45 protein-coding genes, 1 other RNA gene and 1 pseudogene (1 of these 47 cut by a window edge) are annotated in these 45,367 nt (G+C 68.2%); 25 read left to right on the top strand and 22 right to left on the bottom strand.

Annotated elements, in window-relative coordinates; translation table 11 throughout:
• Positions 1–643: pseudogene (locus TSB10GB4_RS22680) on the top strand (ATP/GTP-binding protein); the annotation flags it as partial.
• A gap of 326 nt (positions 644–969) precedes the next feature.
• Here the strand turns inward: TSB10GB4_RS22680 and TSB10GB4_RS22675 are convergent.
• Positions 970–1,824, bottom strand: coding sequence for a tetratricopeptide repeat protein (locus TSB10GB4_RS22675; protein WP_244293105.1), 855 nt, complete (start codon positions 1,822–1,824; stop codon positions 970–972).
• A gap of 457 nt (positions 1,825–2,281) precedes the next feature.
• Positions 2,282–2,509: a 30S ribosomal protein S21 gene (gene rpsU, locus TSB10GB4_RS22670; protein WP_029059436.1), complete on the bottom strand. Its 228-nt coding sequence runs from the start codon at positions 2,507–2,509 to the stop codon at positions 2,282–2,284.
• 492 nt (positions 2,510–3,001) lie between these two features.
• Here rpsU and TSB10GB4_RS22665 point away from each other — a divergent pair, with 492 nt between their 5' ends.
• Positions 3,002–4,390: an MATE family efflux transporter gene (locus TSB10GB4_RS22665; RefSeq protein ID WP_186397578.1), complete on the top strand. Its 1,389-nt coding sequence runs from the start codon at positions 3,002–3,004 to the stop codon at positions 4,388–4,390.
• 26 nt (positions 4,391–4,416) lie between these two features.
• Here TSB10GB4_RS22665 and TSB10GB4_RS22660 read toward each other — a convergent pair whose 3' ends face one another.
• The 3 genes from TSB10GB4_RS22660 to TSB10GB4_RS22650 form a co-directional block, all read right to left on the bottom strand.
• Positions 4,417–5,520: a 5-(carboxyamino)imidazole ribonucleotide synthase gene (locus tag TSB10GB4_RS22660; protein ID WP_186397577.1), complete on the bottom strand. Its 1,104-nt coding sequence runs from the start codon at positions 5,518–5,520 to the stop codon at positions 4,417–4,419.
• Between the two features lie 19 nt (positions 5,521–5,539).
• Positions 5,540–6,037 carry a 5-(carboxyamino)imidazole ribonucleotide mutase gene (gene purE, locus TSB10GB4_RS22655; RefSeq protein ID WP_186397576.1) on the bottom strand — a complete coding sequence of 166 codons (498 nt, stop codon included), beginning with the start codon at positions 6,035–6,037 and terminating at the stop codon, positions 5,540–5,542.
• Between the two features lie 116 nt (positions 6,038–6,153).
• Positions 6,154–6,363 carry a YdcH family protein gene (locus TSB10GB4_RS22650; RefSeq protein ID WP_186388503.1) on the bottom strand — a complete coding sequence of 70 codons (210 nt, stop codon included), beginning with the start codon at positions 6,361–6,363 and terminating at the stop codon, positions 6,154–6,156.
• Between the two features lie 410 nt (positions 6,364–6,773).
• Between TSB10GB4_RS22650 and TSB10GB4_RS22645 the strand changes: the two genes are divergently transcribed.
• Positions 6,774–6,953 carry a YdcH family protein gene (locus TSB10GB4_RS22645; protein WP_186397575.1) on the top strand — a complete coding sequence of 60 codons (180 nt, stop codon included), beginning with the start codon at positions 6,774–6,776 and terminating at the stop codon, positions 6,951–6,953.
• 156 nt (positions 6,954–7,109) lie between these two features.
• Here TSB10GB4_RS22645 and TSB10GB4_RS22640 read toward each other — a convergent pair whose 3' ends face one another.
• From TSB10GB4_RS22640 to TSB10GB4_RS22630, 3 genes are all read right to left on the bottom strand, one after another.
• The gene (locus TSB10GB4_RS22640; protein WP_186397574.1) at positions 7,110–7,571 is read right to left on the bottom strand and encodes an EF-hand domain-containing protein; all 462 of its coding nucleotides are present in this window, start codon (positions 7,569–7,571) and stop codon (positions 7,110–7,112) included.
• Between the two features lie 135 nt (positions 7,572–7,706).
• Positions 7,707–9,344: an acyl-CoA synthetase gene (locus TSB10GB4_RS22635; RefSeq protein ID WP_186397573.1), complete on the bottom strand. Its 1,638-nt coding sequence runs from the start codon at positions 9,342–9,344 to the stop codon at positions 7,707–7,709.
• Between the two features lie 105 nt (positions 9,345–9,449).
• Positions 9,450–10,214, bottom strand: coding sequence for a sulfite exporter TauE/SafE family protein (locus TSB10GB4_RS22630; RefSeq protein ID WP_186388459.1), 765 nt, complete (start codon positions 10,212–10,214; stop codon positions 9,450–9,452).
• A gap of 231 nt (positions 10,215–10,445) precedes the next feature.
• Here TSB10GB4_RS22630 and TSB10GB4_RS22625 point away from each other — a divergent pair, with 231 nt between their 5' ends.
• On the top strand, positions 10,446–12,359 hold the full coding sequence (locus TSB10GB4_RS22625) for a propionyl-CoA synthetase (RefSeq protein WP_186397572.1): 1,914 nt from the start codon (positions 10,446–10,448) through the stop codon (positions 12,357–12,359).
• Positions 12,360–12,524: 165 nt separating this feature from the next.
• Entirely contained in the window at positions 12,525–13,316 is a 792-nt protein-coding gene (locus tag TSB10GB4_RS22620; protein WP_186397571.1) for an SDR family NAD(P)-dependent oxidoreductase, read from the top strand.
• Positions 13,317–13,323: 7 nt separating this feature from the next.
• Here the strand turns inward: TSB10GB4_RS22620 and TSB10GB4_RS22615 are convergent, their stop codons facing one another.
• Positions 13,324–15,156 (bottom strand): ABC transporter transmembrane domain-containing protein, encoded by a 1,833-nt coding sequence (locus TSB10GB4_RS22615; protein ID WP_186397570.1) that lies wholly within the window; start codon positions 15,154–15,156, stop codon positions 13,324–13,326.
• Between the two features lie 363 nt (positions 15,157–15,519).
• On the opposite strand from TSB10GB4_RS22615, the gene rpmE reads away from it, so the two are divergent.
• Positions 15,520–15,744 (top strand): 50S ribosomal protein L31, encoded by a 225-nt coding sequence (rpmE, locus tag TSB10GB4_RS22610; RefSeq protein ID WP_186388455.1) that lies wholly within the window; start codon positions 15,520–15,522, stop codon positions 15,742–15,744.
• Between the two features lie 111 nt (positions 15,745–15,855).
• Here the strand turns inward: rpmE and TSB10GB4_RS22605 are convergent, their stop codons facing one another.
• Positions 15,856–16,386 (bottom strand): DUF1465 family protein, encoded by a 531-nt coding sequence (locus TSB10GB4_RS22605; protein ID WP_186397569.1) that lies wholly within the window; start codon positions 16,384–16,386, stop codon positions 15,856–15,858.
• Between the two features lie 431 nt (positions 16,387–16,817).
• Complete coding sequence (locus tag TSB10GB4_RS22600) at positions 16,818–17,018, bottom strand: DUF1192 domain-containing protein (RefSeq protein ID WP_186397568.1); 201 nt, start codon at positions 17,016–17,018, stop codon at positions 16,818–16,820.
• 136 nt (positions 17,019–17,154) lie between these two features.
• Here TSB10GB4_RS22600 and TSB10GB4_RS22595 point away from each other — a divergent pair, with 136 nt between their 5' ends.
• Positions 17,155–18,165 (top strand): NAD(P)H-quinone oxidoreductase, encoded by a 1,011-nt coding sequence (locus TSB10GB4_RS22595; RefSeq protein ID WP_186397567.1) that lies wholly within the window; start codon positions 17,155–17,157, stop codon positions 18,163–18,165.
• Positions 18,166–18,299: 134 nt separating this feature from the next.
• Entirely contained in the window at positions 18,300–19,028 is a 729-nt protein-coding gene (locus TSB10GB4_RS22590; RefSeq protein WP_186397566.1) for a DUF1013 domain-containing protein, read from the top strand.
• A gap of 148 nt (positions 19,029–19,176) precedes the next feature.
• On the opposite strand, the gene TSB10GB4_RS22585 is transcribed toward TSB10GB4_RS22590, so the two are convergent.
• The 11 genes from TSB10GB4_RS22585 to tkt all read right to left on the bottom strand — a co-directional run bounded on the left by TSB10GB4_RS22585 (position 19,177) and on the right by tkt (position 32,421).
• On the bottom strand, positions 19,177–20,208 hold the full coding sequence (locus TSB10GB4_RS22585; protein WP_186397565.1) for a peptidoglycan -binding protein: 1,032 nt from the start codon (positions 20,206–20,208) through the stop codon (positions 19,177–19,179).
• Positions 20,209–20,322: 114 nt separating this feature from the next.
• On the bottom strand, positions 20,323–21,324 hold the full coding sequence (locus tag TSB10GB4_RS22580; protein WP_186397564.1) for a flagellar motor protein MotA: 1,002 nt from the start codon (positions 21,322–21,324) through the stop codon (positions 20,323–20,325).
• A 104-nt stretch (positions 21,325–21,428) separates the two neighbouring features.
• Positions 21,429–22,223, bottom strand: coding sequence for an inositol monophosphatase family protein (locus TSB10GB4_RS22575; protein ID WP_186388448.1), 795 nt, complete (start codon positions 22,221–22,223; stop codon positions 21,429–21,431).
• Positions 22,224–22,345: 122 nt separating this feature from the next.
• Entirely contained in the window at positions 22,346–22,909 is a 564-nt protein-coding gene (gene efp / locus TSB10GB4_RS22570) for an elongation factor P (RefSeq protein ID WP_186388447.1), read from the bottom strand.
• 218 nt (positions 22,910–23,127) lie between these two features.
• A complete protein-coding gene (locus TSB10GB4_RS22565; protein WP_186397563.1) occupies positions 23,128–24,339 on the bottom strand; it encodes a tetratricopeptide repeat protein in 1,212 nt (403 codons plus the stop codon).
• Positions 24,336–24,980, bottom strand: coding sequence for a thiamine phosphate synthase (locus TSB10GB4_RS22560; protein ID WP_186388445.1), 645 nt, complete (start codon positions 24,978–24,980; stop codon positions 24,336–24,338). The genes TSB10GB4_RS22565 and TSB10GB4_RS22560 overlap by 4 nt, the downstream gene beginning before the upstream one ends.
• A gap of 122 nt (positions 24,981–25,102) precedes the next feature.
• A complete protein-coding gene (locus tag TSB10GB4_RS22555; RefSeq protein WP_186397562.1) occupies positions 25,103–26,134 on the bottom strand; it encodes a class I fructose-bisphosphate aldolase in 1,032 nt (343 codons plus the stop codon).
• Positions 26,135–26,243: 109 nt separating this feature from the next.
• Complete coding sequence (gene pgk, locus TSB10GB4_RS22550) at positions 26,244–27,437, bottom strand: phosphoglycerate kinase (protein WP_186397561.1); 1,194 nt, start codon at positions 27,435–27,437, stop codon at positions 26,244–26,246.
• A gap of 65 nt (positions 27,438–27,502) precedes the next feature.
• Positions 27,503–28,510 carry a type I glyceraldehyde-3-phosphate dehydrogenase gene (gap, locus tag TSB10GB4_RS22545; RefSeq protein ID WP_186388442.1) on the bottom strand — a complete coding sequence of 336 codons (1,008 nt, stop codon included), beginning with the start codon at positions 28,508–28,510 and terminating at the stop codon, positions 27,503–27,505.
• Between the two features lie 194 nt (positions 28,511–28,704).
• Positions 28,705–30,252: an adenylate/guanylate cyclase domain-containing protein gene (locus TSB10GB4_RS22540; RefSeq protein WP_186397584.1), complete on the bottom strand. Its 1,548-nt coding sequence runs from the start codon at positions 30,250–30,252 to the stop codon at positions 28,705–28,707.
• 186 nt (positions 30,253–30,438) lie between these two features.
• Positions 30,439–32,421, bottom strand: a complete 1,983-nt coding sequence (gene tkt / locus TSB10GB4_RS22535) for a transketolase (protein ID WP_186397560.1) — start codon at positions 32,419–32,421, stop codon at positions 30,439–30,441.
• Positions 32,422–32,817: 396 nt separating this feature from the next.
• Here tkt and TSB10GB4_RS22530 point away from each other — a divergent pair, with 396 nt between their 5' ends.
• The 17 genes from TSB10GB4_RS22530 to tilS form a co-directional block, all read left to right on the top strand.
• Positions 32,818–33,168 (top strand): DUF4164 domain-containing protein, encoded by a 351-nt coding sequence (locus TSB10GB4_RS22530; RefSeq protein WP_186388440.1) that lies wholly within the window; start codon positions 32,818–32,820, stop codon positions 33,166–33,168.
• 12 nt (positions 33,169–33,180) lie between these two features.
• A complete protein-coding gene (locus TSB10GB4_RS22525) occupies positions 33,181–33,558 on the top strand; it encodes a cell division protein ZapA (protein WP_186388439.1) in 378 nt (125 codons plus the stop codon).
• A gap of 94 nt (positions 33,559–33,652) precedes the next feature.
• Positions 33,653–33,808, top strand: a non-coding RNA gene (gene ssrS, locus TSB10GB4_RS22520) — 6S RNA.
• Positions 33,809–33,882: 74 nt separating this feature from the next.
• The gene (locus TSB10GB4_RS22515; protein ID WP_244571009.1) at positions 33,883–34,506 is read left to right on the top strand and encodes a 5-formyltetrahydrofolate cyclo-ligase; all 624 of its coding nucleotides are present in this window, start codon (positions 33,883–33,885) and stop codon (positions 34,504–34,506) included.
• The gene (locus TSB10GB4_RS22510) at positions 34,503–35,330 is read left to right on the top strand and encodes a TIGR00282 family metallophosphoesterase (protein ID WP_186397559.1); all 828 of its coding nucleotides are present in this window, start codon (positions 34,503–34,505) and stop codon (positions 35,328–35,330) included. Before TSB10GB4_RS22515 ends, TSB10GB4_RS22510 begins: the two co-directional genes overlap by 4 nt.
• Before the next feature lie 224 nt (positions 35,331–35,554).
• Complete coding sequence (locus TSB10GB4_RS22505; protein WP_186397558.1) at positions 35,555–36,304, top strand: YebC/PmpR family DNA-binding transcriptional regulator; 750 nt, start codon at positions 35,555–35,557, stop codon at positions 36,302–36,304.
• Between the two features lie 150 nt (positions 36,305–36,454).
• Positions 36,455–36,973 (top strand): crossover junction endodeoxyribonuclease RuvC, encoded by a 519-nt coding sequence (gene ruvC, locus TSB10GB4_RS22500; protein ID WP_186397557.1) that lies wholly within the window; start codon positions 36,455–36,457, stop codon positions 36,971–36,973.
• A 28-nt stretch (positions 36,974–37,001) separates the two neighbouring features.
• Entirely contained in the window at positions 37,002–37,616 is a 615-nt protein-coding gene (gene ruvA / locus TSB10GB4_RS22495; protein WP_186388435.1) for a Holliday junction branch migration protein RuvA, read from the top strand.
• Entirely contained in the window at positions 37,613–38,659 is a 1,047-nt protein-coding gene (gene ruvB / locus TSB10GB4_RS22490) for a Holliday junction branch migration DNA helicase RuvB (protein WP_186388434.1), read from the top strand. Before ruvA ends, ruvB begins: the two co-directional genes overlap by 4 nt.
• Complete coding sequence (gene ybgC, locus TSB10GB4_RS22485; RefSeq protein ID WP_186397556.1) at positions 38,646–39,119, top strand: tol-pal system-associated acyl-CoA thioesterase; 474 nt, start codon at positions 38,646–38,648, stop codon at positions 39,117–39,119. The genes ruvB and ybgC overlap by 14 nt, the downstream gene beginning before the upstream one ends.
• A 186-nt stretch (positions 39,120–39,305) precedes the next feature.
• The gene (gene tolQ / locus TSB10GB4_RS22480; protein ID WP_186397555.1) at positions 39,306–40,019 is read left to right on the top strand and encodes a protein TolQ; all 714 of its coding nucleotides are present in this window, start codon (positions 39,306–39,308) and stop codon (positions 40,017–40,019) included.
• A 4-nt stretch (positions 40,020–40,023) separates the two neighbouring features.
• Entirely contained in the window at positions 40,024–40,476 is a 453-nt protein-coding gene (gene tolR / locus TSB10GB4_RS22475; protein ID WP_208984932.1) for a protein TolR, read from the top strand.
• A gap of 4 nt (positions 40,477–40,480) precedes the next feature.
• Positions 40,481–41,425: a cell envelope biogenesis protein TolA gene (locus tag TSB10GB4_RS22470; protein WP_186388431.1), complete on the top strand. Its 945-nt coding sequence runs from the start codon at positions 40,481–40,483 to the stop codon at positions 41,423–41,425.
• A gap of 150 nt (positions 41,426–41,575) precedes the next feature.
• Positions 41,576–42,931: a Tol-Pal system beta propeller repeat protein TolB gene (tolB, locus tag TSB10GB4_RS22465; protein ID WP_186388430.1), complete on the top strand. Its 1,356-nt coding sequence runs from the start codon at positions 41,576–41,578 to the stop codon at positions 42,929–42,931.
• 140 nt (positions 42,932–43,071) lie between these two features.
• Positions 43,072–43,557 carry a peptidoglycan-associated lipoprotein Pal gene (gene pal, locus TSB10GB4_RS22460; protein WP_186388429.1) on the top strand — a complete coding sequence of 162 codons (486 nt, stop codon included), beginning with the start codon at positions 43,072–43,074 and terminating at the stop codon, positions 43,555–43,557.
• 227 nt (positions 43,558–43,784) lie between these two features.
• On the top strand, positions 43,785–44,771 hold the full coding sequence (ybgF, locus tag TSB10GB4_RS22455; protein ID WP_186397582.1) for a tol-pal system protein YbgF: 987 nt from the start codon (positions 43,785–43,787) through the stop codon (positions 44,769–44,771).
• Positions 44,758–45,367, top strand: partial view of a tRNA lysidine(34) synthetase TilS gene (gene tilS, locus TSB10GB4_RS22450; protein ID WP_186397554.1) — the start only. The gene runs 728 nt beyond the window's last position; only the first 610 of its 1,338 coding nucleotides appear in the window; the start codon lies at positions 44,758–44,760; its stop codon lies beyond the right edge, outside the window. Before ybgF ends, tilS begins: the two co-directional genes overlap by 14 nt.

Genomic DNA, 45,367 nt, shown 5'->3' with positions numbered 1-45,367 from the left:
GCCGTCTGCAGCCGTCGCCGCGCGCGAGGATGCGGCGCCGGCGGCACAGGCCCCGATCACCGTTGCCGCCATCGCGCCGCCCGCCAAGCCGGCGGAACTGCGCCAGGGTCCGATCGAGGCCGCGACCGGAACCGCGCTCGCCGCCGCGCTGCCGCGACCGGCCCCGACGGACGGGGTCGCGGCCATCGCCGCCGCCACCGGCGCGGCACCCGGCCGCAAGCCGCAGACGGACCTCACCGCCGCGACCCTCGCCTATGCACCGGCAACCGCGTCCGCGAGCGCATCGGGCGGCAATTCCACCGTGGCGCCGTCGCGCGCCGCCGCTCCCGCTCCGGCGACCCGCCAGGCCTCGGTGTCCGGACGCCTGCCGGAGCCGGTGATCCGCGATCCGCTGGCGCGCTTTGCCGCGCTTCCCGACCGGACCGCGCTTCCCGAAATCCTTTCGGGCCTCACCAACACCCGTACCCGGACCTTCGCCCAGCTCCAGCATCCCAACCAGCGGCGGCTGGAACTGCTGATGGCGCCGGGCGGCCGTGTCTATGCCAACCGCTTTGGCGCCTCGGCGCGCGAAGCCGCGATGCCGCGTCCCGACCGGTTCGAGGGACCCGCCATTGTCGTGCTGCCGGTGGTGTCGCTGCGCTGAGGGCAAGGCCCCACGGTTAAAGACCTGCAGAAACAGGAAAGGCCGGCAGCGGTGATCCGCTGCCGGCCTTTCGCGTCTTGTGGCCCGGGTAGAACCGGCGACCTGTCGTGTCGGGAGGAGACGGGCCGATGTGCCGCGGGCCTGCGGGACCGCCCTCAGGATTGCCGTCGAAGGGGGCGGGGCGACGAGGACGAAAGGGCTCCCCTGCGGCGGAAGCCACGGGGATGGGAAGCCACGCAGATGTCACGGACGGCGGCGGGAAGGGCGCCGGAGAGGGATGCCGAGAGAGACGCCGAAACGGCGCCGAAACGGCTCTGGGCCTGGCGTCAGCTCCGGGTGACCACGCCGGACCCGCCCCGGTCGAGCCGGCCGAGGCCCTCGCGGGCGATCTGGTTGGAGCCGTCGATGCCGAGGGCGCGGCTGTAGGACCGGCGCGCGTCGCTGGCCTGGCCGAGCGTCTCCAGCGCGAAGCCGCGATTGGCCCAGGCGACGGCGGAGCGCGTGTCGCGGTTGACCGCCTCGGACAGGTCCGACAGGGCGGCCTTGGGATCGTTCAGCGCGAGATAGGAGATGCCGCGCGCGATATAGGGCTCGGCCGCGTTGGGATCGAGGCCGATGGCGATGGCGAAATCCTCGACGGCCTGCTGATGGCTGCCGCGCGCCTGATGGATCAGGCCGCGATTGTGAAAGGCGCGGGCATTGCTCGAATCGCGGCGGATCGCCGCGTCGAAATCGGCAAGGGCGAGATCGTCGCGGCCCATCTCGCGGTAGGAATTGCCGCGCCCGACAAGGGCAAGGTCATAGTCCGGCTTGATCCGGAGGGCGGCGCTGTAATCGTTGACGGCGGCGTTGAGGTTGCCCAAGCGGCGGTGGACCAGCGCGCGGTTGGCATAGGCCTGAAACGAGTCCGGTGACAGTTGCAGGGCCGTGTCGAAATCCGCCATCGCCTCCTTGTGGCGCCCGGCCTGGCCATAGGCAATGCCGCGGGTGTTGTAGGCGGCCGCGTCGCGCGGGTTGGCCTTGATCACCGCGTTGAGGGAATCGATGTTCGCGGCGGAGCCGGCGGAACGGTCGACCTCGAAACCGGAGGACAGGCCGGATGCCTGGCAACCCGCCACCAGCAGGGCGGCGGAGAGGAGAACACCCCGCAGGGGGCCTGATCGAAACGTCGCCTTACGCAATGCCCACCACCTCGGTTGATCCTGTCCTGTCCCGCAACCAGCCGCCAAGACCTTTCGTCGCACCGGCCTTCATCGCGACGGTCTTCATCGCGACGGACACCATCGCGACGGACAATGGCACGATCGTCCAGCGCGTTCCACCCGCCGCCGGACGATGCCAGGCGACAGGATGCCGAGCGACAAGATGCCAAGCGATTCGGGCGGAAACCCGGCGAACCGCATCGGGACATCCGCCAATTGCCAGGGCGAACCCGCTCGCGGCGCCTCCCCGATGCCGGCATCGACCCATACTGGCACCGACCCGTACTGGCACCGACCCGCTTCGGCCGTGGCCGGCGCGGGCCTTTGCAAACGGCTTCGCCTCCATGCCGGGCGTGACGGCCCGGGAGGGAGGCGAAAGAACCTGGGGTGTCGGCTGGACGTGGCGCGAAACACTGGTCCGCGCCGGGCCGTACTTTTAGCGGCGGGGAGCCTTGCTCGGCAGCAGGCCTTCGCGCTGGGCCCGCTTGCGCGCCAGCTTGCGGGCGCGGCGAACGGCCTCGGCCTTTTCACGGGCCTTCTTCTCGGACGGCTTTTCGTAGTGGCCGCGAAGCTTCATCTCGCGAAAGATGCCTTCGCGCTGCATTTTCTTCTTAAGCGCCTTGAGCGCCTGATCGACATTGTTGTCGCGGACCAGAACCTGCACGCGTCTTTTCCCATCGTGTTTGCACGGGATGCGGACCTGCACCCTGTGCGGAGCAATTTCAATGTGATGCGGAAGCGAAGTCGGATCACCACCGAAACCGGTCGCCATCCGGGAAGGGGCTGCCACTTGCACAAAGACAAGGCCGCGCCGCCCTCGCGTCGCCAGTCAGGGCGTTGTGTTAGCAGAGGCAACCGGGCTTGTCCACCCGCATTCACCGGTTCCGAGCCATGTTTTGCGGCTGCGCGGCGACGGGTCCTCGCCCGGATCGCCACCGGGTTTCAGCGTCGCGGCGGCAAAAGCGGGCGGCCGGTTTTTCTGGACAGGATTGTAGCGAGGAACTAGGAAGAGGTCCGGCTGCCGGCGCGGATTTTCGCCCTGCGCGGCGTCCGGTGTCCATGTCCTTTGCCCGTGCGGGACCTGGTTGCGCTCTCTTCAGGCCCTCGCGGCCTGTGCGCACCGGTGTGAGCTCCGGGCACTCCCGGAGTTCAGGGGATGACCGATCCCTCCACGGCCCGGCCGGCCGGCCGGCTTTCCGCCCTTTGGCGCGGCGATATCCTGCCGACCCTGGCGCTCGGCACCCCGATCGCCGGGGCGCAACTGGCGCAGATGGCCGTCAATACCACGGATGTGCTGATGATCGGCTGGCTCGGCGCCACCGAGCTGGCGGCGGTGGTGCTGGCCTTCAACCTCTATATCGTGCTCTGGCTGTTCGGCATGGGCGTGCTGCAGGCGGTGATCCCGCTGGCGGCGCGGGCCCGCGGCGAGCGCAAGGTGCGCGAGCTGCGGCGGGCGGTGCGGATGGGCTTCTGGTTCGTCGCGCTCTATTCGATCCCGGCGCTGCTGGTGATGTGGCACACCGAGGACCTGCTGCTGGCGCTCGGCCAGGAGCCGCAGGTGGCGGCGCTGGCCGGCGGCTATGCCCAGGTGATGATGGTCACCCTGGTGCCGTCGCTGCTGACGATGGCGCTGAGAAACTTCATCACCGTGATGGAGCGGGCCCAGGCGGTCCTGTGGGCGACGGTGGCCGGCGCGGTGCTCAACGCCATGGTCAACTATGTGCTGATCTTCGGCCATTTCGGGTTTCCCCGGCTGGAACTGGTCGGCGCCGCGATCGGCTCGGTGATCACCTCGACGGTGACCTTCCTGCTGCTGGTGGCCTATGTGCTGCGCCAGCCGCATCTGCGGCGCTATGGCGTGTTCGGGCGGATCTGGCGGTCGGACTGGCCGAAGCTCCTGGAGATCGTCAAGCTCGGCTGGCCGATCGCGGTGACGCTCCTGGTCGAGGTGGCGCTGTTTTCCGGCACGTCGGTGATGATGGGCTGGATCGGCACCATCGACCTTGCGGCGCACGGGATCGCCACCCAGTTCGCCTCGATCGCCTTCATGGTGCCGATCGGCATCGGCCAGGCGGCGATGATCCGCATCGGCCTGGCGGCCGGGCGCGGCGACCGCAAGGCGGTCGGGCGGGCCGGCTGGACCGGCTTCAACCTCGGCATGGCCTTCATGAGCACGAGCGCCATCGTCTTCCTGCTGATCCCCGAGACGCTGGTCGGCCTGTTCCTCGACTTCGGCAATCCGGATGCGGCAAGCGTCCATGCCATCGGCATCAGTTTCCTGGCGGTGGCGGCGCTGTTCCAGGTCTTCGACGGGGCGCAGGTGATCGGCGGCAGCCTGTTGCGCGGCCTGTCGGACACCAAGGTGCCGATGATCATGGCGGTGGCCGGCTATTGGGGCGTCGGCATGGTCGGCGCCTATGTGCTCGGCTTCCCGCTCGGCTTCGGCGGCATCGGCATCTGGATCGGGCTGGCGGCGGGCCTTGCCTTCGTCGCCGTGCTCGTCATGTGGCGCTTCGCGCTGCGCGAGAGGATCGGCCTGATCTGAGGCGGTCCGGTCTGCGCCGCAGGGGATTACGGCTTGAGCGGGCGGATGCGGTTGACATGGCCCATCTTGCGGCCCGGCCGGCTCTCCGTCTTGCCGTAGAGATGCAGCGAGGCGCCGGCCTCGCTGAGGATGTCGGCCCAGCGGTCCGCCTCCTCGCCGATCAGGTTCTCCATGACCACGTCGGAATGGCGCTCGGCGCTGCCGAGCGGCCAGCCGGCGACGGCACGCACATGCTGCTCGAACTGCGAGACCTGGCAGGCGTCCTGGGTCCAGTGGCCGGAATTGTGCACGCGCGGGGCGATCTCGTTGACGACGAGGCGCGGGCCCTTTGCGCCCTCCGGCAGCACGAACATCTCGACGCCGATGACGCCGACATAGTCGAGCCGCTCGCAGATCGTCTCGGCCATGCGGCGGGCCTCGGCCGCCAGTTCGGGGGCAAGGGCCGCCGGCACGGTCGAGGTCTTGAGGATATGGTCGCGGTGGACGTTCTCGGCGACGTCATAGGCGCGCAAGGTGCCGTCGAGGCCGCGCGCGGCGATCACCGAGACCTCGCGCTCGAAGGGCACGAAGGCTTCCATGATGGCGGCCTGGCGGCCGAGCCGGGTGAAGGCGTCGCGCGCTTCCGCCACCGAGCGCAGCAGGATCTGGCCCTTGCCGTCATAGCCGAGGCGGCGGGTCTTGAGGATGCCTGTGCCGCCGGCCTCATGCAGCGCGGCGACCGCCTCCTCGTCGCTGTCGACGCGCCAGAAGCCGGCGACCGGAATGCCGGCGGTCTGCAGGAAGCTCTTTTCCTCCAGCCGGTCCTGCGAGACCGCAAGGGCGCGCGGTCCCGGGCGCACCGGCACGCGGGCGGCGAGATGGCTGGCGGTCGGGCCGGGCACATTCTCGAACTCGTAGGTAACGACATCGACCGAGGCGGCGAAGATGTCGAGCGCGGCAACATCGTCATAGCCGGCGATGGTGTGGGTCTGGGCGACCTCGAAGGCGGGGCTCGCCGGATCGGGACAGAAGATATGGGTCTTGAGGCCGAGCGGGGCGGCGGCAAGGGCGATCATGCGGCCGAGCTGGCCGCCGCCGAGAATGCCGATCGTGTCTCCCGGCAGCAACGGCCGGTCGCCGGTCTTGCTCATCTGCCCGTGCCCTTCCTGGTCAAGCGTCGTCGGACGGGTGCTCGGCGACCGCCTCGGATTGGCGCCGGCGCCAGTCGTCGAGCCGAGCGGCGAGGGCGGTGTCCGTGAGGGCCAGCACGGCGGCGGCGAGCAGCGCGGCGTTGACCGCGCCGGCCTTGCCGATGGCAAGGGTGCCGACCGGAATGCCGGCCGGCATCTGGACGATGGACAGCAGGCTGTCCTCGCCCTTCAGCGTGCGGGACTCGATCGGCACGCCGAAGACGGGAAGCGGCGTCATCGAGGCGGTCATGCCGGGCAGATGGGCGGCGCCGCCGGCACCGGCGATCACCACCTTGAAGCCGGCCTCGCGGGCGCCCTTGGCAAAGTCGTAGAGCCGCTGGGGGGTTCGGTGGGCCGAGACGATGCGCGCCTCATGCGAGACGCCGAGTGCCGCCAGCGTGTCGGCCGCATGTTTCATGGTCGGCCAGTCGGACTGACTGCCCATGATGATGGCCACTTGCGGATTTGCCTCGCCCATGCGCGCCCCTGCCTGAGGTTGCTGTTGCCGGCCGTGCCGGAAGGCCCCGCACTATAGGCAGAGCCGGGCGGTGCGCAAGGGCCTTGCGGACGGAGCCGGAGAGCCGTCAGGGCCGGTCAGGCGATGATGTCGGGAAGCAGGCGGTCTTCCAGCGTGGTGATGCGGTCCTTGAGTGCGAGCTTCTTTTTCTTCAGGCGCTGAAGCTGCAGCGCGTCGGCGCGGCCGGTCTCCACCATGGCGCCGATCGCCATGTCGAGGTCCCGGTGTTCCTGGCGCAGGCGCGCCAGCTCGATGCGCACCGTCTTGTCGTCGAAGTCGCCGTCCATGCCCGCATCCATGCCTCTACTCCAGACTTTCGGCGCAAACGCCCACCCGACCGGCGGAAGGTGCAAGGCGGACCGCCCGACCTTCGCAAAGCCGATCATCTTCAACGCCCCGGAACGCTCGGACAGGGTCCTCCCGAAGGCCAAAACGCTTCCGCCGACAGGATACCGCGATGGCGGCCCGGGCGGTAGACCCGTTGAACATCGCGGCGACGCGCGGCGGCCGTGGACAGGGTGTCGCAGGCGGCGGCCGGAGGGCCGCGGACGGGCGGATCCGCCGGAGAAAACGCTCCGTAAACCCTGCGCTAACGGCAATCGCGCAATCGGGGCAAGGACCTTCGGAAGCGTTCGACAGGGCTTGCAGGCTGTGTCACACTGATGTCGTCAAACGCGAATAGGCAAGGAGGTTATCCATGTCCCTTCAGTCGCATCTGGTCGAGTTGAAGAAACGTCACTCGGATCTTGAGCGAAAACTGGAAGAGGCGATGCGCCATCCAAGCACGGACTCGTTGGAGCTCGCCAGCCTGAAGCGCCAGAAACTTCAGCTCAAGGACCAGATTGAGCGGCTTCGCTCCGGCTCTACCCTGCACTGAAGATCCTGCATTGACACGGGAAGGGGCCGCAAGGCCCCTTCGACCACAGCAGAAGCCGCGGCCTTGCCGCGGCTTCTGTGTTTTCGGGGTCCAGACTGTCGGGGTGTCATGGCGCACGGACCTGTCGGCGCGCAGGTGGGCGGCCCCAAACACGCCTCAGAAGTGCAAGGCGCGCCACTCGGGCCGGGCCAGTTCGCCGTCGCCATTTTCATCGGCGAGGCCGAAACGGGCCTTGGCGCCGGACAGGAACTCGTCGAGGCTCAGCGTCCCGTCGCCATTCGTGTCCATGGGCGCAAAGCGCGCCTCCTTCTCCTCCTGCCGGCGCGCCTGCATCGCGGTGTTGCCGCCCTGCTGGGAACCCATCCGGAGCGCCATGTATTCGTCCATGGTGACCTTGCCGTCCCCGTCCGCATCCATGGCGTGGAAGACATCCTCGGCGTGGGTCAGCATCTCCTGCAGGGAGACGCTGCCGTTGCCGTCGGTGTCCATGGCTTCCATCCGGGTGGCCATGCCTCCGCCCCCCATGCCCTGACCCATCCCCTGCTGTGCCAGCGCGGCCCCGCTGACCAGGGTTGCGGCAAGCGTGAGGCCTGCCAACGTGCGGCGAAGATGTGTCATGTCCTGCTCCCCGGCACCCGTGGGTGCCGTTTGTTGCATGTCTTCGAACGTTGAGATCTTACTCCGAAACGCGCAAGGCGACGGGGCGGCGCGCTGTCGCAGGCGTGCCCGCCGCTTGCGGCCGGAGCGCAGTGCTCACACCTCCTTCGCCATCTCGCGCAGCACGAATTTCTGGATCTTGCCGGTCGAGGTCTTCGGCAGTTCGGTGAAGACCACATGGCGGGGCACCTTGTAGCGGGCGAGCCGCTGGCGGCAGAACTCGACGATCTCCTCCGCCGTCCCTTGCGCGCCGGGGCGCAGCTCGACAAAGGCGCAAGGGGTCTCGCCCCATTTCTCATCCGGCCGTGCGACCACGGCGGCGGCCATCACCTCGGGATGCTTGAACAGCACGTCCTCCACCTCGATGGAGGAGATGTTCTCGCCGCCCGAGATGATGATGTCCTTGGACCGGTCCTTGAGCTGGATATAGCCGTCCTCATGCATGACGCCGAGATCGCCGGAATGGAACCAGCCGCCGGCAAAGGCCTCCGCCGTCGCGGTCGGGTTCTTGAGATAGCCCTTCATCACCACATTGCCGCGGAACATCACCTCGCCGAGGGTCTCGCCGTCGGCGGGAACGGGGAGCATGGTCTGGGGATCGAGCACCGCAAGATCCTCCAGCGCCACATAGCGCACGCCCTGGCGCGCCTTCAACGCCGCCTGCTCGGCGGCCGGGCGCCCATCCCACTCGCGCTTCCAGTCGTTGACGACGGCGGGGCCGTAGACCTCGGTCAGGCCGTAGAGATGGGTGACGTTGAAGCCGGCCTCCTTCATCGCCGCAAGCACGGCCTCGGGCGGGGGAGCGGCGGCGGTGAAGAACTCGACGATGCGCCCGGCAAGGTCGCGCTTGTCCTCCTCGGGCGCGTTGAGCACCGTCGACATGACGATGGGCGCGCCGCACAGATGGGTGACGCCTTCGTCCGCGAGCGCATCCCACATCTGCTTGGCGCGGACCCAGCGCAGGCAGACATGGGTGCCGGCGACCAGCGACAGCGACCAGGGGAAGCACCAGCCGTTGCAGTGGAACATCGGCAGGGTCCACAGATAGACCGGATGCCGGGCCATGGAGGCGGTCAGGACATTGGCCTGCGCCAGCAGATAGGCGCCGCGATGGTGGTAGACGACGCCTTTCGGATTGCCGGTGGTGCCAGAGGTGTAGTTGAGCGAGATCGCGTCCCATTCGTCGGCCGGAAGCCGCCAGGCGAAGTCGGGATCGCCGGAGGCGACGAACGCCTCGTAGTCGATCTCGCCGAGCAATTCGCCGGCTTGCGGAAACTGCGGGTCGTCATAGTCGATGACCAGCGGGGCGACCTTTGCCAGCGCCAGCGCCTCCTTCATCACCGGGGCGAATTCCCGGTCGGTGATGACGACCTTGCTTTCCGCGTGGTCGAGCTGGAAGGCGAGGATGGCGGCGTCGAGCCGGGTGTTGAGCGAATGCAGCACGGCGCCGGTCATCGGCACGCCGTAATGGGCCTCGAGCATCGGCGGGGTGTTGGAGAGCATCACCGTCACCGTGTCGTTCTTGCCGATGCCCCTTGCGGCGAGCGCCGAGGCGAGCCTGCGGCTGCGGGCGTAGAACTCGGCATAGGAGACGCGCTGGCGCCCATGCACGATGGCGGTCTGGTCGGGGAAGACGGCGGCGGCCCTCGCCAGGAAGCTCAGCGGCGACAGCGGTGTGTAGTTGGCCTCGACCTTGTCGAGATCGCGCGTGAAGGGGGTGCCGTTGTCGGCCATTCGTTCCTCCGGATATGCCCTGTCAGCCGGCGCTTTCTCCCCGCCGTTCCCGGCATCAAAGCGGCAAAGCCCCGTTCGATCAACTGCGTTCGGCGGCCTGCGCGATCAGGCGAGGAGGGCGCTCGCCCCATCCCACAAGAGCTTGAGGCCGATGACGCCGACGGCGAGATAGGTGATGCGGTAGAACAGCGCCGGCTGCACCCGGCGCACCAGCCAGACGCCGGCAAGGGTCGCCAGCGGGGCGAGCGGCAGCAGCACGGCGGAGGTCGCAAGGTTCGCCGCGTCGAACTGGCCGAGCGCGGCATAGGGCACCAGCTTGATCGCGTTCATCGTGGTGAAGAACAGCACGGTGGTGCCGGCGAAGCGGATCGGGTCGAGCCGCAGCGGCAGCATGTAGATCTGGTAGGGCGGGCCGCCGGTGTGGCTGACGAAGCTGGTGAAGCCGGCGATCGAGCCCCAGAACCGCCCGGCCCAGGGGCGTTGCGGTTTCGCTTCGCCCATCCGCGCGCCGCCGCGCAGATAGTCGAGCGTGAAGAGCACCGCGACCAGGCCGACCAGCAGGCGGACATGGGCATCGCTGACATGGGCGGCGGTGAGATAGCCGATGCCGATGCCCAGGATCGCCGGCGGCAGCAGGATGCGCAGGCTCGCCCCGTCATATTTGCCGCGATAGGCGATCAGTCCGGCCATGTCCATGACGACGAGGATCGGCAGCATGATGCCGGCAGCCTGCACCGGCGGAATGACGAGGCTCATCATCGGCACGCCGAGCAGCGACAGCGGCCCGCCGAAGCCGCCCTTGGCCAGCCCGACCAGGATCACCGCCGGGATGGCGAAGGCATAGAACAGGGGATCGGAAACGGGATGCACGGGGGTCTTTACCGACAGGAGGCTGGCACCGAATCGACGCCCTGGCCAATCTATACGGGGGAGCAGGGCGCTGTCATGTTGCAGGACAGCCCGCCTAAGCAAACTTCCCATTCGCCGAATGTATAGGGTGGCAAGGCTTGCCTTTCCGTGCCCCGTCGCGGCAGATACGCTGAACCGCGTTGCGGAAGGCCGGGTTTCGACAGGCCGAATTTCCATAGGGAGGACAAGCCGATGACCAGCCGTTATCACGAGGTCTACGAGGCGTGGGCGCGCGATCCGGAAGGCTTCTGGGCGAAGGCCGCCGCCGAGATCGACTGGATGAAGCCCTGGGACACGGTCTTCGATCCCTCGCTCGGCGGCTATGGCCAGTGGTTTGCCGGCGCCGAATGCAACACCTGCTACAACTGCCTCGACCGGCATGTGGAGCGCGACCGCCCCGGCCAGCCGGCGATCATCTATGACAGCCCGATCACCGGGGCGAAGGCCGTCTTCACCTATGAGGAGACGCTGGAGCGGGTCAACGCCATGGCCGCCGTGCTGGCCGATCACGGCATCGGCAAGGGCGACCGCGTCATCATCTACATGCCGATGATCCCCGAGGCAGTGATGGCGATGCTGGCCTGCGCCAGGCTCGGCGCGGTGCATTCGGTCGTCTTCGGCGGCTTTGCCGCGCGCGAACTCGCCACCCGCATCGACGATGCGACTCCCAAGGCGATCATTGCCGCCTCCTGCGGCATCGAGCCGGGCCGGGTGGTGGCCTACAAGCCGCTGCTGGACGCGGCCATCGAGATGTCCCGGCACAAGCCGGAGGCCTGCTTCGTGCTGCAGCGGGTGCAGGCCGAGGCGGCGCTGGACGGCGCGCGCGACCATGATTTCGGCGCCCTCACCGCCGATGCGCTGGCGCAGGGGCGCAAGGTCGCCTGCGTGCCGGTCAAGGCGACGGATCCGCTCTATATCCTTTACACGTCCGGCACGACGGGCCAGCCCAAGGGCGTGGTGCGCGACACTGGCGGCCACATGGTGGCGCTGAAATGGACGATGGCGAACCATTACGGCGTCGAGCCGGGCGAAGTGTTCTGGGCGGCCTCCGATGTCGGCTGGGTCGTCGGCCATTCCTACATCGTCTATGCGCCGCTGCTGCAGGGCGCGACGACGGTCGTCTTCGAGGGCAAGCCGATCGGCACACCGGATGCCGGCGTGTTCTGGCGGGTGATTTCCGAGCATAATGTGGTGAGCCTGTTCACCGCGCCGACCGCCTTCCGCGCGATCAAGAAGGAGGATCCGGAGGGCAAGCTGATCGCCGACTACGATCTCGGCTCCTTCCGCACCCTGTTCCTGGCCGGCGAGCGGGCCGATCCGGACACCATCGCCTGGGCGGAGGACAAGCTCGGCGTGCCGGTCATCGACCACTGGTGGCAGACGGAAACGGGCTGGCCGATCGTCGGCAATCCGGTCGGGCTCGGCATGCTGCCGGTCAAGCACGGCTCGCCGACGGTTCCCATGCCCGGCTACGATGTGCAGGTGGTGGACGATGCCGGCCATCCGGTCGCCAAGGGCGCGCTGGGCAATGTGGTGGTCAAGCTGCCGCTGCCGCCGGGCTGCCTGCCGACGCTGTGGAACGCGCCGGAGCGCTTCCACGCGAGCTATCTGGAGGAGTTTCCTGGCTACTACAAGACGGCCGATGCCGGCCTGATGGACGAGGACGGCTATCTCTTCATCATGGCGCGCACCGACGACATCATCAATGTCGCTGGCCACCGGCTGTCGACGGGGGCGATGGAGGAGGTGCTGGCGAGCCACCGGGACGTCGCCGAATGCGCGGTGATCGGCATCGCCGACCAGCTCAAGGGCCAGTCGCCCTGCGGCTTCGTGGTGCTGAAGGCCGGCGTCGACCGGCCGCATGCGGAGATCGAGAGGGAACTGGTCGCCCTGGTGCGCGAGCGGATCGGCCCGGTCGCCGCCTTCAAGCTGGCGATCACGGTGGAGCGGCTGCCGAAGACCCGCTCGGGCAAGATCCTGCGCGCCACCATGCGCCAGGTTGCGGATGGGGCGGAATACCGGATGCCGGCGACGATCGATGATCCGGCGATCATCGACGAGATCGCCGCGGCGCTGAAGGAACGCGGCCTGCCGGTCGGCGGCTGAGACTGCCGCAACGGCAGGTGCCGCGGCCCGCTGCTTCCCCAGCGCTTTCAGGCTGTCGCATCGACAGCGGCGGCGCTGCGTCCTATGTTCGCGCGCGGGCAATGCAGCGCCCGCGCGGGCGGCTTGTCCCGAAAATCGCGTGAACAGACAGCAGCGAGGAACTCCGTGTCCCTGGAAAAGAAGGTTGCCATCGTCACCGGCGGAGCCGGCGGTATCGGCCTGGCGATCGCACGCCGGTTTCTCTCCGACGGTGCCAAGGTGGTCATCGCCGATGTGGACGATGCGCGCGGCGAGGCGGCCGAGGCGGAGCTGAAGACGCTCGGCGAATTGCGCTATGTCCATTGCAACGTCGCGGAGAAGCTCGACGTGCGCAACCTGGTGGCGGCAACGCTGGACGCCTTCGGCGACATCGACATCCTGATCAACAACGCGGGCATCGTCGCCGGCGGCGACTTCCTCGAGATCGAGGAGGCGGATTTCGACCGCGTGTTGTCGGTCAACCTGAAGGGCGCGTTCCTATGCAGCCAGGCGGTGGCCCGTCACATGGTCGACAAGGTGGCGGCGGGTGGCACGCCGGGGGTCATCATCAACATGTCGTCGGTGAACGCGGTTTTCGCCATCGCCGACCAGGTGCCCTATTCGATCTCCAAGGGCGGCCTGAACCAGCTCACCAAGGTTGCGGCCCTGGCGCTGGCGCCGCATGGCATCCGCGTCAACGGCATCGGCCCCGGCTCGATCATGACCGACATGCTGACGGCGGTGAATGCCGACAAGGCGGCGCAGACGCGGGTGCTGTCGCGCACGCCGCTCGGCCGGGTCGGCGAACCGTCGGAGATCGCGGGCGTCGCGGCGTTCCTCGCCTCCGACGATGCCAGCTACATGACCGGCCAGACCCTGTATCCGGACGGCGGACGGCTGCCGCTGAACTACACGGTGCCGGTGGTCGCGCAGGACTGAGCCCGGCCTATTCGGCGGCCGAACTACGCCTGTCGGCGGCGGTGTCGAAGGCGCGGGCGCCGGTCTCGAACTGCAGCTTGGCGAGCTTGGCATAAAGTCCGCCATGGGCGACGAGATCGGCATGGCGGCCGCTTTCGACGATGCGCCCGCCCTCCATGACGATGATCCGGTCGGATTTGAGCACGGTGGCGAGGCGGTGGGCGATCACCAGGGTGGTGCGGCCCTGCATCAGGCCCTCCAGCGCGGTCTGCACCAGGGTCTCGCTCTCCGCGTCCAGCGCGCTGGTGGCCTCGTCGAGCAGCAGGATCGGCGCGTCCTTGAGAATGGCGCGGGCGATGGCAAGGCGCTGGCGCTGGCCGCCGGAGAGGGTGACGCCGCGCTCGCCGACGGGGGTGTCGTAGCCCTTGGGAAGGGCGCGGATGAAGGTGTCGGCGAAGGCGGAACGGGCCGCCGCCTCAATCTCCTCGCGCGTTGCCTCCGGCCGGCCGAAGGCGATGTTGTCGGCGATGCTGGCGGCGAACACGGTGGTGTCCTGCGGCACCAAGGCGATCTGCCGGCGCAGCTCGAGCGGGTCGCAGTCGCGCAAGGGAACGCCCTCGACGCGGATCGTGCCCTGGCTCGGATCGTAGAAGCGCATCAACAGGTGGAACAGGGTCGACTTGCCGGCGCCGGAGGGGCCGACGACGGCGACCGTCTCGCCCGGTTCAACGGCGAGCGAGACGTCGGTGATCACCGGCAGGCCGCTGCCCGCCCCATAGGCGAAGGAGACGTTGTCGAAGGCGAGGGCGCCCGACACGCGCTGCGGCAGCTTCACTGGCTTGGCCGGGGCGGCGATCTCCGGCTTGATCTTCAGCAGTTCCGACAGGCGCTCGGCCGCGCCGGCGGCCAGCGAGATCTCGCCCCAGACCTGGCTGAGTTCGCCAAGGGCACCGGCCGCGAAGATCGAATAGAGCAGGAACTGGCCGAGCTCGCCGGCGGTGATGCGGCCGTTGAAGACGTCGCTGGCGCCGACCCAGAGCACGGTGACGACGCTGCCGGCGATGACGAACATGGCGAAGGCGGTGAGCAGGGCGCGGGCGAGGATGGCGGAGCGGGCGGCGCGGAAGGCCTCCTCGACATTGGAGCCGAACCGCAGGCTGGCCAGCGCCTCGTTGGTGAAGGCCTGCAGGGTGCGCACGGCGCCCAGCGTCTCGGACGCATAGGACGAGGCCTCGGCCAGCGTGTCCTGCGCGTGGCGCGAGCGGCGGCGCACGCTGCGGCCGAAGGCGATCAGCGGCAGCACGATGATCGGGATGGCGCCGAGCACGAACATCGACAGCCGCGGGCTGGTCACCACCATCATGGTCGAGGCGCCGAGGAACATCATCAGGTTGCGCATGGCGATGGAGGCGCTGGTGCCGACCGCCGACTTGACCTGGGTGGCATCGGCGGTGAGACGCGACACGATCTCGCCGGAACGGGCGCTGTCGTAATAGCCGGGGGACAGGCGGATGATGTGGCTGTAGACGTCGGCCCGCAGGTCCGCGACGATCCGCTCGCCGAGCGAGGTGACCAGATAGTAGCGCAGGGCCGAGAAGGTGGCGAGCGCGGCGGCGACGAGAATGAGCACCGAGAAGTAATTGTCGACCAGCGACGGATCGTCCGCGCCGAAGCCGAAATCGATCATCCGCCGAATGGCGATCGGCAGCAGCAAGGTGGTGCCGGCAGCGCCCATCAATGCGACCAGGGCCAGCACCGCCCGGCCCCGGTATTTCACCAGATAGGGGAGCAGCGCGGCCAGCGGCCGCAGGTCACGCTTTCCGCCGCGGTCGGGCGCTGTGGGGGAGCCGTATCGGGACACGCTTGTTCTTGCTCTCTGTTCCTGCCGGATGCCAGCGGACCATAACGGTTTGAAGCCGTAAGTCCAACCTGTGGACGCGATCGCGATTGTCGCGGCGCCGGCAGCCGCGCGAGGGCGCCGGGCGCGGCTTTGCGGCCTTGTTTTCCGCCGATGAATGGGCTATAGGCTCGCGCTCAAGGTTTCAGGTGCCGTGCGCTCTTCCGCGTGGCCCGCCGATGAATCCGTGACTTCGTCGTGCAGCGAGGACTTGCCGCCACCGGCGGGCTTGCCACGTGCGCAGGATGGGGGCACGACCACAGCTCCAACATGAATGCGCCGCGCCTCCCCAGGGCCGGTGTAAGCCGCAGGCACGGGGACGAGAAGATGAAGAAGGACATTCATCCCGACTACCACTCCATCAAGGTGGTGATGACGGACGGTACGGAGTTCCACACCCGCTCCACCTATGGCGCGGACGGCGACTCGCTGCAGCTCGACATCGATCCGCGCACCCATCCGGCATGGACCGGCGGCGACCGCCAGCTCATGGATCGTGGCGGCCGCGTTTCGCGCTTCAAGAACAAGTATGCGGGCTTCCTCGGCAACTGAGTGCCGGAACCCCGCTCCGCCCTTGCGGGTGGACGCAGACACGAAAAACCCCGGAGCCTCAGGCGCCGGGGTTTTTTGTTGGGCCTTGTCGGCTCCGCGCCGGAAGCTGGCTCAGCGGCGGGAGCCGAAAGCGGCGTTGAGCACGTCGAGCTGAACGGCAACCGGATTGTCGATTGCGGGGGCTTCTGCGTGGCGGCTCTCGTAGATCATCCGGTCGAGGTGCTGGATGCGCTCCTGAAGACGCACGGACCGCTCGATCAGGTCGCGCAGCTCCTGCGGCAGATCCTGCCAGCCGGAGCCGCCGCGCGTCGAGGACAGGGTGTCGAGGCGCACCTTGTTCTTCTCGTTGCCGGCCTGCTCGGCCGACATCTCGCCTTCGTTGACGGCGCGCTGCAGCAGCAGCCAGGACGCCATCTGCATCAGCCGCGTCGTCAGGCGCATGGATTCCGTCGCATAGGCGAGCGAGCCGGCGCGCGGCAGCGACTTCGACTGCACCCGTCCCTCGCCGTCCAGATAGGCGGCGGTTTCCTCCACCAGCGCCATGCCGTCGCGGAACAGCGCGGAGAACATCTCCGAATTGGCCAGTCGGTCGGCGAAGTCGATCGGTGCATTTCGCCGCGTGGATGAGAACCAGTCCGTCATGCGCCAGTGCCTCCTGTCCAGCCTTGTCTCGATCCCTGGCGACCGCGGTGTCCTGCCGGCGCTTCTGCGAGGCCTGGCGTGAAACGGGACACCTGTCCCAAAACGGGTCCCAGCGGTCGGGTCCCTGCTTGCTGTGCAAGCGCCGTGCCATGCCGTCTGGCGCAGGCGGCCAGCTTCTTGAGGGGATACACCGAAGACGCCGGCAAAAAAAGAGCCGCGGCGACCGCGGCTCGAAGTCATTAACAGGGAGGCGTCAAACAGAGTGGACAGGAGCCACTCGAAATCCAGAGGACTGGATACACACAGTTATGAATTGGAAAGCTTAATAATTGGTAAATGACTAAATTTTTAATGAATCCCGGCGCCTCACGCAGCGGAGCGCAAAGTCAAATTTGAAGTAAATATCGAAGGTTAACTGTGTCGGAGCCCGCTCAGGACGAGCTGCGGAACAGCGCATCGGCCGCCGCGCGCACGCCGCTGCGGGCATCGCGCTCGCGTTCGACGCGGGCAATCTCCCCTGTCAAGTCTTCGATGCGCCGCGTCAGTTCATCCACAGAAAGTTGCGACAGGTCCTCGCCCAGAACAATCGGAAGGGCGATGCCGCCTGTCTTCGAATCGAACTCGTCCTGCATGTCCGGGTCTCCCTTTGCCGACCGCGCCCCTCGCCGTCCGGCAGGATGTCCGCCCGAATGGGCGCTCGTCAATTGTCAGGCCGTGCGGGACGTCTTAAACCGGGACACCACAGGCAAGCGCAAGAGGACGGGTCCGATGAGCGACATTCCCCGCATGATGACGGCAATCGGCTTCGAGACGCCGGGCGGTCCCAATGTGCTGGCGCCGATGCAGCGGCCGGTGCCGTCTGCCGCCGCTGGCGAGGTGCTGATCCGCATCGAGGCAGCCGGCGTCAACCGGCCGGACGTGATCCAGCGGATGGGGCACTATCCGCCGCCGCCCGGCGTCACCGACATTCCCGGCCTGGAAGTCGCCGGCACCGTCGTCGCGCTCGGGCCGCAGGTCGCCGGCCTCTCGCCGGGCGACCGGGTCTGCGCCCTGGTGCCGGGAGGCGGCTATGCGGAATATGTGACAGCGCCTGCGGGTAGCGTGCTGCCGGTGCCTTCCGGATTGTCCATGACGGAGGCTGCGGCGATCCCGGAAACCTTCTTCACGGTCTGGTCGAATGTCTTCGACCGGGTCGGGCTGACGGCGGGCGAGCGGTTCCTGGTGCATGGGGGGACGTCGGGCATCGGTACCACGGCGATCCAGCTTGCCAAGGCCTTCGGCGCCGAGGTCTTCACCACCGTCGGCTCCGACGACAAGGCGGCGGCGGCGCGTCGGCTCGGCGCCGACCATGCGATCAACTACAACAGCGCGGATTTCGTCGAGGTGGTGCTGGAGGCGACCGGCGGTCACGGGGTCGAGGTGATCCTCGACATGGTCGGCGGCGACTATGTCGAGCGCAATTGGAAGGTGGCGGCGGTGGAGGGCCGCATCTGCCAGATCGCGACGCTGAACGGGATCGCCGAGAGTGTCAATTTCTCGCGGCTGATGGTCAAGCGGCTGACCCATACCGGCTCGACACTGCGCCCGCGCGAGGCGGCGTTCAAGGCGGCGATCGCCGCGCAGTTGCGCGAGAAGGTGTGGCCCTTGATCGAGGCCGGCACGGTCCGCCCGGTGATGGATTCGACCTTCCCCTTGGCCGAAGCCGCTGCGGCACATGCGCGGATGGAGAGCTCCGGACACATCGGCAAGATCGTGCTTTTGACCGGGGCCGCGACGTGATCCATGTTTGATTTCATGGCGGGGAACGCGTATAAGCCTTGCAGTTCCCCTTCCATGCGACAGATGATTTAGGCTTTGCCGGCTCCTGCGCTCACAAGTGCGGTTCCCGGCGGAGCGAACAGGAGGCATTACACATGGCGACCACTCCCTTGATGCCCAAGGCGACGGCCGTGTGGCTTGTGGACAACACGTCCCTCAGCTTCGAGCAGATTGCCGACTTCTGCAAACTCCACCCGCTCGAGGTGAAGGCGATCGCCGACGGCGAGGCCGCCCAGGGCATCAAGGGCCTGGATCCGGTGATGACCGGCCAGCTTACCCGCGAGGAGATCGAGAAGGCGCAGGCGAACACCGGCTACCGGCTGAAGCTGCAGGAGCCGAAGACCCGCGTGCCGGAGAGCAAGCGCAAAGGACCGCGCTACACGCCGGTGTCGCGCCGCCAGGACCGCCCGAACGCCATTCTGTGGCTGGTGCGCAACCATCCGGAGCTGAAGGATTCCCAGATCATGCGCATGGTCGGCACCACCAAGCCGACGATCCAGGCGATCCGCGAGCGCACCCACTGGAATTCCAACAGCCTGACGCCGCTGGATCCGGTGACGCTGGGCCTGTGCAGCCAGATCGAGCTCGACATGGAGGTCGAGAAGGCGTCGAAGAACCTGCCGCCGCGGCCCGAGAGCGAACACTACGAGGAGACGCTGCTGCCGGTCGACGAGACCACCTCGGAGGACGCGATGGCGGCCGCCTTTGCCCGGCCCGCCCCCTCGCAGCCGAAGGACGAGGAGATCGACGCCGCCGCCGTCTTCGCCAAGCTCAACTCGCTCAAGGGCAAGGCCCGCGACGAGGATGACGACGACGACTATTAAGTCGTTCTGGTCGCGCCTGTGATACGCGGCGCGACCGTATCTCGCGCCGATCCGGGCGATTTTCGACGAAAAGAGGCCGTTTCCGGATCGGGAACGGCCTTTTGCTTTTTCCGCTGCCAGGAGTGGGCGGGCATTGGCCCGGCGGCGATCAGCGCTCGGTGAGCTTCAGCTCGATGCGGCGGTTGCGGGCGAGCACCTCGTCGCTGTCACCCTCTTCCAGCGGCTGGAACTCGCCGAAGCCGGCGGCGACCAGCCGTCTGGGATCGACGCCCTGGTCGACCAGGTAGCGCACCACCGAGATCGCGCGGGCGGCCGACAGCTCCCAGTTGTTGCGGAAGCGTCCGGTCCCCGAAAGCGGGCGCGCGTCGGTGTGGCCGTCGACCCGCAGCACCCAGTTGATCTCCGAAGGAATCTGGACCGCGAGCTCCTTGACCGCGTCGGCGAGCTTGCGCAGCTCTTCTTCGCCCGCCGGATTGATCGTCTCGACACCGGAAGAAAACAGCACTTCGGACTGGAAGACGAAGCGGTCGCCGACGACCCGGATGTCGGAACGCTGGGAGAGAATCTCGCGCAGGCGGCCGAAGAAGTCCGACCGGTAGCGCGACAGTTCCTGCACCCGCTGGGCCAGCGCCACGTTCAGCCGGCGTCCGAGATCGGCGATCTTGGTCTGGCTTTCGCGGTCGCGGCTTTCCGAGGCCTCCAGCGCATCCTCCAGCGCAGCGATCTGGCGGCGCAGGGCCGAGATCTGCTGGTTGAGCAGTTCCACCTGGGAGAGGGCGCGCTGCGACAGGCGGCGCTCCTCCTCCAGCGCGCTTTCCATGCCGGCAAGGGCGCCGCCGGTCTGGCTGGCCCGGTCCGAGGAGGTGTCGAGCAGGCCCTGCAGGCGCCGCTGTTCGGCCTCGGCATCGGAGAGGTTGGCGGTCAGCGTGGCGATAGTGTCCTGCAGGTCGCGGCCGCTCGCCCGCTCCAGCGCCAGCAGTTCGGTCAGTTCGGAGATCTGGGCGTTGAGGCGGTTGAGGACGGTGTCGCGCCCGGAAAGCTGCTGGCCGAGGAAGAACTGGGCGAGCACGAAGATCGACAGCAGGAAGATGATGACGAGCAGCAGCGAGGCCATGGCGTCGACGAAGCCCGGCCAGTAGTCCGTGCGTCCCTCCCGCCGTCTCATGCGCGTGCCGGCCATAGCTCTAGAGCCCTTTCGGCCAATTCGAAGTCAATTCCGCTTCCCGATCGGGGCGGTGATCCGGCGCCGAACCGGTCGCAGCGCGCCCGCCAATCGGAAGCCCTGCGGGACGGGTCATTTCGGCTCGTCCTTGATCCGTTCGAACGCCGACGCCATGGTCTTGAGCAGGTGCTCGATCCGCTTCTGCTGCTCGGACTGCTCGTCGGCCCAGTCGCGCATCATCTGCTGCTCGCTGCGCACATGCTGGACGAGGCCCTGGATGCCCTCGGCGAGGTTGGCCATGGCCACCGCCGCGTTGCGCCCGGCTCCGCCGCCGCCCTCGGCAACGGTCTTGCGCAGGTTGTCTATGGCGAAGCGCAGCTCGACCAGGCCGGAACCGGCGCTGCCGGCCTCGTCCGGATCGATGTCGGTGAGGGTGGTCAGCCAGTCTTCGAGCTCGTTGTAGAACCGGTTCTGCGCCTGGCTGGCCTGCAGGTCGAGGAAGCCGAGGACCAGCGAGCCGGTGAGGCCGAACAGCGAGGACGAGAAGGCGGTGCCCATGCCGGCCAGCGGCGCCTCGAGCCCGGCCTTGAGGTCCTCGAAGATGACATTGGCATCGGCGGAGCCGACATCGAGGCTCTGGATCGTCACGTTGACCGAGCCGACGGTCTGCAGCAGGCCCCAGAACGTGCCGAGCAGGCCGAGAAACACCAGCAGGCCGGTGAGGTAGCGCGCCATCTCGCGCGCCTCGTCGAGACGCATGCCGATGGAATCGAGGATCGAGCGGGTGGTGGCCGGGGACAGGATCGTGTCGCCGGCGCGGTTGCCGAGCAGCGTCGCCATCGGCGCCAGCAGCACCGGCGGGCGGCGGACCTCGATGCCGGGATCGCCGAGGCGGAAGCCGTTGACCCAGTTCACCTCCGGCATCAGGCGGATGACCTGGCGGATGGCGAGCAGGATGCCGACGACGCCGGTGCCGATGATCAGCCCGTTGAGACCGGGATTGCTCATGAAGGCGGAGGCGATCTGGCGATAGAGGATGAGCGCGATGAACGCGACCACCGCCAGGAAGATGATCATCCGGATCAGATAGACCCAGGGACTGGACAGGCTGTACGAATCATAGGCACGCGCCATGACGGCTTGTCTTCTCCCTATTGAGGACAAGCCCTTGATAGCGTGATTTTCACCGGACTGGAAAGCCGTAATGTCGCCCGCCCGCCCCTCCGCGAGGGCGAGCCTCAGCTCCGCGCGGCCTTGAGCAACTGGCGGAGCTGCAACTGGACCTGCTCGTTGCCGGCAACGATGGAGCGGGTCTCGAACATCTTCTCGCCGCCGTCGATGTCGGTGACGTAGCCGCCCGCCTCGCGCACCAGCAGCAGGCCGGCCGCCATGTCCCAGGGCGACAGGCCGTGCTCCCAGAACCCGTCGAAACGGCCGGCAGCGGTCCAGGCAAGGTCGAGGGCGGCGGCGCCGCAGCGGCGGATGCCGGCAACCTCGCCCATGACATGGCGCAGCTCCTTGAGCGTGCGGGCATGGTCGCCGACGCCGAGGAAGGGGATGCCGGTGGCGATGACGCAGTCCGGCAGGGACTTGCGCGCGGCGACGCGCAGCCGTCGGTCGTTGAGGAAGGCGCCGCGGCCGCGCTCGGCGGTGAAGAGCTCGTCCATCGCCGGATTGTAGATGACGCCGGCGACGATCACCCCGTCGCGCTCCAGCGCGATCGAGACGTTGAACATCGGGATACCGTGCAGGAAGTTGGTGGTGCCGTCGAGCGGGTCGACGATCCAGCGGTGCTGCGGATCCTCGCCCTCGATGGTGCCGGACTCCTCCATCAGGAAGCCGTAGCCGGGACGCGCCTTCTGCAACTCGGCGCGCACGATCTTCTCGGCGGCGATGTCGGCGGCCGACACGAAGTCGCTCGGCCCCTTGCGCGAGACCTGCAGGTTCTCGACCTCGCCGAAATCGCGGGCGAGGCTGCGGCCGGCCTTCAGCGCGGCCTGGACCATGACATTCAGGATGGCGGAGCGGGACATGACGGTTCCTGGAAGCTTCCTGCCGGAATTGGCGCGGAATTGGCGCGGGATCGGCGGTGGGTCCGGCCGCGCAAGAGGGGGCGGGACGGCGGCGGATGCGGCCGCCGGCCCGTGCGGGTGCCTCAGTCGGCGCGGCGGACGTATTCGACCAGTTCGGTGTCGACGATGATCCTCTCGCCGGCGGTGATGAAGGGCGGCACCATGACGCGCACGCCGTTCTCCAGCATGGCCGGCTTGTAGGACGAGGACTGGGTCTGGCCCTTGACCACGGCGTCGGCCTCGGTGATCTCCAGCGTGACATACTGGGGCAGGGTGATGCCGATCGGACGATCCTCGTGCATCTCCAGCGTCACCATCATGCCGTCCTGCAGGAAGGCGGCACGCTCGCCGACGAAATCGGCCTGGAGCTCGATCTGCTCGTAGGTCTCGGTGTTCATGAAGACCAGCATGTCTTCCTGGGGATAGAGATACTGGAAGTCCTTCTGCTCGAGGCGCACGCGCTCGACCTTGTCGGCGGAGCGGAAGCGCTCGTTGAGCTTGCGGCCGTCGATGAGGTTCTTCATCTCGACCTGGGCGAAGGCGCCGCCCTTGCCCGGCTTGACGTGCTCGACCTTGACGACCGCCCAGAGCGTCTCCTGGTGCTGCAGCACGTTGCCCGGCTTGATCTCGTTCCCGTTGATCTTCATGTGTCTTCTTCCGTTTCCAACTGTCCTGCGGCGGTTCGCTCCGCGGGGGCAATCCGCTGCCCCTGCCGCAGGCGTCTCCGGCGCCGCCTGGGCCGCCGGGCCCGTCCGGGCAGGCCCCTGGCATGGGCGCCGTTGCGTCGGCCGGGCACAATGTCTGGTGCGCGGCCTGTCCACCACACTTCCGGTTGCCAATCAAGCAAAAAGGCGGTTTTGCCGGCTCAGGGCGTGAGGTCGGGGCTGTCCTCGACGGTCAGGTCGGCCGCCGCCGCATAGCTTTCGGCGAAGGCGGTCGCCTTGGCCAGCGTCTCCAGGTCGATCGAGGCGAGCACGCCGTCCATCTCCAGATCCGAGATGCCGAGCGCGCGGGCGGCCATGTGCCAGCCGGCCGCCTTCTCCAGGTCGATCTCGCGGCCGCGGCCGAAGGCATAGATCCGCGCCAGCCGGTTCATCGCCACCGGGTTGCCGGCGCTGGCGGCGCGCTCGAACCAGTCGGCCGCCTCCGTCTCGTCCGGATCGACGCCGCGGCCGTTGAAGCGCAGGATGGCGTAGCGAACCTGCGCCCCGACATGGCCCTGGCGCGCGGCGCGCCCCATCCAGAAGGCGGCGCGGGTCTCGCTGCGGATGTCGGCGGGGCCGTCGAGATAGAACTGGGCGAGCTGGAAGCGGGCGTCGACATCATCGAGATCGGCGGCCTTTTCCAGCAGCTCCAGCGCCCGGTCGGGATCGAGCGGCCGTCCCTCGCCGGTGCGATAGAGGCCGGCGAGATTGTAGATGGCCTCCGGAATGCCGGCATTGGCGGCGATCTCGAACATGTCGCCGGCCTTCACCTTGTCCTGCGCGACGCCGAGGCCGTTGAGCAGCATCAGGCCGTAGCGCAGGGCGGCGCGGGTGTCGCCATTGTTGGCGGCGAGCTGGTACCAGCTCGCCGCCAGTTCCGCGTCCTGCGGCAGGCCGCGCCCGGTCTCGTAGAGCACGCCGAGCAGGGTCTGCGCGGCGGCATCCCCGGCCTCGGCACGCGGTGTCGCCCGCGCCAGGGCGGTCAGATACCAGCCGCGCTGGAAGGCGCCATAGGCGTAGTCGCGGACCTCGTCCTCGACCTGGAGGGGCAGCGGCGGGGCGACGCTGGTGGGCGGCACGAGAAGGGGACTGTCCGCGTCCGGGCTGACCGGGCGCTGCAGCACGGAGGAGAGCCGCTCGGCGATCTCCTCGGGCGTGGGCATCCTGCCGGCCCCGGGAAGATCCGGCGCCGGAGCGGCGGTCGCGGCGTCCGCCTCAGCAGGTGGTTCGGCCGGCGTTTCGGCTGCTGTTTCGGGGGCAGCTTCGGGGGCTGCTTCTGCGGGGGTGTCCTGGGCAAGGGCGGGAGGCGCCGCCGTCCACAGGGACAGCAGCACTGCCAGCATGCCTGCCTGCCACCCTCCGCGCGCGCTCATCCGCCATCCGCCTCCGTCAGTTCGAAGCGGGACAGCACCTCGTTGGCCGCGCGCACCGCCGCCTCGGGACCGTCCGGATGGTTCCACACGGCGCCGCGCAGGGCGACGAAATCGGCGCCGGTGGCGGCACAGGTCTCGACGCCGGCGAGGTCGCTGCCGCACAGGGCGACGCAGGGCGTCTCGAACATTTCCGCCCACCAGGACGAGAATTGCAGCGTCTTGGCGTGCGGCTCGACGTCCTCCTCGCGCGCCAGCAGGCCGAACATCACGTAGTCGACGCCGAGTTCGGCGAGGGTCATCGCGTCATGGCGGGTGCGGATGTCGCCCGCGCCGACGATGCCGCGGGGCTGGAACGTCTCCAGCGCGCGCTTCAGGTCCTCGTCGGAGGTGTCGACATGGATGCCGTCGGCGCGGCTGCGGCCGGCGGCGCGCGAATCGTTCTGCACCAGCACGGCGGTGCCCGCCGCCTGGGCGATCGGCACGATGGTCTCGGCGATCTTCTGGAAGCCGGCCTCGCCCCAGCCGCCGTCGGTGATCAGCAGGCAGGCCACGTCGCCGCCGGCAAGGGCGGAGGCGAGGTCCTTGCAGAACCCGTCGAGCTCGAAACTTGCGGGCGTAATCAGGTAGAGGCGCGGGTGCACGGCGCATCCTTCCGCTTCGTGGGCCGGGCAATCGGAACCCGTCCCGGAATGAGGGGCGATCACGGCAAAAGAGGGGCGAAACCGCCCCTCTCGTCAAGCTTGCCGGTCGGATCGGTGTCCGGTCAGGCGGTCTCGAGCGCCTTGGCCCATTCGCCCTTGGCGGCGAGCCCGTTCATGCGGGCGCGGTGCAGGAACGCGGCCTGGCCGGCCGGAACGTTCTCCGGCTTGCCGCCCCAGGCCTTCAGCGCGGCCTGCTGCAAAGCGCGGCCATAGGAGAAGGTCAGCTTCCAGGGAAGCGGGCCGGCGGCGTTCATCAGATGCAGGTGCTCGGTCGCCTCGATGTCGGACTGGCCGCCGGACAGGAAGGCGATGCCCGGCACGGCCGCCGGCACCGTGGCCTTGAGGCAGCGCAGGGTGAGCTCGGCGACTTCCTCGGCCGTGGCCTGGATCGGGGCGTTCTTGCCCGGCACGATCATGTTCGGCTTGAGGATGATGCCCTCGAGCAGGATGTCCATCTGGAACAGCTCGGCGAACACGGTGTTCAGCGTCCACTCGGTGACCTCGTAACAGGTCTCGATGTCATGGGCCGCCGAGGGGCCGTCCATCAGCACTTCCGGCTCGACGATCGGCACGATGCCGGCTTCCTGGCACAGGGCGGCATAGCGGGCCAGCGCATGGGCGTTGGTCTGGATGCAGGTGCTGGACGGCAGGCCGTCCTCCTCGTTGATGTCGATCACCGCGCGCCACTTGGCGAAACGGGCGCCGAGCTCGTAATACTCGGCAAGACGCTCGCGCAGCCCGTCGAGGCCTTCGGTGACGGTCTCGCCGGGGAAGCCGGCAAGCGGCTTGGCGCCCTTGTCGACCTTGATGCCCGGAACGGCGCCGGCCTTGCGGATCATCTCGACGAAGGGCGTGCCGTCGGCCGCCTTCTGGCGCAGCGTCTCGTCGAACAGGATGACGCCGGAAATGCAGTCGGTCATCGCCTCGGTGCTGGAGAACAGCATCTCGCGATAGGCACGGCGGTTGTCCTCGGTGTTCTCCGTGCCGATCTGGTCGAAGCGCTTCTTGATCGTGCCGGTGCTTTCGTCGGCGGCAAGGATGCCCTGACCGGTGGCCACCATGGCCTGTGCGATATCCTCGAGACGTTCACTCATCCGATGAGACCCTCTTCTTGCGTGCAAGCGTTGCCGCTCTGCGTTGGCGGCGTTCTATCAAAAGCGCCGCGCTTTTGCAGGCGCGGCGCAAGCTGTTTCGCCGAAAGGCTTAATTCTCGAGCGCGACGACGCCCGGCAGAACCTTGCCCTCGAGCCATTCGAGGAAGGCGCCGCCGGCGGTCGAGACATAGGTGAAATCGTCGGCGACGCCGGCATGGTTGAGCGCGGCGACCGTGTCGCCGCCGCCGGCGACGCTGGTCAGCGATCCGTTGCTGCTGCGCCCGGCGGCATGGCGGGCGGCGGCCACCGTGGCGATGTCGAAGGGCTCGATCTCGAAGGCGCCGAGCGGGCCGTTCCACACCAGGGTGGCGGCGGCGTCGATCTTCGCTGCGACATTGGCGACCGAGGCCGGGCCGACGTCGAGGATCATCGCATCTTCCGGCACCGCATCGACGGCAACGGTCTCGCTGGCCGCGCCTGCCTTGAACTCGCGGGCAACGACCGCATCGACCGGCAGCACGATCTCGCAGCCGGCGGCTGCGGCCGCATCCATGATCCGCCGCGCGGTGTCGGCAAGGTCGTGCTCGCACAGCGACTTGCCGACCGAGACGCCCTTGGCGGCGAGGAAGGTGTTGGCCATGCCGCCGCCGATCACCAGCAGGTCGACCTTCTTCACCAGGTTCTCGAGCAGGTCGATCTTGGAGGAGACCTTGGCGCCGCCGACGACGGCGAGCACCGGGCGCACCGGCGTGGTCAGGGCCGAGGCGAGCGCCTCCAGCTCCGCCTGCATGGTGCGGCCGGCATAGGCCGGCAGGCGGCGGGCGAGGCCTTCTGTGGAGGCATGGGCGCGGTGAGCGGCGGAGAAGGCGTCGTTGACATAGATGTCGCCGAGCGCGGCGAGCGCATCGGCAAAGGCACCGTCGTTCTTTTCCTCGCCGGCGTGGAAGCGGGTGTTCTCCAGCAGCGCGACATCGCCGTCCTTCAGCCCGTCAATGACGGAGGCGGCGGCAGCGCCGATGCAGTCCGCGGCAAAGGCGACCGGCCGGCCGAGGCGATCGGAGAGGGCGGCGGCGACGGGCGCAAGGCTCATCTGCGGCACCACGGCACCCTTGGGGCGGCCGAAATGGGCGAGCAGCACCACCCGCGCGCCCTTGTCGGCGAGTTCGCGGATGGTCGGCAGAACCCGGTCGATGCGAGTGGTGTCGGTCACCCGGCTGCCGTCCATCGGCACGTTCAGGTCGACGCGCACCAGCGCGCGACGGCCGGACAGGTTGCCGAGATCGTCAAGGGTCTTGAAGGTCATGGTCGCTCGCCTGGATGTCTCATGCGCAACGGCCGGCGCGAGGGGCGCCGGCCGTGCCTGCCAAGTCAGATGGTCTTTGCGAAGGCCACCGCGGTGTCCGACATGCGGTTGGAGAAGCCCCACTCGTTGTCGTACCAGGACATCACGCGGACGAGGTCGCCATCGATCACCTTGGTCTGGTCGAGCGCGAAGGTCGACGAGGCGCCGTTGTGGTTGAGGTCGATGGAGACCAGCGGCTCGTCGGTATAGGCGAGGATGCCCTTGAGCGCGCCGTCGGCGGCCGCCACCAGCGCGGCGTTGACCTCGGCCACGGTGACCTTGCGCTTGGGCACGAACTTGAAGTCGACGACCGAGACGTTCGGCGTCGGAACGCGGATCGAGACGCCGTCAAGCTTGCCGTTCAGCTCCGGCAGCACCAGGCCGACGGCCTTGGCGGCGCCGGTCGAGGTCGGGATCATCGACATCGCCGCGGCGCGGGCGCGATAGAGATCCTTGTGCATGGTGTCGAGGGTCGGCTGGTCGCCGGTATAGGCATGCACCGTGGTCATGAAGCCCTTCTCGATGCCGAAGGCGTCGTTGAGGACCTTGGCGACCGGCGCCAGGCAGTTGGTGGTGCAGGAGGCGTTGGAGACGACCTTGTGCTCGCTGGAGAGCTTGTCGTGGTTGACGCCGTAGACGACCGTCAGGTCGGCACCGTTGGCCGGGGCGGAGACCAGCACGCGCTTGGAGCCGTTCTCCAGGTGCAGGGCGGCCTTGGCGCGGTCGGTGAAGATGCCGGTGCACTCCATGGCGATGTCGACGCCGAGATCGCCCCAGGGCAGGTCCTTGGGGTCGCGCACCGCAGTGACCTTGATCGGGCCGGTGCCGACGTCGATCGTGTCGCCGTCGACGGTCACCGTCGCCGGGAAGCGACCATGGACGGAGTCATAGCGCAGCAGGTGGGCGTTGGTCTCGACCGGGCCGAGATCGTTGATCGCTACGACCTGGATGTCGGTCCGGCCCGACTCCACGATGGCGCGCAGCACGTTGCGTCCGATGCGACCAAACCCGTTGATGGCAACCTTCACGGTCATGCGTGTCTCTCCTGTGGCGGCGAACCGCGTTCCTTGGGCGATTGATCTGGCCGAGCCGGGCGATCCAATACCGTGTTGTCCGGCTCCTGTCGTCTTTGGAGCGCCGTTTCACGGCGCCCGATGGCTGGTTACCGAAGCCTCGTCACGGATGCAACGGGTTCAAGCAACATATCTGGCCGATGCGCGCGCATGTCTCAGGCCTTGTCGTTTGCTGCCGTCTCCCGCATCCGCACCGCGCCGAGGGCCTTTTCCAGCACGGCCTCGGCCTTGCGCCGGGCTTCGGCGTCGAGTTTCGCAAGGTCGAGATGGAGAACGAGGCCCTCGTCCTCCTCGCTGATGGTCTGCGGATGGGCTGCGTCCGCCTCGCGCAGCCCCTCGACGGCATAGGGCACGATCTCTCCGGGAATGCCCTTCAGCGTGATCGGTTCCAGCCGGCGCACGCGCACCCGGTCCTGCACATGCGCCCAGGTCTCGTAGGAGATGACGATGCCGCCGGGCTGGGCGATCCCCTGCAGGCGGGCGGCCAGGTTCGCCTCCGCGCCGATGATCGTGTAGTCCATGCGGTCGGACGAGCCGAAATTGCCGACATTGCAATAGCCGGTGTTGATGCCCATGCGGACCTCGAACGGCTTTTCGATCCCGCGCCGGCGCCAGAGCGCGTTCAGTTCCGCCATGCGCTTCTGCATCGCGATCGCCATGTCGAGGCAGGCATTGGCATCCTCGCGCGCGCCGCGCGTCTCCGGATCGCCGAAGAAGGCGAGGATCGCATCGCCGATGAACTTGTCGACGGTGGCGCCATGCGCCTGGGCGATGGCGGACATTTCCGTGAAATACTCGTTGAGCAGGCTGGTCAGCTCCTCGGGCTGCAGGTGCTCGGCCGTCTCCGTGAAGTCCTTGATGTCGGAGAAGAAGATCGTCAGCTTTTTGCGCTCGGTGGAGATCACCACGTCCTTCTCGCCGGAGAAGATCGACTTGTAGATCTGCGGCGAGAGATATTTCGAGATCTTCATCGAGATGGAGGCAAGGAAGCCGTTCGCCTCCTCAAGCTCCGCGTTCATCCGGCGGAAATCGTTGGCCTGCCGCCATTGCAATCCTGCGAAGGCGGCGCCGAAGGCGCTCGCTCCGGCGAAGTAGAGGAACAGATACTTGAAGGAGAACAGGTTCCTGGCGATCGGCTGGTGGACGGTGATGGCCTGGATGCCGCGCACGTCGCCGACCTGCCAGTCGTGCCTCGGGCTTTCGGGATGGGTGTTGTGGCAGGAGACGCAAGCCTGGCCCAGAACCACCGGAACGGCCATGCGGATCTGCCGCTCGAACAGCGAGCCGGAGAAATCGGTGGCGACCGCATCGGCCGAACGGCTCTGGCGGAAACTCGCCAGCGCGCCGGCCTCGAAAGCGTCGAGCTTGTGGGAGGCCCGGTTGGCGAAGGGCAGATCGGAGACGAAGCGGTACTCGACATCGCCGCCGCCACGGCCGGCGATCACCCCGCCCAGTTCCAGCGACAGGGTCGCCGGGATCGGGATTGCTCCCGGCACGTCCTCGTAATTGTGAACGGCGACGGAATCGCCGGTATGGGCCTGGACACGGCCGACCACGTTGGAGCCGTAATAGGCGCGGATCTCCGACACCATGGCGTTGAGGGTGCGCGCCTGGGTCGCCAGGCCGGCGTCGGAAAGGTTCCGGAGATCCAGCCAGACGGCGACCGGCAGCAGCGCGAGCGCCATGGCGATGGCAAGCGCCATGATCCAGGGACGCTCGGCAATCGAGCGCCAGAGGGCGTGAGTGGAACGGCGTTCCCCGGGGGTGGGCGACACGTCGGCGATCTCCCGATGATCGACAGGTCTTACAGCCGATCGCTGCGTCAGCGCAACGGGCAGGAGAGGGCGGCGGCGCTGCGCCGCCCGTCAGGTTGGTGCCGGAACCGCCGCTTACAGGCGGGCGTTGACGGCGGTGACCACCGCCTCGGCGGTGATGCCGAAGTGGCGGTAGAGCTCCTGATAGGGGCCGCTCGCGCCGAAGCCGGTCATGCCGACGAAGATGCCGTCGGCGCCGATGATGGCGTCCCAGCCCATGCGGATGCCGGCCTCGATGGCGACCTTGACCTTCGCCCCGCCGGCGATGTCGGAGCGGTAGTCGGCCGACTGGCGCTCGAACCGCTCCATGCAGGGCACGGAGACGACGCGGGTCGCGGTGCCGGCGGCCTCCAGCGTCTCGCGGGCCTGCAGCGCGATCTCGATCTCCGAGCCGGAGGCGAAGATGGTGACTTCGGGCGCCTCGTCGCTGTCGGCGAGGACATAGGCACCGCGGGCGGACAGGTTCTCGGCCTCGAAGCTGGTGCGCACCGCCGGCAGGTTCTGGCGCGTCAGGGCGAGAACGCTCGGCGTCTCGCTGGTTTCCAGCGCCAACTGCCAGCATTCCAGCGTCTCGGTGACGTCGGCGGGGCGGTAGAAGTCGAGATTGGGGATCGCCCGCAGCGCGGCGTAATGCTCGACCGGCTGGTGGGTCGGGCCGTCCTCGCCGAGACCGATGCTGTCATGGGTCATCACATGGATGACCCGCTGGCGCATCAGCGCCGCCAGGCGGATGGCCGGACGGGCATAGTCGGAGAACACCAGGAAGGTGCCGGAATAGGGGATGGTGCCGCCATGCAGCGCCATGCCGTTCATCGCCGCGGCCATGCCGTGCTCGCGGATGCCCCAGTGCAGGTAGCGGCCGGTGAAGTCGTCCGGCGTGATCGGGGCGGTGTCGGCGGTCCGGGTGTTGTTGGAGCCGGTCAGGTCGGCCGAGCCGCCGATCGTCTCCGGCACCACCTTGGTGATCGTGCCGAGCACATATTCGGAGGCCTTGCGGGTCGCCATGGTCGGCTTGTCCTGGGCGATCTGCTTCTTGAGCTTCGCCATCGCCTCGCCGAAGCCGGCGGGCAGGTCGCCGCGCAGGCGCCGCTCGAACTCCGAGCGCCGCTCGGTGTCGGCGGCGGCAAGGCGCTTTTCCCACTCCTTGCGGGCCTGGCCGGAGCGCAGGCCGGCGATGCGCCAGGCGTCGAGAATGTCGCTGGGCACCTCGAAGGCCTCATGCGCCCAGCCGAGCGCCTTGCGGGTCGCGGCCAGTTCCTCGGCGCCGAGCGGCGAGCCGTGCACCTTTTCCGAGCCGGCCTTGTTCGGTGCGCCGAAGCCGATGACGGTCTTGGCGGCGATCAGGGTCGGACGGTCGCTGTTGCGCGCCTCGGTCAGCGCGGCGGCGATCGCCACCGGATCGTGGCCGTCGATGGCGACGGTCTTCCAGCCGCTGGCCTCGAAGCGCTCGAGCTGGTTGGTGCTGTCGGTGAGCGACACCTTGCCATCGATGGAGATGCCGTTGTCGTCCCAGATGACGATCAGGCGATTGAGCTTCAGGTGACCGGCGAGCGAGATCGCCTCCTGGCTGATGCCTTCCATCAGACAGCCGTCACCGGCCAGCACATAAGTGTAGTGGTCGGTAAGGTCGGCGCCGAAGGTCTCGCGCAGATGGCGTTCGGAGATCGCCATGCCGACGGCATTGGCAAGGCCCTGGCCGAGCGGGCCGGTGGTGGTCTCGATGCCGGCACCGTGGCCGTATTCGGGGTGACCGGCGGTCAGCGCGCCGATCTGGCGGAACTTCTTGAGCTGGTCGAGGGTGAAGTCCTCGGAGCCGAGCAGGTAATGGACCGCATAGAGCAGCATCGAGCCATGGCCGGCCGACAGCACGAAGCGGTCGCGGTCCGGCCAGTCCGGGCGGGTCGGGTCGTAGTGCATCACCTGGGTGAACAGCACGGTCGCGATGTCGGCCGCGCCCATCGGCAGGCCGGGATGGCCGGACTTGGCCGCTTCCACGGCATCTGCTGCGAGGAAACGGATCGCATTGGCCATGCGATTGTGCTTTACGAGATCGGTCATCTGATTCCGTTCGTCCCTGTCGGTGGCCCACGCGGGCTACTCGTCCGTGATGCGGGCACCGCACGGGTCCCGGTTGTACGCCTCCGGCCTGTCCCAGGGCGCGTCAGGGAGGCGCTGCGCCCGGTCGGGACGGGTCGGCGCGGGTCGTGTCCGGGCCGCCGGCGATATCGGTTTTCCGGCGGTTGCGACCGGTTTTCACCGGAGCCCGCCGAGGCGGCTCGACAAATATCAGGAACCTTGGGCGAGTCAACAAAACGGATCGCCGCAAGGCCTGTCGCACGGCCTTGCCCCCCATCTCGCATCGGGCGGCAAGGAATGGTATAGCGGCAGGGGACGGATGCGGGTATTGCGCCTGCGGGCGGCGCGGTGCCGGCCGCGAATCCACAAGGGGTTGGAATGGACGATACGTCGGGGGTTTCCGGGGGGCAGACGGGCAGGGGCGAGACCCGGCCGGTCGCGTCCGCGGCAGGTCCCGGCGCCAGCGTCGATGCCGCGCTGGACCGGCTGGCGCGGGCCGTGGCCCGGCTGGACGCGGCGGTGCAGCGGCGGCTGGAGGCGGACATGTCGCTGAGCGGCCTGCAGGAGGAATTGCAGCGGTTGGGCGAGGACCGGTCCTCGCTGGCCGCGACGCTGGACACCGCCGAGGCGCGTGTCGCCCGGCTCGAGGACGCCAATCGCGAGGTGTCGCGACGGCTGGTGTCGGCGATGGAATCGATCCGCTCCGTGCTCGAGACGCATGGCGGCTGAGGCGGCGAGGCGATGGCTCAGATAATCGTGACGATCAACGGACGCAGCTTCCGCATGGCCTGCGACGACGGCGAGGAAGAGCGGCTGACCGCGCTTGCCCGCCGCTTCGACAGCGCCATCGACAGCCTGCGCGGCAGTTTCGGCGAGATCGGCGACCTGCGCCTGACGGTGATGGCCGGGATCATGGTCACCGACGAACTGGTGGAGCGCGAGCGGCGGCTCGCGGCGCTGCAGGACGAGGTCGACAGCCTGCGCGAGGCGCGAAGGGTGGCACTGGACAGCGCGGCGCGCAACGAAGCCGAGCTTGCCGGCCGCATCGTCAACGCGGCCGAAAAGGTCGAGGCGCTGGCGGACGGGCTGGCGCGATCGCTGCGACCCGCGGATGCGTGACCGGCCGCGGGCGCCGGGCATTCCGCGCGCTGCCGGCCGGCCATGCGAAAACGTGTGTTGTATTTCGCGGCAAAGCGACCCTATATCGGAATTGGCGTGGCTGCGCGGTGCGTCAGGAGACATATCCCCGGGGCCTTACGCATCCCTAGGGAGCTGTTCCTGCTCCGGCCCGTGGGCTGGGGCATACGGCGCCCACCTACTCTGTAGGTTTCCCGGGATTGCAACCTCCAACGGCCGAGGTGGCCACGTCATTTGCCTCTATCGCCGTCGCCCTGGACGGAGCGTCGGCAGCCCTTTCGGCCGCCGCACCGGGGAGCGCGACGCTTGATCTTTCCCGATACCGACATTCCGCAAGAGATTCGCGCCCTGCGCGACTTGAAGTCCCTGCGCCGCAAGGAGGCGCTCGGGCGCCGCGCCGGCCTGCCCGTCCAGGCGCGGATCGAGGGCGGCCTGGCGCTGGCCGAGGCCGTTGATGCGCTGCGTTTTCCGGAGGGCGCCGTCGTCTCCGGCTTCTGGCCGATCCGGGACGAGATCGATCCCCGGCCGTTGATGGACGTGCTGCGGGCGCGCGGGCATGCGCTGTGCCTGCCGGCGATCGTCGACGGCGACCTGGTGTTCCGCCGGCTGACCCGCGAGACCGTGCTGGTGCCCGCCGGCTTCGGCACGGCCGAACCGCCGGCCGATGCGGACGTCCTTGTGCCCGACTGCATGCTGGTGCCGCTGGCCGCCTTCGACCGGCGCGGCGGGCGGATCGGCTATGGCCGGGGCTATTACGACCGGGCGATCGCGCGCATTGCCGCCGCGCGCGGCGCGCCGCCGGCAACCGTCGGTATTGCCTTTTCGCTGCAGGACGTGGAAAGCGTGCCGGAGGAACCCCACGACCGCCGCCTCGACCGGATCCTGACCGAGCGCGGCTTCATCCAACTGGAAGGACCCGAGCGGGCATGAGGCTGCTGTTTCTGGGAGATCTCGTCGGCCGCAGCGGCCGCCAGGCGGCGACCGATCTGCTGCCGGGGCTGGTCGAGCGCCACTCCATCGACTTCGTGATCGTCAACGGGGAGAACTCGGCGGCCGGCTTCGGTATCACCGAGGAGATCCTGCAGGACGTGCTGGATGCGGGGGCGGATGTCGTCACCACCGGCAATCACGTGTGGGACCAGCGCGACACGCTGGTCTATATCGAGCGGCAGGACCGCCTGTTGCGCCCGCTCAACTTTCCGCAAGGGGCGCCGGGGCGCGGCGCCAACCTGTTCACCGCGCGCAACGGCGCAAGGGTGCTGGTGATGAATGTCATGGGCCGGGTGTTCATGGACAGTCTCGACGATCCTTTCGTTGCGGTGGAGCGGGTGCTCGACGCAACGCCGCTCGGCCGGGTGGCGGATGCCATCGTCATCGACATGCATGCGGAGGCGACCAGCGAGAAGCAGGCGCTGGCGCATTTCGTCGACGGGCGGGCGACGCTGGTGGTGGGAACGCACACGCATGTGCCCACCGCCGACCATCAGATCCTTCCCGGTGGCACCGCCTATATGAGCGATGCCGGCATGTGCGGCGACTACGATTCGGTGCTCGGCATGGAGAAGGACGAGCCGATCTCCCGCTTCCTGCGCAAGATCCCGTCCGGGCGCTTCACCCCGGCAACGGGCGAGGCGACGGTGTGCGGGGTCGCGGTCGAGGTGGACGACGCCAGCGGCCTTGCCACCGCCATCGAACCGGTGCGGCTGGGCGGGCGACTGACCCGCGCGCTGCCCGCGTTCTGGACGGCAGGATGACGCAAAAGGCGTTGCCGGCATCGCCAGCGGATGCTGGATTTTCTTGCCGCTGCGGCCTATAACGCGCCGATCTTTTGAGATTGCAGGCGGATCGGGATCGGCAGCACCCGATCGGGCCCGCCTGCCCGACATCAATCCGGGAGGAACGCGCCTGGAGACCGTGTCCGGGCCGCGCCAAGGCGTGGCCGAGACCGCCGGCGTTCCCGACAAGACCAGGAAGCGACATGGCCGGACATTCCCAATTCAAGAACATCATGCACCGGAAGGGCCGTCAGGACGCGGTCCGCTCGAAGATCTTCTCCAAACTGTCGAAGGAGATCACGGTCGCGGCGAAGATGGGCGGCACGGACATCAACTCCAATCCGCGCCTGCGCCTGGCCGTGCAGAACGCCAGGGCGCAGTCGATGCCCAAGGACAACATCCAGCGGGCCATCAACAAGTCGCAGGCCGGTGACGGCGACAATTACGAGGAGATCCGCTACGAGGGCTACGGCCCGGCGGGCGTCGCGGTGATCGTCGAGGTGCTGACCGACAACCGCAACCGCTCGGCCTCCAACGTGCGCTCCTACTTCTCCAAGTGCGGCGGCTCGATGGGTGAGACCGGCTCGGTCGCCTTCATGTTCGACCGTATCGGCGAGATCGTCTATCCGGCCTCGGCCGGCAGCGCCGACGCCATTCTGGAGGCCGCCATCGAAGCGGGCGCCGAGGACGTGCAGTCGGACGAGACCAGCCACGTGGTCACCTGCGCCTTCGAGGATCTCGGCGAGGTCTCCAAGGCGCTGGAAGGCACGCTCGGCGAGGCCGAGACCGTCAAGACCGTGTGGAAGCCGCAGACGCTGACCCCGGTCGATGCCGACAAGGCCCAGACCATGCTGAAGCTGATCGGCCTGCTGGAAGACGACGACGACGTGCAGAACGTCTACTCCAACTTCGACGTCGACGAGGAAACGCTGGCCCGCCTGACGGCGGCCTGAGCGACGCGCTTCCTTTGCGTCCCTGCAAAAGCCCGGCGGGTTTCTCGCCGGGCTTTCGTCGTTTACGGCGCCCGGTTTTCTGCTGGTTTGCGGGGCTGGCGCCATGTCCGCGCTGGTCAGGGGCGGCGAATGGCGTTACCGATTTGTTCCATGGCACTCCCGATTCGCATCCTTGGCATCGATCCAGGCCTCCGGCGCACCGGCTGGGGGGTGATCGTGGTCGAGGGCAACCGCATGGGCTTCGCCGCGAGCGGTACGGTCCTCTCCGACAACCGGCTGCCGCTGTCCGACCGGCTGCGCCAGTTGCATGACGGGTTGCAGGAGGTCGTCGGGCAGCAGGCACCGGACGAGGCGGCGGTGGAACTCACCTTCGTCAACAAGGATGCCGGGGCGACGCTGAAGCTTGGCCAGGCGCGAGGCATCGCGCTGCTCGTGCCGGCGCTGAACGGCCTCGCCGTGTCCGAATACGCGCCGAACCTCGTCAAGAAGACGGTCGTCGGCACCGGCCACGCGGAGAAGGACCAGATCCGCATGATGGTGAAGGTGCTGATGCCGAAGGCGACGTTCAATTCCGACGATGCGGCGGACGCGCTGGCCATCGCCATCTGCCATGCCCAGCACCGGGTGACGCCGGCGGCGGCGCGCATCGCCGAGAAGCTGGCGCGATGACTCTGTCCATGGGAGCCGGGAGACGGGCATGATCGGCAAGCTCAAGGGGGTGGTCGACGAGATCGGCGACGATCACCTGATTCTCGATGTTCATGGCGTCGGCTATCTGGTCTATGCGCCGGCGCGCGTGCTGCAGGGCCTGCCGGGGCGCGGCGAGGCGGCGGTGCTGCATATCGAGACCCTGGTGCGCGAGGACATGATCCGCCTTTACGGCTTTTCCAGCGCCTCGGAAAAGGCCTGGTTCCAACTGCTGATGACCGTCCAGGGGGTCGGCGCCAAGGTGGCGCTGGCGGCGCTCGGCGTGATGAAGGCGTCCGAACTCGCCAATGCGGTGGCGCTGGGCGACACCGCCCAGATCGCCCGTGCGCCGGGCATCGGCAAGCGGGTCGCCGAGCGCATCGTCACCGAACTGAAGAGCAAGGCGCCGGCCTTTGCCAGCGTCGATGCGGGCACCATCGCCGCCGCGCAGCAGGCCTCCGCCGCCGTGCCGACCGCGGTCGGCGATGCGGTGTCGGCCCTCGTCAATCTCGGCTATCAGCCGGCGCAGGCGAGCGCCGCGGTGGCCGCCGCCGTCAAGAGCGCGGGCGAGGGCGCCGAGGCTGCCACGCTGATCCGTCTCGGCCTCAAGGAGCTTGCCAGATGAGCGAGGACGCCGGCCGCCTCGTCTCGCCGGAACTGCGCGGCGACGAGATCGACACGACGATGCGCCCGCAGGTGCTCGACGATTTCGTCGGCCAGGCGCAGGCGCGCGCCAACCTCAAGGTCTTCATCGGCGCGGCCAAAGCCCGCGGCGAGGCGCTCGATCACGTGCTCTTCGTCGGACCACCGGGTCTCGGCAAGACGACGCTCGCCCAGATCATGGCGCGGGAGCTCGGCGTCAATTTCCGCGCGACCTCCGGCCCGGTGATCGCCAAGGCCGGCGATCTTGCTGCCTTGCTGACCAATCTGGAGGACCGCGACGTTCTGTTCATCGACGAGATCCACCGTCTCAGCCCGGCCGTCGAAGAAGTGCTCTATCCGGCGATGGAGGACTTCCAGCTCGACCTGATCATCGGCGAGGGCCCGGCGGCGCGTTCGGTGAAGATCGACCTCGCGCGCTTCACCCTGGTCGCAGCGACGACGCGGCTCGGCCTGCTGACGACGCCGCTGCGCGACCGGTTCGGCATTCCCGTCCGCCTGCAGTTCTACACCTCCGAGGAGCTGGAACTGATCGTGCGGCGCGGCGCCCGCATCCTCGGCCTCGGCATGAGCGACGACGGGGCGCGGGAGATCGCCCGGCGCGCGCGCGGCACGCCGCGCATCGCCGGCCGCCTGCTGCGGCGGGTGCGCGACTTCGCGGTGGTCGCCGGTCAGGAAACGGTGGATGCCGCCATCGCCGACCGGGCGCTGACCCAGCTCGAGGTGGACAGCGCCGGCCTCGACCAGCTCGACCGGCGCTATCTCAACCAGATCGCGCTGAAATTCGGCGGCGGGCCGGTCGGCATCGAGACCATCGCCGCCGCCCTGTCGGAACCGCGCGATGCCATCGAGGAGATCGTCGAGCCCTATCTGATCCAGCAGGGCTATATCCAGCGCACGCCGCGCGGACGCATCCTGACGCCGCTCGCCTTCCAGCATCTGGGGCTGGCGGTTCCGCAGGGCGGCGGCGCACCGCAGCTCGGGCTGTTCACCGATGACGACACGTGAGGAGGATGGCCGCTGGCCGGACCTTGCCGGCCGGATCGAGGAGGGGCGGCATGTCCTGCCGGTGCGGGTCTATTACGAGGACACCGATTTCACCGGCGTCGTCTATCACGCCGCCTATCTGAAATTCGCCGAGCGTGGCCGCTCGGATTTCCTGCGTCTGTGCGGCGTCCATCACAATGAGCTGGCGAGCGGCGCCCATGGCGAACCGCTGGCCTTCGCCGTCCGGCACATGGAGATCGATTTTCACGCGCCGGCGCGCATCGACGACCGGCTGGAGGTCGCAACGCGCCTCACTGAAGCGCGGGGCGCGCGCATCGTCCTTGCCCAGGAGGTGCGGCGCGCAGAGGTTCTGCTGTTTTCCGCCCTGGTGACGGTTGCCGTGATTTCTCCGCAAGGGCGGCCGCGCCGCCTGCCGCCGGCGCTCGCCGCCCGCCTGACCGCCGACATCGCGCCGTCTTAACGCGGCAGTAACCTTAACGCTGGCTTAATGCCGCAGGTTATCGGCGGAAACAGTCCCAGTTTCGCCAAAATCGCTCGTCATTGAGGCGGTCGATCAGCGGACAACCGACTGGCCCGATCGATACGGGCAACCGGCAACCGATCCGGCATGTGCGCCAATGGAATCGGGCAAGAGGTCCTGAATTAGATGAATCCCGTGGAACTTGCACAAACGACCCTCGCGGCACCGCAGGGCGACATGTCCTTCTTCGCGCTGTTCCTGCAGGCGCATCTCGTCGTCAAGCTGGTGATGCTCGGCCTCGTCGCGGCATCGATCTGGTGCTGGGCGATCATCGTCGACAAGTGGCTGCTGTTCGCGCGCACGAAGCGGCAGATGAACCGCTTCGAGACGGTGTTCTGGTCCGGCCAGTCGCTTGAGGAGCTCTACCGGACCCTGTCGGGGCGGGCGAACCACTCGATGGCGGCGCTGTTCATCGCCGCGATGCGCGAGTGGAAACGCAGCCACGAGGGCGCGCGGCCGGCGATCGCCAGCCTGCGCCAGCGCATCGACCGGGTGATGGACGTGACCATCGCCCGCGAGGCTGAACGGCTGGAGGCACGGCTGCTGGTGCTGGCGACCGTCGGATCGGCGGCCCCGTTCATCGGCCTGTTCGGCACGGTCTGGGGCATCATGACCAGCTTCCAGGCGATCGCCACCTCCAAGAACACCAACCTTGCCGTCGTCGCGCCTGGCATCGCCGAGGCGCTGCTTGCGACCGCGCTCGGCCTGCTTGCGGCCATTCCGGCGGTGATCGCCTACAACAAGCTGTCGGCGGATGCCGGCAAGCTGGCCGCGCGGATGGAAGGGTTCGCCGACGAGTTCTCCGCCATCCTGTCGCGTCAGATCGACGAGAGGAGCTGACCCCATGGGCATGCAGTCCGCCGGCGGCGCGGCGCCCGAGGACACCGGCAGACGGCGGCGCCGCAGGCGCAGCCAGCCGATGAGCGAGATCAACGTCACGCCCTTCGTGGACGTGATGCTGGTGCTGCTGATCATCTTCATGGTTGCGGCGCCGCTGCTCACCGTCGGCGTGCCGCTCGACCTGCCCGAGACGCAGGCGAGCCCGATGGAAGGCGCCACCGAGCCGATCACGATTTCGGTGGCCGCGGATGGGCGGATCTATATCCAGGAGACGGAAATCGCCGCCGAGGAAGTGGTGCCGAAACTGGAGGCGATCGCGCGCGCCGGCTACGAGGAGCGGATCTTCGTGCGCGGCGACCAGAACGCCGACTACGGCACAATCATGCGGGTGATGGGGCGGATCAGCGCGGCCGGCTACAAGCGGATCGGCCTCGTGACGCTCGAGGAGCAGCAGTAGGCCCATGCGTGTCGGGCTCATCGCATCGACTGCCGGCCATCTGGCCGTGCTGCTTTGGGGAGTGATGTCCTTCCCCGATGCGAAGCCGTTCGAGATCGCGCCGGTGGACAGCCTGCCTGTCGATCTGGTGCCCGTCTCCGAACTGACCCGCCTGCGCATCGGCGAGAAGACGGCCGAAGTGCGCGAGGTCGAGGCGACGCGGCCGACCGAAAAGCCCGTCGAGCAGCCGAAGGCGGAGGAGAAGCCGGCCGAGACCGAGGCCAAGCGTCCCAACCAGGCAACGCCCGCGCCAACGCCCGCCCCCACGCCGGAGCCGACGCCCGCCCCCGAGCGTCCCGTGCCGCCCGAGCCGCAGCCGCAGCCGGTGGCGCCCGAGCCTCCCGCGCCGAAGGCGGAGCCCGAGCCGGCGCCGACCCCGGCCCCGGAGCCTGAGAAGAAGGTGGCGGAAACGCCGCCGCCGCCGACCGTGCGCCCGCGCTCCAAGCCGACCCCGCCGGCGCAGCCGCAGCGCGAGCGGCCGCGCGAGAATTTCAATCCGAACGAGATCGCCGCCCTGCTCAACAAGGTCGAGCCGGCGGGCGGGGCGAGCTCGAATTCGACGCAGCCGGCCTCGCTCGGCAGCCGCCAGGGGCAGAGCGGTGTGACGATGAGCCAGTCGGAGATCGACGCGCTGCGCGGGCAGATCTCGCGCTGCTGGAACCCGCCGGCCGGCGCGGCCGGCGCGGGTGACCTCAATGTCCGCCTCAAGGTGTTCCTCACCCCGGGCGGCGAGGTGGACCAGCGTCCGGAAATCATGAATTCCAGCAACAACCCGTCCTTCGGCATCGCGGCGGAGAGTGCGCGCCGGGCGGTGCTGCGCTGCGCTCCCTATTCCCTGCCGGCGGCGAAATACGATGCCTGGCGGGAAGTGATCATCAATTTCGATCCGCGCGAACTGCTCGGCGGCTGAGCATGGATCGGGACATCCCACGACCGTTGCGGATATGCCAAGATTCGCAAGGGACGCGAAAATGACGAATTCTCACGCAACGGATGGGCCGGGACACGGCACATCCGCTTTCGCGGTGCGCCGCGACACAGGACCGACGGAGCCTAGAGGATGATCAGACAGGCATCTGCCAGCATTGCAAGCTCGGGCTTGCGGATCACTGCCCTGCTGCTTGCGGCGGTGATCTGGAGCTTCGGACTGCTTCCGGCCGAGCGCGCATCGGCGGTGATCGAGATCGACATCACCCAGGGCAATATCGAGCCGCTGCCCATCGCCCTGCCGGCTTTTGCAGGGCGTGGCGGTGAGGCGCAGCTTGCCTCGCAGATCACCGACGTGATCAAGGCCGACCTTGCCAGGTCCGGCCTGTTCCGGCCGCTCGATCCGGCAAGCTTCATCGAGACCAATGTCGATGTGAACACGCCGCCGCAATTCGCCTCCTGGCGCCCGATCGGCGCGCAGGCCTTGGTGGTCGGTGCCATCGAGCGGCAGTCGGACGGCCGTATCCGCGCCGAGTTCCGCCTGTGGGACGTCTTTGCCGGTCAGCAGATGCTCGGCCAGCAATTCTACACCACTGCCGACAACTGGCGGCGGATGGCCCATATCATCGCCGATGCGATCTATGAGCGGCTGACCGGCGAGAAGGGTTATTTCGACACCCGCATCGTCTTCATCGACGAGACCGGAACCAAGGACAAGCGCGTCAAGCGCCTGGCGATCATGGACCAGGACGGCGCCAATGTCCGCTACCTGACCAATGGCAACGAACTGGTGCTGACGCCGCGCTTCTCGCCCTCGCGCCAGGAAGTCACCTACATGGCCTATGCGGGCACCGACCCGCGCGTCTATCTGCTCAACATCGAGACCGGGCAGCGCGAGATGGTGGGCAACTTCCCGGGCATGACCTTCGCCCCGCGCTTTTCGCCGGACGGACAGCGGGTGGCGATGAGCCTGCAGCAGGGCGGCAATGCCAATATCTTCGAGATGGACCTGCGCTCGCGCCGCACGACGCGGCTGACCAACACGCCGGCGATCGACACCAGCCCGTCCTATTCGCCGGACGGACGCCGGATCGTCTTCGAGTCCGACCGCGGCGGCACCCAGCAGCTCTATGTGATGGAGGCCAATGGCGGCAATCCGCAGCGCATCAGCTTCGGCCCGGGCCGCTACTCGACGCCGGTCTGGTCGCCGCGCGGCGATCTGATCGCCTTCACCAAGATGCATCAGGGCCGCTTCATGATCGGCGTCATGCGGCCGGACGGGTCCGGCGAGCGCGTCCTCACCGAGGGCTATCACAACGAGGGGCCTGCCTGGTCGCCGAACGGCCGCGTCCTGGTGTTCTTCCGCGACACGCCGGGCGCAACGGGCGGTCCGCAGCTCTGGACCGTGGATCTGACCGGCTACAACGAGCAGCGGGTGCCGACGCCGGCCTTCGCGTCGGATCCGGCGTGGTCGCCCTTGCTGGAATAGGAGCCAGCCGCTAGGGTTGAACGACCCTTGCGTCTGTGGCGCGCAAGAGTTCGTTAACCATGTTGATGAACGCGCGCTTAACCGGTTTCGCTGTAGAAGCGTTTACCCTGTCGGGGTGGTGGGGATCAGGAGTGTGTTTGATGATCAATCTCGGAATGCGTAGCCGAAGCGCGCGCATTGCTTCTGTCGTTGTGGGCGCGATGCTTCTCGCCGCCTGCGCGCAGACCAAGCCGGACGGCCTGACCGGCAACGTCCAGCCCGGCAGCGGCCAGGACTTCGTGGTCAATGTCGGCGACCGTGTCTTCTTCAACGAGGACCAGTCGACGCTGACGCCGCAGGCGACGGCGACGCTGGACAAGCAGGCTCAGTGGCTGCGCAGCTATGCCCGCTACACGGTCACGGTCGAGGGCCATGCGGACGAGCGCGGCACGCGCCAGTACAACATCGCGCTGGGCGCAAGGCGCGCCGACGCGGTGCGCAACTATCTTGTCGCGCGCGGCATCCCGGGCAACCGGATCAAGACGGTCTCCTACGGCAAGGAACGTCCGGTCGCGGTCTGCAACGACGAGAGCTGCTGGACGCAGAACCGTCGCGGCGTGACCGTGCTCGACAACGCCGGAAGCTGATCGGCGCGACAGCGCCTCGGCAACGATCTATCTGCCTTCGGGGCGGCCGGGCGGGAAACCGCTGCGGCCGCTCTTTGTTTTAGGCGAGGCGTTGCGACGGCATGCCTTGGCCCGCGTCAAAATTTGGCCGAAGTCGCGGCGCCCTGTGCTATTGCGTTCAGGCGGACGGACGGGCGGTCGCCCGTCTGCCGCACGGGCGGAGGACAGGCATGAAGCGATTGAAACCCATGGCGTTCAGAATTCTACCCGGCGTCTTCGCGCTGGTGGTGCTCCTGGCACTGCCGCAGTCGGCGTCGGCCCAGCTTTTCGGGTCGCGCAACGACGGCGACGCGGCGGTGCGGGTCAACCAGGTCGAGGAGCAGGTGCGGAGCCTGACCGGCCAGATCGAGCAGCTTACCTACCAGATCCGACAGTTGCAGGAGCAGCTCCAGCGGATGCAGGAGGACAACGAGTACCGCTTCCAGCAGTTGGAGCAGGGCGGTCGCAAGCGCTCCGATACCGGGGGCGGAGAGGCCGGCAGTCTGGCCGGCCTGCAGGGCGGTGGCGAGAGCTACGGCCCTGCCACCGGCACGCTCGGCCAGCTTCCCGTCGATGGATCGGGCGATGCCGAGTTCGGCGCCGAAGGCGGCTACGAGCAGGAGGAGACGGCAGGGCTCGGGGCGGGCCCGCTCGACCTCTCGGCTCTGGCGCGCGGACAGTCGGGCACGGGCGGCTTTGCCAGCGAACCGGGCGGATTTGCCGGCGGCGGAGGGCAGGACAGCCTGCCCCCCGGCGTCTCCGGCGGCCAGCCGCGGGAGACATTCGAGATGGCGGCGGTCCCGTCCGGCGGATCGCCGCGCGGCGACTATGACGGTGCGTATTCGATGATCATGGCCGGCGACTATGCCGGGGCGGAGGCCGGGTTCAAGCGCTTCCTGCAGGACCATCCGAACGATCCGCTGGCGGCCAATGCCCAGTTCTGGCTTGGAGAGAGCCTCTATGCCCGCAAGCAGTACCGCGATGCGGCCGACGCCTTCCTGAAGAGCTATACCGACTATCCCGACAGTTCGAAGGTCACCGACAGCCTGCTGAAGCTCGGCCTGTCGCTGAAGGGGATCGGTCAGAAGGACGCGGCCTGCGCCACCTTCAGCGAACTCCTGACCAAGTATCCGGGTGCGCCGACCTCGATCCGTGCCGAAGCCCAGGCCCAGCAGCAGAGCGGTGGCTGCGTCTGACCGCGCGCGGCCCGTCTGCGAGACGCAGGCCGACGCCCTCCTTGCACCGCTGACATCGTTTCGCTCGCTCGCCCTCGGCGTTTCCGGCGGCCCCGATTCCACGGCCCTGTTGCTGCTTGTCGCCGCCTGGCGCGCGCGCAGGACCGCCCCTCCCGATATTCACGTCCTGACCGTCGATCATGGCCTGCGTCCCGAAGCGGCGCATGAGGCCCGTGCCGTGGCGCAGCTTTGCGACCGGCTCGGCCTTGCCTGCCGGGTCCTGACATCGCGAGCGCCCAAGCCCTTTGCCAATCGCCAGGCGGCGGCGCGCGACCTGCGCCGGACCCTGCTTGTCGAGGCCAGTGCAGAGCTCGGCGCCGAGGCGCTGGTGCTCGCCCATCATCTTGATGACCAGGCCGAGACGCTGCTGCTGCGTCTTGCCCGCGGCAGCGGTGTCTACGGCCTTGCGGCGATGCCGGCGCGGGGCCTCTGGCACGACGGGGAGGGGACCTGCGTCGAAGTGTTGCGGCCGCTGCTCGCCGTCTCCAAGGCCAGCCTCGTCGCCACCTGCCGGGCGGCGGGCGAGGCCTTTGCCGAAGACCCGTCCAATGACGATC

Origin of the sequence: Stappia sp. TSB10GB4, from assembly GCF_900185745.1 — a bacterium.
Taxonomy (GTDB): Bacteria; Pseudomonadota; Alphaproteobacteria; order Rhizobiales; family Stappiaceae; genus Stappia.
This window is presented reverse-complemented; position numbering and strand designations above follow the sequence as displayed.

Excerpts from the sequence above, each read along its gene's own strand:
- rpmE (WP_186388455.1), top strand. The coding sequence starts at position 15,520 with ATGAAGAAGGACATTCATCCCGACTACCACTCCATCAAGGTGGTGATG.
- TSB10GB4_RS22585 (WP_186397565.1), bottom strand. The coding sequence starts at position 20,208 with ATGGCCGGCACGCGCATGAGACGGCGGGAGGGACGCACGGACTACTGG.
- TSB10GB4_RS22565 (WP_186397563.1), bottom strand. The coding sequence starts at position 24,339 with ATGAGCGCGCGCGGAGGGTGGCAGGCAGGCATGCTGGCAGTGCTGCTG.
- tolB (WP_186388430.1), top strand. The coding sequence starts at position 41,576 with ATGATCAGACAGGCATCTGCCAGCATTGCAAGCTCGGGCTTGCGGATC.
- TSB10GB4_RS22650 (WP_186388503.1), bottom strand. The coding sequence starts at position 6,363 with ATGGACGGCGACTTCGACGACAAGACGGTGCGCATCGAGCTGGCGCGC.
- TSB10GB4_RS22640 (WP_186397574.1), bottom strand. The coding sequence starts at position 7,571 with ATGACACATCTTCGCCGCACGTTGGCAGGCCTCACGCTTGCCGCAACC.
- TSB10GB4_RS22600 (WP_186397568.1), bottom strand. The coding sequence starts at position 17,018 with ATGCAGGACGAGTTCGATTCGAAGACAGGCGGCATCGCCCTTCCGATT.
- pgk (WP_186397561.1), bottom strand. The coding sequence starts at position 27,437 with ATGACCTTCAAGACCCTTGACGATCTCGGCAACCTGTCCGGCCGTCGC.
- TSB10GB4_RS22590 (WP_186397566.1), top strand. The coding sequence starts at position 18,300 with ATGGCGACCACTCCCTTGATGCCCAAGGCGACGGCCGTGTGGCTTGTG.
- ybgF (WP_186397582.1), top strand. The coding sequence starts at position 43,785 with ATGGCGTTCAGAATTCTACCCGGCGTCTTCGCGCTGGTGGTGCTCCTG.
- TSB10GB4_RS22470 (WP_186388431.1), top strand. The coding sequence starts at position 40,481 with ATGCGTGTCGGGCTCATCGCATCGACTGCCGGCCATCTGGCCGTGCTG.
- ruvC (WP_186397557.1), top strand. The coding sequence starts at position 36,455 with ATGGCACTCCCGATTCGCATCCTTGGCATCGATCCAGGCCTCCGGCGC.
- gap (WP_186388442.1), bottom strand. The coding sequence starts at position 28,510 with ATGACCGTGAAGGTTGCCATCAACGGGTTTGGTCGCATCGGACGCAAC.
- TSB10GB4_RS22645 (WP_186397575.1), top strand. The coding sequence starts at position 6,774 with ATGTCCCTTCAGTCGCATCTGGTCGAGTTGAAGAAACGTCACTCGGAT.
- TSB10GB4_RS22505 (WP_186397558.1), top strand. The coding sequence starts at position 35,555 with ATGGCCGGACATTCCCAATTCAAGAACATCATGCACCGGAAGGGCCGT.
- TSB10GB4_RS22625 (WP_186397572.1), top strand. The coding sequence starts at position 10,446 with ATGACCAGCCGTTATCACGAGGTCTACGAGGCGTGGGCGCGCGATCCG.
- TSB10GB4_RS22580 (WP_186397564.1), bottom strand. The coding sequence starts at position 21,324 with ATGGCGCGTGCCTATGATTCGTACAGCCTGTCCAGTCCCTGGGTCTAT.
- TSB10GB4_RS22575 (WP_186388448.1), bottom strand. The coding sequence starts at position 22,223 with ATGTCCCGCTCCGCCATCCTGAATGTCATGGTCCAGGCCGCGCTGAAG.
- ruvB (WP_186388434.1), top strand. The coding sequence starts at position 37,613 with ATGAGCGAGGACGCCGGCCGCCTCGTCTCGCCGGAACTGCGCGGCGAC.
- tolQ (WP_186397555.1), top strand. The coding sequence starts at position 39,306 with ATGAATCCCGTGGAACTTGCACAAACGACCCTCGCGGCACCGCAGGGC.
- TSB10GB4_RS22595 (WP_186397567.1), top strand. The coding sequence starts at position 17,155 with ATGAGCGACATTCCCCGCATGATGACGGCAATCGGCTTCGAGACGCCG.
- TSB10GB4_RS22635 (WP_186397573.1), bottom strand. The coding sequence starts at position 9,344 with ATGGCCGACAACGGCACCCCCTTCACGCGCGATCTCGACAAGGTCGAG.
- TSB10GB4_RS22540 (WP_186397584.1), bottom strand. The coding sequence starts at position 30,252 with ATGGCGCTTGCCATCGCCATGGCGCTCGCGCTGCTGCCGGTCGCCGTC.
- TSB10GB4_RS22555 (WP_186397562.1), bottom strand. The coding sequence starts at position 26,134 with ATGAGTGAACGTCTCGAGGATATCGCACAGGCCATGGTGGCCACCGGT.
- ruvA (WP_186388435.1), top strand. The coding sequence starts at position 37,002 with ATGATCGGCAAGCTCAAGGGGGTGGTCGACGAGATCGGCGACGATCAC.
- tkt (WP_186397560.1), bottom strand. The coding sequence starts at position 32,421 with ATGACCGATCTCGTAAAGCACAATCGCATGGCCAATGCGATCCGTTTC.
- TSB10GB4_RS22530 (WP_186388440.1), top strand. The coding sequence starts at position 32,818 with ATGGACGATACGTCGGGGGTTTCCGGGGGGCAGACGGGCAGGGGCGAG.
- TSB10GB4_RS22525 (WP_186388439.1), top strand. The coding sequence starts at position 33,181 with ATGGCTCAGATAATCGTGACGATCAACGGACGCAGCTTCCGCATGGCC.
- TSB10GB4_RS22665 (WP_186397578.1), top strand. The coding sequence starts at position 3,002 with ATGACCGATCCCTCCACGGCCCGGCCGGCCGGCCGGCTTTCCGCCCTT.
- ybgC (WP_186397556.1), top strand. The coding sequence starts at position 38,646 with ATGACGACACGTGAGGAGGATGGCCGCTGGCCGGACCTTGCCGGCCGG.
- tolR (WP_208984932.1), top strand. The coding sequence starts at position 40,024 with ATGGGCATGCAGTCCGCCGGCGGCGCGGCGCCCGAGGACACCGGCAGA.
- TSB10GB4_RS22660 (WP_186397577.1), bottom strand. The coding sequence starts at position 5,520 with ATGAGCAAGACCGGCGACCGGCCGTTGCTGCCGGGAGACACGATCGGC.
- efp (WP_186388447.1), bottom strand. The coding sequence starts at position 22,909 with ATGAAGATCAACGGGAACGAGATCAAGCCGGGCAACGTGCTGCAGCAC.
- purE (WP_186397576.1), bottom strand. The coding sequence starts at position 6,037 with ATGGGCGAGGCAAATCCGCAAGTGGCCATCATCATGGGCAGTCAGTCC.
- TSB10GB4_RS22510 (WP_186397559.1), top strand. The coding sequence starts at position 34,503 with ATGAGGCTGCTGTTTCTGGGAGATCTCGTCGGCCGCAGCGGCCGCCAG.
- pal (WP_186388429.1), top strand. The coding sequence starts at position 43,072 with ATGATCAATCTCGGAATGCGTAGCCGAAGCGCGCGCATTGCTTCTGTC.
- TSB10GB4_RS22605 (WP_186397569.1), bottom strand. The coding sequence starts at position 16,386 with ATGACGGACTGGTTCTCATCCACGCGGCGAAATGCACCGATCGACTTC.